30 protein-coding genes and 9 pseudogenes are annotated in these 46,846 nt (G+C 59.0%); 24 read left to right on the plus strand and 15 right to left on the minus strand.

The window, feature by feature from the left end:
- Positions 1–254 precede the first annotated feature (254 nt).
- From RFM40_RS28340 to RFM40_RS28350, 3 genes and pseudogenes are all read right to left on the minus strand, one after another.
- Complete coding sequence (locus RFM40_RS28340; RefSeq protein WP_320278646.1) at positions 255–908, minus strand: IS630 family transposase; 654 nt, start codon at positions 906–908, stop codon at positions 255–257.
- Positions 814–1,206, minus strand: coding sequence for a transposase (locus RFM40_RS28345; RefSeq protein ID WP_320278647.1), 393 nt, complete (start codon positions 1,204–1,206; stop codon positions 814–816). The genes RFM40_RS28340 and RFM40_RS28345 overlap by 95 nt, the downstream gene beginning before the upstream one ends.
- A gap of 405 nt (positions 1,207–1,611) precedes the next feature.
- Positions 1,612–2,607, minus strand: a pseudogene (locus RFM40_RS28350) (IS91 family transposase); the annotation flags it as partial.
- 402 nt (positions 2,608–3,009) lie between these two features.
- Between RFM40_RS28350 and RFM40_RS28355 the strand changes: the two are divergent.
- The 4 genes from RFM40_RS28355 to RFM40_RS28370 are packed head-to-tail and all read left to right on the plus strand — an operon-like array spanning position 3,010 to position 5,891.
- Positions 3,010–4,008 carry a tyrosine-type recombinase/integrase gene (locus tag RFM40_RS28355; protein WP_320278648.1) on the plus strand — a complete coding sequence of 333 codons (999 nt, stop codon included), beginning with the start codon at positions 3,010–3,012 and terminating at the stop codon, positions 4,006–4,008.
- A complete protein-coding gene (locus RFM40_RS28360; protein ID WP_320278649.1) occupies positions 4,008–4,904 on the plus strand; it encodes a tyrosine-type recombinase/integrase in 897 nt (298 codons plus the stop codon). The genes RFM40_RS28355 and RFM40_RS28360 overlap by 1 nt, the downstream gene beginning before the upstream one ends.
- Complete coding sequence (locus RFM40_RS28365) at positions 4,901–5,566, plus strand: tyrosine-type recombinase/integrase (RefSeq protein WP_320278650.1); 666 nt, start codon at positions 4,901–4,903, stop codon at positions 5,564–5,566. The genes RFM40_RS28360 and RFM40_RS28365 overlap by 4 nt, the downstream gene beginning before the upstream one ends.
- On the plus strand, positions 5,502–5,891 hold the full coding sequence (locus RFM40_RS28370; RefSeq protein ID WP_320278651.1) for a tyrosine-type recombinase/integrase: 390 nt from the start codon (positions 5,502–5,504) through the stop codon (positions 5,889–5,891). Before RFM40_RS28365 ends, RFM40_RS28370 begins: the two co-directional genes overlap by 65 nt.
- Positions 5,892–5,972: 81 nt before the next feature.
- Here RFM40_RS28370 and RFM40_RS28375 read toward each other — a convergent pair.
- Positions 5,973–6,167, minus strand: a pseudogene (locus tag RFM40_RS28375) (transposase zinc-binding domain-containing protein); the annotation flags it as partial.
- Between the two features lie 12 nt (positions 6,168–6,179).
- Complete coding sequence (locus RFM40_RS28380) at positions 6,180–7,040, minus strand: site-specific integrase (protein ID WP_071072560.1); 861 nt, start codon at positions 7,038–7,040, stop codon at positions 6,180–6,182.
- A 724-nt stretch (positions 7,041–7,764) separates the two neighbouring features.
- On the opposite strand from RFM40_RS28380, the gene ltrA reads away from it, so the two are divergent.
- Complete coding sequence (gene ltrA, locus RFM40_RS28385) at positions 7,765–9,003, plus strand: group II intron reverse transcriptase/maturase (protein ID WP_320278673.1); 1,239 nt, start codon at positions 7,765–7,767, stop codon at positions 9,001–9,003.
- Positions 9,004–9,118: 115 nt separating this feature from the next.
- On the opposite strand, the pseudogene RFM40_RS28390 reads toward ltrA, so the two are convergent.
- Positions 9,119–9,262, minus strand: a pseudogene (locus tag RFM40_RS28390) (IS110 family transposase); the annotation flags it as partial.
- A 403-nt stretch (positions 9,263–9,665) separates the two neighbouring features.
- Here RFM40_RS28390 and RFM40_RS28395 point away from each other — a divergent pair.
- The 8 genes from RFM40_RS28395 to RFM40_RS28430 all read left to right on the plus strand — a co-directional run bounded on the left by RFM40_RS28395 (position 9,666) and on the right by RFM40_RS28430 (position 22,743).
- Positions 9,666–10,538, plus strand: a complete 873-nt coding sequence (locus tag RFM40_RS28395; protein ID WP_320278652.1) for an alpha/beta fold hydrolase — start codon at positions 9,666–9,668, stop codon at positions 10,536–10,538.
- Positions 10,539–10,741: 203 nt separating this feature from the next.
- Complete coding sequence (locus RFM40_RS28400; RefSeq protein WP_320278653.1) at positions 10,742–12,139, plus strand: MmgE/PrpD family protein; 1,398 nt, start codon at positions 10,742–10,744, stop codon at positions 12,137–12,139.
- Between the two features lie 585 nt (positions 12,140–12,724).
- Positions 12,725–14,314, plus strand: coding sequence for an ABC transporter substrate-binding protein (locus tag RFM40_RS28405; RefSeq protein ID WP_320278654.1), 1,590 nt, complete (start codon positions 12,725–12,727; stop codon positions 14,312–14,314).
- A gap of 696 nt (positions 14,315–15,010) precedes the next feature.
- Positions 15,011–16,594, plus strand: a complete 1,584-nt coding sequence (locus tag RFM40_RS28410) for an ABC transporter substrate-binding protein (RefSeq protein WP_320278655.1) — start codon at positions 15,011–15,013, stop codon at positions 16,592–16,594.
- A 390-nt stretch (positions 16,595–16,984) separates the two neighbouring features.
- On the plus strand, positions 16,985–17,956 hold the full coding sequence (locus tag RFM40_RS28415; RefSeq protein WP_320278656.1) for an ABC transporter permease: 972 nt from the start codon (positions 16,985–16,987) through the stop codon (positions 17,954–17,956).
- Positions 17,953–18,807, plus strand: coding sequence for an ABC transporter permease (locus tag RFM40_RS28420; RefSeq protein ID WP_320278657.1), 855 nt, complete (start codon positions 17,953–17,955; stop codon positions 18,805–18,807). Before RFM40_RS28415 ends, RFM40_RS28420 begins: the two co-directional genes overlap by 4 nt.
- On the plus strand, positions 18,800–20,464 hold the full coding sequence (locus RFM40_RS28425) for an ABC transporter ATP-binding protein (protein WP_320278658.1): 1,665 nt from the start codon (positions 18,800–18,802) through the stop codon (positions 20,462–20,464). Before RFM40_RS28420 ends, RFM40_RS28425 begins: the two co-directional genes overlap by 8 nt.
- 584 nt (positions 20,465–21,048) lie before the next feature.
- Positions 21,049–22,743, plus strand: coding sequence for a CocE/NonD family hydrolase (locus tag RFM40_RS28430; RefSeq protein ID WP_320278659.1), 1,695 nt, complete (start codon positions 21,049–21,051; stop codon positions 22,741–22,743).
- 385 nt (positions 22,744–23,128) lie between these two features.
- Here the strand turns inward: RFM40_RS28430 and RFM40_RS28435 are convergent, their stop codons facing one another.
- The 3 genes from RFM40_RS28435 to RFM40_RS28445 form a co-directional block, all read right to left on the minus strand.
- Entirely contained in the window at positions 23,129–23,920 is a 792-nt protein-coding gene (locus RFM40_RS28435) for an SDR family oxidoreductase (RefSeq protein ID WP_320278660.1), read from the minus strand.
- A gap of 102 nt (positions 23,921–24,022) precedes the next feature.
- Positions 24,023–25,168 carry a M20 family metallopeptidase gene (locus tag RFM40_RS28440; RefSeq protein WP_320278661.1) on the minus strand — a complete coding sequence of 382 codons (1,146 nt, stop codon included), beginning with the start codon at positions 25,166–25,168 and terminating at the stop codon, positions 24,023–24,025.
- Between the two features lie 30 nt (positions 25,169–25,198).
- Positions 25,199–26,407, minus strand: coding sequence for an aminotransferase class V-fold PLP-dependent enzyme (locus tag RFM40_RS28445; RefSeq protein WP_320278662.1), 1,209 nt, complete (start codon positions 26,405–26,407; stop codon positions 25,199–25,201).
- A 642-nt stretch (positions 26,408–27,049) separates the two neighbouring features.
- On the opposite strand from RFM40_RS28445, the gene RFM40_RS28450 reads away from it, so the two are divergent.
- Complete coding sequence (locus tag RFM40_RS28450; protein WP_320278663.1) at positions 27,050–28,228, plus strand: Xaa-Pro peptidase family protein; 1,179 nt, start codon at positions 27,050–27,052, stop codon at positions 28,226–28,228.
- Between the two features lie 325 nt (positions 28,229–28,553).
- Positions 28,554–29,873: a serine hydrolase domain-containing protein gene (locus RFM40_RS28455; protein WP_320278664.1), complete on the plus strand. Its 1,320-nt coding sequence runs from the start codon at positions 28,554–28,556 to the stop codon at positions 29,871–29,873.
- 527 nt (positions 29,874–30,400) lie between these two features.
- Here RFM40_RS28455 and RFM40_RS28460 read toward each other — a convergent pair.
- The 4 genes from RFM40_RS28460 to RFM40_RS28475 form a co-directional block, all read right to left on the minus strand.
- Positions 30,401–31,804: an aminotransferase gene (locus RFM40_RS28460; RefSeq protein ID WP_320278665.1), complete on the minus strand. Its 1,404-nt coding sequence runs from the start codon at positions 31,802–31,804 to the stop codon at positions 30,401–30,403.
- Between the two features lie 20 nt (positions 31,805–31,824).
- Positions 31,825–33,303, minus strand: coding sequence for an NAD-dependent succinate-semialdehyde dehydrogenase (locus RFM40_RS28465; protein ID WP_320278666.1), 1,479 nt, complete (start codon positions 33,301–33,303; stop codon positions 31,825–31,827).
- A gap of 617 nt (positions 33,304–33,920) precedes the next feature.
- On the minus strand, positions 33,921–34,787 hold the full coding sequence (purU, locus tag RFM40_RS28470; RefSeq protein ID WP_320278667.1) for a formyltetrahydrofolate deformylase: 867 nt from the start codon (positions 34,785–34,787) through the stop codon (positions 33,921–33,923).
- A 29-nt stretch (positions 34,788–34,816) separates the two neighbouring features.
- Positions 34,817–37,324 (minus strand): GcvT family protein, encoded by a 2,508-nt coding sequence (locus RFM40_RS28475; RefSeq protein WP_320278668.1) that lies wholly within the window; start codon positions 37,322–37,324, stop codon positions 34,817–34,819.
- Between the two features lie 371 nt (positions 37,325–37,695).
- Between RFM40_RS28475 and RFM40_RS33795 the strand changes: the two genes are divergently transcribed.
- Positions 37,696–37,854 carry a transposase gene (locus RFM40_RS33795; RefSeq protein WP_430691739.1) on the plus strand — a complete coding sequence of 53 codons (159 nt, stop codon included), beginning with the start codon at positions 37,696–37,698 and terminating at the stop codon, positions 37,852–37,854.
- A gap of 560 nt (positions 37,855–38,414) precedes the next feature.
- Here the strand turns inward: RFM40_RS33795 and RFM40_RS28485 are convergent.
- The gene (locus RFM40_RS28485) at positions 38,415–39,155 is read right to left on the minus strand and encodes a class I SAM-dependent methyltransferase (protein ID WP_320278669.1); all 741 of its coding nucleotides are present in this window, start codon (positions 39,153–39,155) and stop codon (positions 38,415–38,417) included.
- A gap of 483 nt (positions 39,156–39,638) precedes the next feature.
- Between RFM40_RS28485 and RFM40_RS28490 the strand changes: the two are divergent.
- Positions 39,639–40,060: pseudogene (locus tag RFM40_RS28490) on the plus strand (IS110 family transposase); the annotation flags it as partial.
- 236 nt (positions 40,061–40,296) lie between these two features.
- Positions 40,297–41,021 (plus strand): annotated as a pseudogene (locus tag RFM40_RS28495) (DDE-type integrase/transposase/recombinase); the annotation flags it as partial.
- Positions 41,022–41,116: 95 nt separating this feature from the next.
- On the opposite strand, the pseudogene RFM40_RS28500 reads toward RFM40_RS28495, so the two are convergent.
- Positions 41,117–42,348 (minus strand): annotated as a pseudogene (locus RFM40_RS28500) (IS110 family RNA-guided transposase).
- Between the two features lie 259 nt (positions 42,349–42,607).
- Here RFM40_RS28500 and RFM40_RS28505 point away from each other — a divergent pair.
- From RFM40_RS28505 to RFM40_RS28530, 6 genes and pseudogenes are all read left to right on the plus strand, one after another.
- A pseudogene (locus tag RFM40_RS28505) lies at positions 42,608–42,850 on the plus strand (IS3 family transposase); the annotation flags it as partial.
- 596 nt (positions 42,851–43,446) lie between these two features.
- Positions 43,447–44,286: a GNAT family N-acetyltransferase gene (locus RFM40_RS28510; RefSeq protein ID WP_320278670.1), complete on the plus strand. Its 840-nt coding sequence runs from the start codon at positions 43,447–43,449 to the stop codon at positions 44,284–44,286.
- A 554-nt stretch (positions 44,287–44,840) separates the two neighbouring features.
- Positions 44,841–45,187: pseudogene (locus tag RFM40_RS28515) on the plus strand (ISNCY family transposase); the annotation flags it as partial.
- Positions 45,111–45,440: pseudogene (locus RFM40_RS28520) on the plus strand (CoA transferase); the annotation flags it as partial. The pseudogenes RFM40_RS28515 and RFM40_RS28520, both read left to right, overlap by 77 nt.
- Before the next feature lie 113 nt (positions 45,441–45,553).
- A complete protein-coding gene (locus tag RFM40_RS28525) occupies positions 45,554–46,321 on the plus strand; it encodes an HpcH/HpaI aldolase/citrate lyase family protein (protein ID WP_320278672.1) in 768 nt (255 codons plus the stop codon).
- 230 nt (positions 46,322–46,551) lie between these two features.
- The coding region (locus tag RFM40_RS28530) for a LysR family transcriptional regulator (RefSeq protein ID WP_320278674.1) at positions 46,552–46,846 on the plus strand (295 nt) is incomplete at its 3' end.

Here is a 46,846-nt window from a genome sequence, read left to right on the forward strand (position 1 = left end):
TTGCCGTCCGGCCATGCCCCAGTTTCCTCTCCTGCGGGGAAACTGTCCGCGATTTTCCTTGTCTCAGCCTGGGGGTGCACTCCAGGCGTTTCACTAAGTCCCGGACACGGCGCGCATGGCGACCTCACGGGAGCATCAGGCCGAGCCACTCGTCACGGCTGAGCTCCGCACGTCATGGCCGAAACAGCTCAACTCGCGAGCCCAATGATGGGCAATCGAGCATGCCTCCATCCCGATTAAAAAGCGTGTCGCGATTAATTGGCCTCATATCCGGCCGCTTTGAAGAAATTTCTGCATTCGGCTGGCTCGAACAGGTGGCAGATATCACCGAGAGCCTGGCAGAGTGCGTCGAAGGTTCTTGCTACCTTTTTTCGAAGCCGCGCCTTGAGTTTTGAGTAGGCCATCTCGATCGGGTTGAGATCGGGCGAGTATGGCGGCAGGAACAGCAGCCAGGCGCCCCTTTGGCGCACCAGTTGTGCGATGCGATCGCTCTTGTGGAAGCCGACATTGTCGAGAATGACGACATCGCCGGGCGACAGTTCGGGAGCGAGCTGAGTTTCGACGTAGTGTTCGAAGATGGCGGCATTCATCGGTGCGTTGACGATCCACGGCGCTACAAGACCGTGGCATCGCAGCCCGGCGATGAAGGTCTGCGTCTGCCATTTGCCGAATGGCGCATGCGTCCTGAAGCGCTCGCCCTTCGGCGCCCAGCCGGTACGTTTGGTCAGTTTGGTGTTGGTCGACGTTTCATCGATGAAGATCAGCCGCGCCAAGGCCTTGTTGAAGAAGCGGTTTCGCCGCCCCATCCACAGTTCACGCGCCTGGCGCACGTCGGCCCGCTGCTGCTCGCTGGCCTGTAGAGTTTTTTTTATGACTGAGCCCCAGGCGATTGAGCAGGCGACCGACATTGGAGCGGTGCACGCTCACCCCACGCCCCTCCAGTTCGACGCAAAGCTCATCCAGCGTCAGTTCGCCGGTCTCCGCCAACCGCAAGCGGACAAACTCGGCATGCGGCTCAAGCTTCCCGCCGCCCATATGGCCTTGCCGGCGCGCTTCAAGCGAACCGGTCTGCCGGCGCAGTTTGATCAGATTGTTCACAAAGCGAGGCGAAACGCGGAAATGGCGCGCAGCCTTGCGGTGACCATGGCCTTCATCGACATACGCAGCAACACGCCTACGCAACTCAAGCGGTAGCGGCTTGCCCATCGCGGTCTCCTTTCAACCGCAATGAATCACAAACTCAATTCAACCGGAATCTGGAGGCTTCTGTGAGGTCCGCGGGCACGACGGAGCGGCCGGGTTGGCTGTCGGACCTCAATGCAAGCCGGATTGAACGGAGCCGCGGGCAGGACTGGCGCTATGGGGATTGTAGCCCGGAGCTGTGGCCGGGATAGTCTTCGCCAGAATGATCAAGGGCCGTCGGGATGCAATGACGGCAAAGGACGCTGCGACAGGGGGCGGCATCTTGATGGCGGGTGCCGTTGGACAGGCTGTGGTGCCTTCTATCGCCGGGCTGGCTGCTTGCGCCCTTGTGCGATGGGCCAAGCGTTGGCGTTCCGGCGCCCATGGTGACGGATGCTGAGCATGGCGATGAGGAGGCGCCGGCCGCGATCATGAGGTGTCGCACCAGAACGGGCCGGGCGGTGCCTGTCCGCATCGCCAGACGGCGAGCGTGATCATCCGTCCTCCACAGCATGGGCAGCGATGCGTTGCCGCAAGAGGAGCGGCAGCGGCGCTTTCGGCATCCGGTTCGCGATCATCCAGTTGTGGTTTGGTCAGCAGCCTGCGGCACTGGTCGAGCCTGGCGGCGCGATGGCCGTTGGCGAGGAAGCCGTAGTGGCGGATGCGATGGAAGCCGTCCGGCAGCGTATGAAGCAGGAAGCGGCGGATGAACTCGTGCGCGTCGAGCGTCATCACCTTTGTCCTTCCGCCATGACGATAATCCTTCCAGCGGAATCCGACACGATCGTTCTCCATGCTGATCAGCCGGGAATTGGCGATGGCGACGCGATGGGTGTAGCGACCGAGGTAGGCCAGCACCTGCCCTGGACCGCCGAACGGCGGTTTGGCGTAGACTACCCAGTCGAGGCGGCGCGCCCTGGCCAACAGGCGGGTGAAGGCGGCTGGCTCGGTCAGGCCGGCAATGTCGCCGAAGAACTTGAGGCTGTGCGCGTCGAAGGCGGCTCGTAGGTCCTCCAGGAAGCGGCGGCGAAACAGGCGCGACAGGACGCGCACCGGAAGGAAGAACCCTGGCCGACAGGAGACCCAGCGCGAGCCGTCGGGCGAGACGCCACCGCCCGGCACGATGCAATGGATGTGCGGATGGTAGTGCAGGTTCTGCCCCCAGCTGTGCAGCACCGCGATGAGGCCGATCTCGGCGCCGAGATGTTTGGAATCGGCGGCGATCGTGCGCAGCGTCTCGGCCGCAGTCCTGAACAGGATGGCGTAAACCGCCGCCTTGTTCTGGAAGGCGATCGCGGCGACCTCGGCCGGCAACGTGAACACGACGTGGAAGTAGGGAACCGGCAGGAGTTCGGCCTCGCGTGCGGCGAGCCAGTCGCGGCAGGCCTGTCCCTGGCATTTTGGGCAATGCCGGTTGCGGCAGGTAATGGGCGTCACCCATTACTTGCCTTATGGGCAAAGCCGGTAATGGGGAGCTGCCAATCGCGATCACCATATTTTCCTGTGTATTGCCGCTCTCGAGCTCTCCATTACAAGTCGCCCGTGCGGCCCCGTTGGGTTGGCCACTGATGGCCGGTCACATACGGAGACGGACATGTTGGAGACGTACTTCTCGGCAGCGAAGATACTGGGGCATCTGCGCAGTGGGCCGAGCGGGCCCTACCTTGACGGGTTTGCAACAGCGCTGGAGCGGCAGGGCTATGGCCCCGAGACAGCGGTACGCTATTTACGAGCGGCGGCTCACATCGGCCATGTTATGGCCGAGCAGGGCGCGGGCCTGACGGACGTTGATCTCGCCGCGTTCGGCGAGCACCTGCGGACTTGCCGGTGTCCACGCGCCAAAGGCGGCCGGCGCAACCACCACACATCTACGGTGCCAGGCTCTTTCGTCGGCACCTCGTCGAGCTCGGCCTTTGCCGGTCCACGGCCGTGGGGGCAGCACCCGCTGAGCCGCAGCTGGTCGCCGACTTCAAGACGTGGCTGCGCAAGCATCGCGGCGCATCCGATGGCACCGTCAGGCTCTACGCCCGCGACGCCGCGGCCCTAATGATGGAGCTTCGAAGTGACCCGGCCGGCTGGAGACCGAACGATGTCCGCAGTTACTTCCTGGAACGGGCGAGCAATAGCGGGAGTGGCACGATCGAGAAGATGACGACGAGCCTTCGGGCCTTCCTGCGGTACCTCGCGGTCGCAGGCCGTTGTCAGGCAGGTCTCGACGGCACCGTTCCAGCCTACGCTCATTGGCGGCTTGCCGACATGCCCCGGTATCTGTCGACCGAGCAGGTCGACCGGCTGATCGCTGCCTGTGATGGCGACGTCGGTGGACGTCGGCGTGATCGTGCGATCGTACTTTTGTTGGTGCGCCTCGGCCTGCGGGCCGGTGACGTAGCGCAACTGCGTCTCGCGGATATCGAGTGGCAAACGGGATCGCTGCGGGTCTGCGGCAAGTCGCGCTGCGAGGTCCGGCTGCCGCTACCGCAAGACGTCGGGGATGCGATCGCCGCCTACCTCGAATGCCGGCCGTCTACCCACCGGAACGATGTCTTGTTCCTGCGCACGATCGCACCGTACCGGCCATTCCGACGAGGCGACGGCATCTCGTCGGTGGTCAAGCGTATCATGAAGCGGGCCGACATCGTGGCACCGATCAAAGGAGCCCACGCTCTGCGGCACACCGCGGCGACCGAGATGCTGCGCCATGACGTGCCGCTCGACAAGATCGGCCTCGTCCTTCGGCATCGCGGCATCGACACGACGGCCTATTACGCAAAGGCCGACGTCGCGCTGCTGAAGCAGGTTGCTCAACCGTGGCCGGAGGCGCTCTGATGCTGGACGCCATCGAGACCTATCTCGCGCTCCGCCGCACCACGGGCTTCGCGATGTCGACCGCGGAGTACCTGCTGAAGAGCTTTGCCGCCTTCGCGGCCGAGCGCGGACAAACGTACGTCGAGACAAAAACAGCGATCGACTGGGCCGCACTCATCCGTCGCGCAACGCGATGCACGGCTCAGAGCCGTCTGTCGCTTCGTACGCCATGTTCAGGTGGAGGACGTCAGGCACGAGCTGCCGCCGGCAAATCACTTCGGCGCCCGGAAGAAGCGTCGCACGCCGCACATCTACACGACAGACGAGATCAGTCGGCTGGTCGAAGCTGCGCTGCGGCTTCGGCCAACGCACGGCTTGCGCTCGCACACGCAAGCGACCTTGATCGCGCTGCATCCACCGGGCTTAGGATCTCCGAAGCCCTGAAGCTGACGATCGCGGATGTGACCCGCGACGGTCTGCTGATCCGAGAGACCAAGTTCCGCAAGACGCGACTGGTGCCGCTGCACGACACGGCGGTCGCCGGCCTGCAGCGATACCTGGCACGTCGCGGGCCCGGCCCAGACGATGATCCGGTCTTCATCGACAAGCACGGTTGGCCGCTACGCTACATTGCCGTGAAGGAAACCTTCGACAGGCTGGTCGACAAGGCTGGCATCGGATCGACGTCGGCTCGCCGTCCTCGCCTGCACGATCTACGGCACACGTTTGCGGTGCGCGCGCTGCAAGGCAGCCCTACCGGCCGAGGCCGGTGCGGAGCGCACATGGCAGCACTCGCGACCTACATGGGTCACGTCAACATCTATGCGACCTACTGGTATCTCGAGGCCACGCCCGACCTATTGCGCGATGTCGCCATGGCTGGCGAAGCGTTCATGTCCGAAGGGAGGTCAGCATGACGCCGATCGCTCCCCTCATCGAGACGTTCCTGCGCGACACACTCGCTTGCCAGCGGGGCGCCAGCCGGCACACGAGCGATTCCTACGCCTCGAGCTTCCAACTGCTGTTCGTGTTCGCCGCCGACCGGCTCAAGGTCAAACCTTCGGCGCTGACGCTCGAACAGATCGATGCCGGGCTCGTCAGCGCCTTCCTTGAGCATCTTGAAGATGAGCGCAAAAACGCGGCCGTGACGCGCAACGTTCGCCTGGCGGCGATCAAGTCGTTCTTCCGCTTCCTCGAGTACCGGCAGCCGGCGGCGCTCGAGCAGATCCGCCGTGTACTGGCGATCCCGTTCAAGAAAACTGACACGCGCCTGGTGCCCTACCTTCTGCGCGAAGAGCTCCAAGCCGTGCTGGACGCTCCCGATCCGGCGACACGCGATGGCATCCGCGATCGCGCAATGCTGCACGTGGCCGTCTGCGCAGGGCTGCGTGTCTCCGAGCTGACGGGCCTCAAGGTCGATGACATCGACCTGCCTTCGACGAGCATCCGCGTGCTCGGCAAGGGACGCCGGGAGAGGACGCTGCCGTTGTGGAAGCCGGCGGCCGCTGCACTGCGTGCCTGGCTGGCCATCCGCGGGCAGGTTGCGACACCCGAGGTGTTTCATCAACACCCGTGGTGAGCCGCTGAGCCGATGGGGCTTTGCCTATCTGCTCAGGCAGCACGCCGCGACTGCGGCTCGCAAGCAGCCCGGTCTCGCCAAGAAACGCGTCTCGCCCCACGTGCTCAGGCACACCTGCGCGATGGTCGTTCTGCAAGCGACCGGGGACATCCGGAAGGTGTCGCTGTGGCTGGGCCACGCTACGCTGACGACCACCGAGGTCTATACGCGCGGCGATCCAACCGAGAAGCTCGATGCGATGGAGGCGATCCTGCCGCCTCACCTGCGGCGCGGCGTCTTCCAGCCCACCGACCGGCTGATCGAGCTGCTCAGGCGTACCTCGTAATGGAGAGCGGGGTTGGCGGTGATTGGTGCAGGTGCGCGATCAAATTGCTGCCAGCTCCCCATTACCGGCTTTGCCCATAAGACAGGAATTGTAGGCCACGCGGATCGCCCCGCAGGATCGGCAGCCCTCGACATGGCCGCCGAGCTCGGCCGTCCGGCAGAGCTCGATCGCGCTCATCACACGCCGCTCGACACGTCCGAGATGGCCGTCATGAACCTGCCGATACGCCTCGCCGTGGCGGCCGAAAATATCCGCCACCTCCAGTCTCGCCGACATGGGCGGAACCGGTCAGCCCGGCGGCACCACTTCAATGTTCAGCCTGTCGAGCGGGCTCGTCGTGCGCCGGATGAGGCCGTTCGAGACCTTGGTGTAGCGTGCCGTCGAGGAAAGATTGTTGTGGCCAAGCAGCACCTGGATGATGCGGATATCGGTGCCGTTCTCGAGCAGATGCGTGGCGAAGGAGTGCCTCAGCGTGTGCACCGTCACCCGCTTGTCGATGCCGGCGGCAGCGCGCGCCGAGCGGCAGGCCGAATACAGCACCTGCACGTCGATGGGGCGATTGGGGTCGCGGCCGGGAAACAGCCAGCCCTGCGGCTTGGCCAGTCGCCAGTAGACCCGCAGGATCCGAAGAAGCTGCGCCGACAGCATCACGGTGCGGTCCTTGCCGCCCTTGCCGTGACGAACGAGTATGACGCCGCGGCCGCTGTCGATATCGCCGACCTTCAGCCCGACGGTCTCCGAGGCGCGAAGACCCGCTGCGTAGGCCGTCGTCAGCGCCGTGCGCGTCTTCAGGCTCGGCACTGCCTCCAGGAAGTGGACGACCTCGTCGGCGCTGAGAACCACCGGCAGCGTGCGTGGCGAGCGGGCATAGACGATCCGTTCCGGAATCTCGGCGTGGCCGAGCGTCACGCCGTAGAAGAACCGCAACGCGCACACCGTCTGGTTCAGCGCCGGCCACGAGATCCCGGTCGAGACCAGATGCACCTGAAAGGCGCGGACATCTTCAAGGCCAAGGCGGTCAGGGGATCGGCCGAAATGGCGGGAAAACTTCGCCACCGCGTGCACGTAGGATCGTTGCGTGGCCGGCGACAGATTGCGGATCGTCATGTCTTCGATCATGCGCCGGCGAAGAGGGCTCAACTCGGCCATCTCAGTGCTCCTGTTCCAAGATTGCGCTTCAACAGCCGCAATCCTTCAAAACAGAAGCCTCAACCGCAAACCGACACGCCAAATGCCGCGTCAGCGGCTTCGTTGTGTGCCCAGCATGTTCAACCGCTTGGGGGTGAAAGTCCCCTAGCCAACCTGATGGAGGTGAAGGCTTAGCAAAGCGCAAGGGCATTACCGCGAGGTGGTGTCTGAAGGAAGCGTGGAGCAAAACCGCGACCTGACGAACAGAAACCGGATGTGAGGCATCCCTGGCCGGACGAGCGGGCAACGTGTCGCGAAGTCCATATCCATCAAGGGGCAGGGCTGTAGATCCGGCAGGTGCGCGGGGAAGGCGATCGAACTTACCTGGGGAGGCCTGCGTCATGTTCCGACTTCGGAACTGAGGGAACCGCAAGGTGACTTGACCGTGATGCAGGAGTCAGCAGAGGGCGTAGTAGGTGATGCTGTCGGCAAGGCTAGTGAGGCACTCCAAGGCCGAAAGGCGGAGCAAACGGATAGGCCGAGCCGGAAACGATGACCGAAGGCCCGAACGATTGGAAATGGCAAGTAGGACTGGCAACTCATGAGTGGAAAGCGGCAGAAGACCCAGTATTCATTGGCCTTGGAACCGAGGGACCGGGGTGAAGCCCCTGTCAGCGGGTACCAAGGGGCCGAACCACTCGTGGCGAAGTCGGCACCCGAAAACCCGGCTTGGACAGAACAGCTAATGGAGACGGTATGTAGCCGAGAGAATCTGGAAACAGCGTGGAAACGCGTTCGAAGCAACAAGGGCGGTCCAGGCGTGGATGGGATGACCATCGACGACGCCAAGGGCTACCTGCGTGAGCACTGGCCAAGCATTCGGTCTCGATTGCTTGAGGGAACCTATCAACCGCAGCCGGTCAAGCGGGTTGAAATCCCCAAGCCGGACGGCGGGGTCAGAAAACTCGGCGTACCTTGCGTCGTCGACAGACTGATCCAGCAAGCCCTGCTGCAGGTCCTCCAAGAGCAGTGGGACCCGACATTCTCGGAGCACAGCTACGGCTTCCGCCCGGGACGCTCTGCCCATCAGGCAGTAGCCCAAGCGCAATGCTACATTGCCGAGGGTTACAGCTACGTGGTTGACCTCGACCTCGAAAGATTTTTCGATCGGGTTAATCACGATAGCCTGATGGCGCGCGTCGCCGCCAGGGTGTCCGATAAGCGTGCGCTCAAACTCATCCGAGCATTCCTCAATGCAGGGGTGATGGAGGACGGCTTGGTCCGTCCGGTGGACGAAGGGACCCCGCAAGGCGGTCCGCTCTCGCCCCTCCTAAGCAACCTCCTGCTCGACGACCTCGACAAGGAACTGGCCCGACGTGGTCACCGCTTCTGCCGCTACGCGGACGACTGCAACATCTATGTTCGCAGCCGCCGCGCCGGCGAACGGATCATGGCCTCGGTCAGCCGGTTCCTGACCAAGAAGCTGCGGCTGAAGGTCAACGAGGAAAAGAGCGCTGTGGCGCGGCCGGAGGAGCGGAAGTTCCTTGGATTCAGCATCTCAAATGACGGGAGCGAGCGGCGCATCGCGCCGAAAGCCCTCGACAAATTCAAGACGTTGATCCGGGACATGACACGCCGGACACGGGGGATCAGTCTGCCGCAGTTGATCAAAGAGCTGAAGCCATACCTCATCGGATGGCGCGGCTACTTCGGCTTCTGCCAGACCCCACGGGTGCTTACCAACTTGGAAGCGTGGACCCGCCGAAGACTACGCTCGTATCTTTGGCGGCAATGGGGGAATGGGCACAACCGCTTCAAGGAACTGCGCCATCGTGGCGTCCCAAAGTTCAGTGCTGCGGCTGCCGCCGGTTCGCCGACGGGATTCTGGCGCATGTCAGGACACCCGGCGGTCCAACAGGCCTTGCGCAACCATTACTTCGAGTCTCTTGGTCTCCCTCGACTCCATGTCACTGCCCAAGCTTAATCCGATCGAACCGCCGTGGTACGGACCCGTATGCCCGGTGGTGTGGGAGGGGCGGCGCCGCGAGGCGTCCCCCTATCCCGATCAATCCTGAATCCTTTAAAACGCGACCGGCTTTTAGACACGGCGAAAGCCTGGCAAAGAAGACGAGCAACTCGCGGCGACCAAGCCGCCGTCGGAGAACTGCGTGCCCAGAAGCATCCACCCCGTGGACTTGAAAGACGGACTTGGCGAGATCGATACCGACGCTGACGACAGACATCACGGGCTCCTCTGTTGCATGGTAGACTGCCCCTCCATTTTCCGCAGATCGGAGGGGCGGTCCATCCCATCAAATGCGCCGTGCAGCGGGCCCGCTACATGACACTGGAAGCCATCAGCCAGATGAGCGATGATCCGCTCATCAGCCTGCCAGCCGTGGCGCGCTGATCAGCCCGGCTTCCTGCCGGAGAGCGCGGCGACCAACGCCGTCAGCCACATCACTTCCCGAGACATGATCGGGCTGTGCACGCAAGGCGCCAAAAACGCCGGTTTCCAGCGCGATAAAGGAAAACTTTGCGCAGCACGGTGAGATGGGGCTTGCTAGAGTTCGGTGCTCGCTGCCACGGGGTAGTCTCCCCACAGCACTGCAGGGGCTTGCGACTGGTCTCACCCCAAGGAAAAAGATGATCTCTGAACGCAGCATTTCAGTGAGTGGTATCGGGACTTCATACTACGAGAGCGGAACAGGCAAGCCTATCGTATTCCTGCACGGTGCCGGCTTCGGTGCAGACGGAAAGAGTTCCTTTGTGCGGCAGCTCGATGAGCTATCTGATCAGTTCAGGGTTATCGCGGTAGATCAACTGCAGTACGGCGGGACCGATTATCCCGCCGATCAAAAATTCGTAAACCGCCTTGGTCGTGTAGACCACGTGATTGGCTTCATCGAAGCGCTGGGGTTGAAGCAGATCACCCTCGTCGGTCATTCAGAAGGGTCATTCGTCGCCGCGCGGGTCGCGATCCTGCGTCCCGATCTTGTCTCGAGGCTTGTGTTGCTGACAGCCAGTTCCGTTTCTCCTGCTTATGAGGACGACCGCGACGAAATTTGGTGGCAGGCATATACGGAAGCTTACGACAATTCCAGCCCGATGCCGAGCGAAGAGGAATACGTCGCCGCCTGGCGAAAGAGCACGCGCGCCTATGGGCAGGATGTGGAAGAAGCTAAAAGAGAGGCCTATCGGCGGGCCGCGGCGCGCGGGCAATACGAGATTCTCCAAAACCTGCCCGAAGAAGAGAACAATCTCCGTCTGTACGTTGTGCTGCAGCAAACCTATGTGTTCCCGTACCTTGATCGGCTTCGGGCCGAGACATTGATCATCTGGTCCAAGAACGACCCCACAGTGCCGCCTGACCGCGGTGTAAAGTTGGCAAAGCTGATCAAGAATTCGGATTTCCACCTGCTGAACAATGCGGGACATGACGTCCAGGTCGACCAGAGCGAAGCTGTGAACAGACTCATCCGATACTGGACTGGTAGATCACCAACCAGCGAAAAATAGCAACCGTTCGATCTCCAGGTGGCTACGACGCAAATACTGCAACGCAGCCCCAACTTTTTTCTGAGGAAGAGACATGCAGAACAACTCCTGCAATCAATCAAAGCTGATTGGGCAAGGCATGCCATGGCAATTTAGCAGGCGGAGGGGCGAGGCTGTCCTCATATTTTGCCAGAAGCTTATTAATTGAGGCGCGAGATTTGGCGATGGATTTGACGGCGCAACTCATTAGGCACATTGTTGATTCGCGCGCAGAGACAATACCTAAGGAGTCGATTGAACGCGCGAAACTCTCCATTCTCGACACGCTTGCCAGCGCGATCGGGGGATCGGATGACCCGATCGCGCACTTCGCTCGTAAGCTGGGCAGCTTGTCCGGTGGCAAGGCAGAATGCACCGTCTGGGTTTCTGGAGAAAAGCTTCCGGCCTGCTTGGCAGCTCTTGTCAACGCCAGCACGGCTAGAGCCATCGACTTTGATGACACCTACGAGCTTTGTATCAACGGCTGCCACGCCAGCGCTTACGATGTGCCGCCGGCGCTGGCACTCGCGGAACGCGATCCTACTATTACCGGAAGCGAATTGCTGGTCGCATTAGCTACGGCTATGGATTTGCACATGCGTCTTGCGCGGAGCGTGACGACCCACTCATTGAAAACCGGCCGCGACAATATTGTTGCGGTGTGGGGCACCACTGCGGTTAGTGCAAAATTGCTGCGGCTCGATGAAGAGAAAACCCGAAATGCATTCGGCATTGCTTACGCCCACGCCGCCGGGGAAGTACAGATGTATGAGGAAGGCTCACACACTGTGTCGCTGCAACAAGGATTGCGGGCGCGTTCGGGGGTGGAATCGGCCCTGTCAGCTATGGTGGGTTTCAACGGTCCTCGGGAGCCGTTCTTTGGCAAGTATGGCTTCTACAGAGCCTTCGAACCTAGCTACGACGTTGACTTGCTTATGGAGAAACTTGGTCAGGACTATGTGAACACTGAGATCAGCTTCAAAGCTTGGCCGGCTTGCAGGGCTATGCATCCGGGCATTGATGGCCTGAAGCAATTGCGCGATAAGTACGGCTTCAAGGGAGAGGATATTATCTCACTTGAGCTCGGGGTGAACCGTCTCGTCGCTGAAAGTTATGTCGTACAGCCGCGCGACCAAAAGTGGCACCCAAAGGACCCGGTCGTCGCGCGCTTTAGCCTGCCCTACGTTATCTCTGTCGCGGCGCAGCACGGCAGAGTAGGAATTAGCGATTTCCGTCCGGAAGCATTTGAGGATGAGGCTGTGCGCCGGATCATGGCTGTAACGAAGATTGAAGTTGATCCAGAGATCGATCGTACTCACGGTCTGCATCAAAATTCGCCGACAGCAGTTACCGTGAAGCTGAGGGGCGGCGCAGAACATTCCATTCGGATTGACAAACCATTCGGCCATCCGGACAATCCGGCTTCGCTCGCCGATGGCATGCGTAAACTCAAAGCTTGCGCCGAAACGTCCATGCTGTCGTTCTCCCATACACAGCTCGAGTCGATTGGGGAATTCGTCAAGGACCTTGACAAGCGGCCCACGTTGGCACCGCTATTCGAGCTGCTTGTTGGCGGGAAGTAGCGAAAACAACGCAGGGTCTCGACCGCGGCAGCAGCGCGCTTCCGATAATCGAGTTGCTCGCCGACGAAGCCAGCCGCAACCGCTGGCAGCTACAGCACGGCGTGGTCTCACTAGAAAAGCGTCTCGCATCCAGAAGCCGCTTACCGAAGGTTGATCGGACGGAATTGTAAGGGGCTGAAAGAGATTCAAATCGACGTATATGGAGCGAGAGTCGCGTGTTGAAGTCTGGCCCCACAGTAGCCTGCTCCTCGAGGTGCCACCAAGAATTCGCGTGTCCAAAGCGACGGCTCGGGGAGCATGCCGCCGGTCGGCCTGCAAAGTTGGTTGACGCCTTCCTGCTGCCCGATCACGTAGGCTCATGTGGACAGGCGCTTACGTTCAAGATAATTCCGCTGCAATGCCCGGGTGTTCCAGACCTCAAAACGGTCATCTTGGCGATCCTGCGCGTATGACGGCTAAAACGCCGATTTCCTGCGCCGTCAGAAGGACAATTCGTTCAACGCGGCACATTGGTGCTGGTACTGATACTCAAAATCGAGGCCGATTGTCTGGCCCCATGGGAACATTCTGAACGAGGAGCATCCAATGTCGCAGGAGCTTGCCTATATCAGCCGCCGCGTCGCTGCCGGCCGACTGAGCCGGCGTGAATTTCTCGGTCGTGCGACGGCACTCGGCGTGAGCGCCACCTTCGCCAACTCACTTCTTGCCGGCGCTGTGAAGGCGCAGGTCCCGCAAAAGGGCGGCATTCTGAAGGCCGGCCTTCAGGGCGGTCAGGCGACTGACACTCTCGATCCGGCGTTCTTCCCCGGCGCGGTCCCGATCGCCTTCAGCAAATGCTGGGGCGAGCTGCTGATGGAACTGACCCCGGACGGCGGGGTTGAAAACCGCCTCGCCGAGGAAATCGGCTCGTCCAAGGACGCCAAGACTTGGACGATGAAGATCCGCAAGGGGGTCGAGTTCCACAACGGCAAGACCGTGACCGCGGACGATGTGGTGGCGACACTCGAGCGGCACTCGGATTCCAAGTCAAAATCGGGCGCTCTGGGAGTGCTGGGCAGCATTGACACGCTCAAAGCAAATGGCGACGAGGTCGTCGTCACCCTGAAGGGCGGCAATGCTGACTTCCCTTATCTGATGACCGATTATCATCTTGTCATCCAGCCGAACGGGGGCAAGGACAATCCGGCTGCCGGCATCGGCGCTGGACCCTACAAGATTACGGTTAACGAGCCGGGTGTACGGCACGGGGGCGAACGATTCGAGAATTTCTGGCAGGGCGAAAAGCGGGGCCATGCCGATCAGATTGAGATTATCGTCATCAACGACGCCACGGCGCGTATTTCGGCTCTGCGAAGCAACCAGGTCCACATGATCGACCGCGTAGAGCCGAAGGTCGTTGACCTGGTCAAGCATATCCCCGGCGTGACTGTCCAGAACGTTTCGGGGCGCGGCTATTATTGCTTCAACATGTTCTGTGACACGCCTCCCTTCGACAACAACGATCTACGGATGGCGCTCAAGCTCGCCATCGACCGCGAGCAGATGCTTACCCACATCCTGCGCGGCTATGGCTCGGTGGCCAACGATTTCCCAATCAACGCTTCGTACCCGCTGTTTTCTGACGACATCGAGCAGCGCACCTTTGATCCGGACAAAGCCAAGTTTCACTATCGGAAGTCAGGCCATAGCGGAGCGCTCCTGCTGCGCACCTCGGACGTCGCCTTCCCCGGTGCCGTCGATGCCGCCCAACTCTATCAGCAGAGTTGCGCCAAGGCCGGAATTGCCATCGAGGTCAAGCGCGAGCCGAGCGACGGCTATTGGTCGGAAGTCTGGTTAAAGCAGCCATTCGCCGCCACTTTCTGGACTGGTCGCGCGACGCAGGACCAGGCGTACTCCGTCGCGTATTTGTCGACGGCCGCATGGAATGACACGCGCTTCATCAACGAGAAGTTCGACAAGCTTCTCGTTGAGGCGAGGGCCGAACTCGATCAGGGCAAGCGCAAAAACCTTTATCGCGAGATGGCAATCATCGTTCGCGACGAGGGCGGTTTAATCGCGCCGTTCTTTAACCAGTTCATCGATGCGACGGGGCCGGGCGTGAAAGGGTTCGTGAAGCATCCAGCGCGGGATATGAGCAACGCCTCCGCCTTAACTGTATGCTGGCTCGAATCCTGACGGCGAGACTTACGGCTCGATCCTGGTTGCCTAACGTTACGCGATGGGCAACCGGTATCAGGATGTTCGACATCACGAGCGCATAAAACGTGTGGACGCTCTCGTCGTCATTGGCCACGTCGGCTTCGTGGGACGCGCGATTGAGGACGTAGGCCTCAACCATTGGCTGCGGACGGCTTCGAGTCCGCATGAGCTCAGCAGTCCGTGCTTTACCCGACCAGCCGCTCCGCCACGCAGTGGCGCGGCTCATGTGGCCGGTACCACGACGCGCGAAGATGCGTTCCCTGCGAGCCTACCGGGTTTGGCTCTCATTCATAGCAAAGGGAAGGCACGTGACTAGTGACTGCCTCCGCCGGCAACAACCACCGCCCTCCTGGTCCCACTGGCTGGCAGGAGAGCAGAGAAAAACAGCTGCATACACATGACGATGGACTTAACTGGATGGGGTGTTTGATTGCAACCGAGACCGCCATCTAGTTTGATCGTGATCACCTGGTGCCCAGCTGAACACCCCCTGTTCTGAGCGGCAAGGCCACCGGAGGGATCCTGCGCGAATGGGGGCCAAAACGCCGATTTCGTGCTCGGCTGTACGGGCGATACATGCAAAGCGTCCCATTGGTGCTGGTACCAATGGTGCTCAAAATAGAGGCCTCATCATCGGGCCCAGGGAACGCATCTTAACAGAGGAGCATCCAAGTGTCGCAGGAACTCGAATATCTCAGCCTTCGCTTCGCTGCGGGCCGGCTGAGCCGGCGTGAATTTCTTGGCCGCGCAGCGGCGCTCGGCGTCTCGGCGACGTTTGCGAATTCGGTCCTTGCTAGCGTTGCGCGAGCGGAGGAGCCAGTACGCGGCGGTATCCTTAAGGGCGGCCTTTCTGGAGGTAGCGCAACCGATAGTCTTGATCCGGCGACGTTCTCTACTTTGTCGTCAATTTTCGGCGCCTGCTGGGGCGAGTATCTGGTAGCGATGGTGCAAGACGGCGGACTGGAAAACCGCATCGCTGAGCGCATTGAGGCCAGCAAGGACGCAAAAACCTGGACGATGAAGATTCGCAAGGGGCTCGAGTTCCACAACGGCAAGGCGGTGACGGCAAAAGATGTGGCGGCGACTCTCGAGCGTCACTCTGATCCGAAATCGAAGTCCGGCGCGCTAGGTGTGCTGAAGAGCATCGACACCATAAAAGCGAATGGTGACGAAGTGGTCGTAACCTTGAAGGAGGCAAATGCTGATTTCCCTTACCTTATGACAGACTATCACCTCATCATTCAGCCGAATGGGGGGGGGGACAATCCAGCCGAAGGCATCAGCGCTGGGCCGTACAAGGCCAGCGTCAACGAGCCCGGCGTTCGGTATGGAGGCGAGCGTTTCGCCAATTTCTGGCAGCCAGATAAAATGGGTTTTGCCGACCAGATTGAGCTCCTCGCTATCAATGACGCGACGGCACGTATCTCCGCGCTGCAGGCCGGCCAGGTGCATATAATCGACAAGGTCGAGCCCAAGGTCGTCGATCTAATCAAGCGGGCGCCCAACTTGAAGGTGAAGGCCGTCTCGGGTCCTGGCTACTATTGCTTCAACATGTTTTGTGACACCCCGCCCTTCGACAACAACGATCTCAGGATGGCACTCAAGCTTGCCATCGACCGACAGGAGATGCTCGATAAGATCCTACGCGGCTACGGCACGCTCGGCAATGACTTCCCGATCAACAACGCATATCGCCTGTTTCCCGAAGACATTCCCCAGCGCGAGTTCGATGCCGACCAAGCCAAACATTATTACAGAAAATCCAGTCACAGCGGCCCGATCCTCCTTCGGATCGCAAACGCCGGCTTCCCTGGAGCGGTTGACGCTGCGCAGCTCTACCAGCAGAGCTGTGCCAAGGTCGGCATTGCCCTTGAGATCCAGCGCGTGCCAGACGACGGCTTCTGGTCGGAGGTCTGGAACAAGCAACCCTTCTGCAATACTTACTGGTCAGGCCGAGCGACACAGGACCAGATGTACTCGACCACGTATCTCTCAACGGCGGTATGGAACGACACCCATTTCTCTAACGAGAAGTTCGATAAACTTCTCATAGAGGCGCGCGCTGAACTCGATCAGGACAAGCGGAAAAATCTCTATCGCGAGATGGCCATCATTGTTCGCGATGAGGGAGGCGTGATCGTGCCAATGTTCAACCAGGCAGTCGATGCTATTTCCGACAAGGTTGGCGGCTATGTCGCTTGGCACGACGCTCTGATGAACAGCTTGGCTTTTGCCAAATGCTGGCTAAAGGCCTAGTTCGTCGGCGCCGTTAACCTTCAGCTCGAACTACCCGGCCACTCTTTGGTTGTTATGCAAAGTTCGCATGAGCCGACAGGGACAGCTCATCAGATCTGTAGCGGCGCGATGTAGGTGACCCGTTGTTGCGTCCGAGATAAGCGCGCCATTACCTCACGCTCGAGGGCCGCTGGCCTCCGCGTCCTGGGTTCGAATGCAGCGTGACGGGCGCCTACCAGCCTGGCCTGGCCTGGGTTCTTATTTGGTCGGCCGCCTTGTCGGCCTCAGTGAACAGTAGTGGGAGCGTCTCATGTCACTCAAACTCGACTATCTCAACCGCCGCAACTTTGGCGGCGAGTACACCAATCCGATGAATGACAGCGCGCTGGCCAATTGCTGGCTGGCGGCGTAATGCGGTTTTCGGCGATGTCCCCTATTGTAAGACTAGTCACCCAGCGCATCGCGCTTGGAATCCTGCTCCTTTTCCTTGTCTCGATCCTAATCTTTGCCGGCACGCAAATCCTGCCAGGCGACGTCTCGCAAGCCATTCTCGGACAGTCTGCGACCCCGGAAGCACTCGCCAATCTGCGCGCCGAGCTTGGCCTTAACGACCCGGCGTATATCCGCTATTTTCGCTGGTTGGGCGGTGTGCTGACTGGCGATCTCGGCACCGCGCTCACTTCGGGACAAGAGATTACCGCGACGTTGCTGCCCCGGCTGTGGAATACACTTTTCCTGGCCTTCTGCGCGGCGACTGTGGCTGTCCCGCTCGCCATAATCCTCGGGCTGCTGGCGGTGCGATATCGCAACGGCGCAATCGACAAACTGATTTCTGGATTGGCGCTTACCTCGACCTCGCTTCCCGAATTCTTCATCGGTTACCTTCTGGTCTACTTCTTTGCCGTGAAGCTGCAGTGGCTTCCAGGTATCTCCACTGTCTACGTTGGCATGCCGTTTATGGCGCGCATGAAGGCCATCACCCTCCCGGCGACGGTACTAACGCTCGTCGTGCTCGCCCATATGATGCGTATGACGCGCGCTGCGATCCTGAACGTGATGCAGTCGGCCTATATAGAGACGGCCGAGCTCAAGGGGCTGCGGCAGATCGAGATTATTCGCCGCCATGCATTCCCGAACGCCATCGCGCCGGTAATCAATGTGGTGATGCTCAACCTAGCCTTCCTGATCGTGGGCGTTGTCGTCGTCGAGGTGATCTTCGTTTACCCCGGCATGGGGCAGTATCTTGTCGACCATGTCTCAAAGCGCGACGTGCCGGTCGTGCAGGCCGTCGGCCTGATCTTCGCGGCCGTTTATATCGGGCTGAACATCATCGCTGACGTCGCCGCAGTCATCGCCAATCCGCGGCTCAGGCATCCCAAATGAGCGTTTCGCCAGCTCCACTCGCCAAGACCCGGCGTCGCATACCGATCGGTGCCGGGATCGGCCTGTTCTTCACTGGATTGTTCCTCTTTGGAGCGATTTTCGCGCCCCTGATCGCACCGCATTCGCTGGGCGAGATCGTCGGCGACGTTTGGATGCCCATGTCGGGCGAGCACTGGTTCGGCACCGACAATCTCGGGCGGGATCTGCTCTCGCGTATGATTTATGGCGCCCGCACTACCATCTTGATAGCTGCCGCCGCTACCGCGCTTTCCTTTACGCTGGGGTCGATACTCGGCTTCACCGCAGCCGTCGTCGGGGGGTGGTTCGACATGACAATGTCGCGGTTCGTGGATCTATTGATGTCGATCCCGACGTTGATCTTCGGTCTTGTCGTGCTGTCGGTGCTCCCATCCAACGTGGTGACGCTGATATTAGTCATGGGTACATTGGACTCTACCCGCGTTTACCGGCTGTCACGCGCCGTGGCCGCCGACATCAATGCGATGGACTTCGTCGAGGCGGCCAAATTGCGGGGCGAAGGCCGCGCCTGGATCATCTTCCGTGAGATTCTTCCCAATGCGCTGTCGCCGCTAGTCTCCGAACTCGGCCTGCGCTTCATCTTCGCCGTGCTCTTCCTGTCTGCCTTGTCCTTCCTTGGCCTCGGTGTCCAGCCGCCACAAGCCGACTGGGGCGGAATGGTGAAAGAGAACAAAGATGGCATTGTTTTCGGTATTTCCGCTGCCCTTATCCCAGCCGGAGCAATCGCAGCGCTCGCCATCTCAGTCAATCTGGTCGCGGATTGGATCCTTAATCGCACAACCTCACTCAGAGGAGGGCGCGGCAATGCCTAAGTCGGTAATAAAACGACCTGACGAAAGCGGTCCGTTGCTCGAAATCAGGAGGCTGCGGATCGAAGCAACCTCCTATTCCCCGGGGGGCGATCCGCAGAATACCGTAATCGTCGACGATGTTTCCCTAAAGCTGGAGAAAGGCCGTGTCTTGGGCCTGATCGGCGAGTCCGGCGCCGGCAAATCGACGATCGGTCTCGCCTCGATGGGATATGGGCGAGGCGGCGTGCGCATCACCGGGGGCGAAATCCTCCTCAACGGGCACAACATTCTAGCAGGCGGCGCCCAGGGATTGCGCAAAGTGCGCGGCAACAAGGTATGTTATGTCGCGCAGTCGGCAGCCGCAGCGTTCAACCCGGCGCTTCGTCTGATGGAGCAAGTCATAGAGTCCGCGTTGCTGCACCGTATCGCGACCCGAGCCGAGGCGGAGAGACGCGCCATAGCACTGTTCAAAAAGCTCGGCCTACCCAACCCGGAAACCATCGGCCGTCGTTACCCGCACCAGGTTTCTGGCGGGCAATTGCAGCGCGTCATGACAGCCATGGCGCTATGCTCCGAGCCTGACCTTATCGTCTTTGACGAGCCCACCACGGCACTCGACGTCACGACACAGATCGATGTGCTCGCTGCAATAAAGGATGCGATCCGCGATACTGGCGTCGCCGCCCTTTATATTACGCATGACCTTTCGGTCGTTGCCCAAGTCTCGGACGAGATCATGGTGCTTCGCCACGGCAAAATGGTCGAGCATGGCGACACGCGGCAAATCATCGAGGCACCGCGGACGGAGTACGCCAAGGCGCTGGTGTCGGTACGTTCGATCGAGCATCAGGAAAAAAGGCCGGCAGCCTGTCCGGTGCTCGAGGTGAGGAATATCACCGCGGCTTACGGCGGTCATGTAAAGGTGCTGCAGGACGTTTCAATCGAGGTCCATCCCGGTCAGACGCTGGCTGTGGTGGGCGAGTCCGGCTCGGGTAAGTCCACGCTCGCACGCGCTATCACCGGTCTGCTGCCGCCCAGATCCGGCATGATCTCCTTTGCCGGCCGCACGCTCACGCCGAGACTTGCGGAGCGCTCGACGGACGATCTGCGCGAATTGCAAATGATTTACCAAATGGCTGACGTGGCGATGAATCCGCGCCAGACAGTTGGCACCATCATCGGCCGTCCGCTCGAATTCTATTTCGGGATGCGGGGTCGTGAGCGCGATGATCGCGTGGCGGAACTGCTCGACGAGATCGAGATGGGCAAGGGTTTCGTCGATCGCTATCCTGCCGAACTCTCGGGCGGCCAGAAACAGCGCGTCTGTATCGCTCGCGCACTCGCCGCCAGGCCGAAACTTATCATCTGCGACGAGGTGACCAGCGCTCTCGACCCCCTCGTGGCTGATGGCATCCTCAACCTGCTGCTGCGTCTGCAGAAGATCGAGGACGTGGCGTATCTGTTCATCACCCACGATCTCGCGACGGTAAAGGCGATCGCCGATTCCATCGCAGTGATGTACCAAGGAAAGGTTGTGCGCTGTGGCTCCAAGATTGAAGTGCTCACCCCGCCCTTCGACGCCTATACTGACCTTCTGCTCTCCTCAGTTCCCGAGATGGAGCTTGGCTGGCTGGAAAACGCTATAAAGGGACGCCGCATGGCAAGCGGGGGGAACTGAACTACGCACTCCGGCGCGTTGAGGAGAGGTCAGGTAGGCGGCGGGAATTCTGCACTTGGCAGCGAAGTACAGGCAGTTCACCCGACTGGGGGCAGGCAAGAGCGCCTGCCGGCGCACGCCCAATGACGAGCGGGGAGGGCAGCTGAAATAGAGCGGAAATTGCTTAAACCGGATCCAACTGATCGGGTTGAATCCCAGCTCGCTACCAAGCTCCTAAATCGACCCAAGACGAAACGCGACGCTTTTTTCTCTTCCCAAATGTGGCCCACTGAGATGGATGATTTAACTTCCCAACAATGGTGACGCCCGAATGCGAGAACGTCGTTCCGTGTGTCCGTCGTGGTGACGCGTCCTGCCGTAGGGAAACGCCGGTTTACTGCATCAACAACGTATCGTCGAAGTACTCACGCATCTATCCACAATTATAGTAGCAGCAGTCGAGGCGGCCACTGCGCTGCATAGATGCGAGCTGGCGCGAGCAGCTTCTTGTGCAGGGCCAAATAATGAGTTGTTGCGAGCACCATATGTCGAAACCTTTAGAACCCCGTTATGAAGTGGTTCTACAAACTGGGTTGCGAGTTCCTATGCGCGACGGCGTGGAACTTGCCACGGATGTCTACCGCCCTCTCGGATACACGGGCAAACTCGCTTCGATTTTGATCCGAACGAAATACGGCAAGGCCGCATATCGTCTGCCCGAACCCACACGCCCTGTAGCCATGATGTTCGCGGCTCAGGGTTACGCCGTGGTTGTGCAGGAACTGCGTGGGCTCTTTGATTCTGGCGGTCATTTCGCCCTCCTCGAGCACGACGCGAAGGACGGCTACGATACTCTCTCCTGGATCGCCTCCCAGCCATGGTCGATGGGGCGGGTCGGCACGTACGGATGCTCCGCGCTCGGAATCACCCAAGTGCTTACCGCTCAGCTATGCCATCCGGCTCATCGCTGTGCGATCATAGAGGGGGCGGGCGGCACGCTATCTGGCGATCGACAGCGCCTGGGGGACTTGCGCCTTTGCGGGTCGCGCCTTGGCGGCGCGCTAGAGTTGAGCATGTGGGTACCCCACTTCCATCAGAGCCATGGCAAGGACCGATCCCGGCCGCAAGCGAAGGCCGACGATGAGTACCAGCGCGCGTTCGCAACGCTGCCGATCATCGACATCCTCAAGACCATCGGGTCACCGCCCACGGATTGGGAGGACTGGGTTTCACGGGACCCTGGGGATCCCTGGTTCGACAGGTTTGGTTTCCTTCGCGAGGACTCGGCAATTGACCTCCCAGCCCTATTCGTGAACTCGTGGTATGATGTCGGTGCCGCCGACGCACTCCATACGTGGCGCCTCTTCAGCGCTCGGGGGACGAGCGCTGCGGCTCGTGATCACCAGCACATCATTCTCTCGCCAGCCACCCACTGCAAGACCGCGACACTCGAGGCCCCGACGGTCATCGGTGAGCGCGAGTTGGGCGATGCCCGTCTGGATTGCTGGCAAATTTATCTGGACTGGTTCGATGGTTGGTTGAAGGAAATGCCCGACCGCATCGAGGCGATGCCCCGCGTCCGATACTACGTCATGGGTCGCAACGAGTGGCGTGCGGCTTCAGAATGGCCGCCTGCCGGTGTGGAACTACAGCGTTGGTTCCTGCGAAGCGGTGGAAATGCCAACACTCGCCTCGGCGATGGCGCACTTGGACTCAACCCACCTGCGGAGGACGAGCCAGCCGATAGTTTTTTGTTTGACCCTGGCAATCCGGTGCCGTTTTTGGGGGTCCATGGCGGAAACTCAAGGGGGACCACGATAGGCCCTCGTGACTATCAGGAAGTAGAACTCCGGCAGGACGTTCTGTGTTTTACATCTGACCTCCTTGAAGAGGGGGTTGAAGTCAGTGGTTTCGTCAAAGCCGTCCTTTTCGTCTCATCTTCCGCCCCAGACACCGACTTTGTGGCCAGACTACTTGACGTGCATCCGGACGGGCGTGCCATTGACGTCGTCGACGGGATACTGCGCGTTCGGTATCGCGCAGGCTTCGACCGGCCAGTTCTGATGGAGCCGGGCAACGTCTACCAAATTGAGGTTGATCTGGATGCCACGAGCAACTGGTTCCCGCCCGGCCATCGAATTCGACTCGAGATATCCAGCTCCTCATTTCCTCGCTTCGATCGAAATCTGAACACGGGCGGCAACAATTGGGGCGAAACGAAGTGGGAAGTCGCCCACAACAGCGTGCATCACTGCGCAGAGTTTTCCTCCTATGTGCAGCTACCTATCGCGACCAGATGACCGTCGCGCTGTAGGCATCGAACTCCGCTGAGCGTCTTTCTAAGATGAGCGATCGGCTTGGCTCTTGGCTCTCACGCAACGGCGATTCGAAAAGCCGTGCTCCTAGAACGAGGGTTTGCAGTGGTAAACTGACATTCTGCTTCGCTCGCGCCGGGTAGCCGGGACGCGCCGCTCGGCGTCGTGACGGTGCAATTTGATGCGCAATCAACAGCAGAGGTCTATTCGGCCGAAAGCGCATTCGCCGGGAAATCATTGCTTCACGTTAATCACGCCTAGCGCAGATCATTGGCGGCGCTTGCGGCATTGGGGCAGAAAAATAATTCACACTCTTTCGGCAGGCCTGCGCTGAGGTCGGATGCGAGAGATGCACAACGTCCATCTGCAGCTATGTCACAAGGCGGCTGCCCCCTCCATCAATCACTATTGTCGTGCCATTCAGGTATCTTGCTCGGTCACCGACGATGAATCCAACTAGCTCCGCGAGTTCGTCGGCAGCTCCAATACGCCCCAAAGGATTGGTACTGGCCACACGTTCGATAGCGGCATCTCGATTGAGAGCTTCGTCGACCATCAACGTCTCAATTCTCTTGTGAACTCTGCCCGTATCAAAATAACCAGGCGCGACAATGTTCACTCGAACGCCACTTCCCGAAAGTGTGTCTGCCAGGTGCTTAGCCAATACCGCTATGCCGGCACGCATGACATTCGACAGCAGTAGGTGGCCTGTCACCTCGTGCACGCCTCCCGAGGTAATATAGACGATATCACCCCCACGACCGGACGCTTTCATCGCAGCGGCTGCAGCTCGAGACACCCTTACTGCACTCATAAGAAGCGTCTCGTAGGAATGATCCCAATCATCGTCGCTTAGGTCTTCGATGGTTCCGTACGGCATGTGGCCAGAATTAACGACGAGGCAATCAATGCTCCCGAGGAGCTCCAAAGTGCGTTGCCACAACATGTCGACATCTGATCGCCGGGCTAAGTCTGCAATAATACCATGAGCACCAGCGCACCCCTCAATTTTATGGAGATCACCAAGAGCTTCGTCCAATGTAGCCTTATTTCGGCCGCAGATAACAACTTCCGAATGGTTTTTAGCTAATCGTTTGGCGATGGCCAAGCCGAGACCCTTGCTACTGGCCATCACCAGAACTTTTCGACCGTGATCATTCATAGCGATGATCCCTTCCCGATTGAGAGTGGCCGAGCCGGACCATGGCTCTCTCCCATGACGTGCCGCCAAGCATCCGTGTTATTTCGACATCCGATTGCGAAGCTAATAACTGAGCATTATTTGTCGATATATTTCAACGGAACGTTCAAGTTGATCCAATTCGATGAACTCGCGGTTCGTGTGAGCGCGATCAATGCTTCCTGGCCCGAGCACAATGCAGGGAATGCCGGCCAAAGATAGCTGACTAGCATCCGTGCCGTACGGCACTCCAATGTACTTGCCCGTCCCGGCAACTTCGGCACACGCCTGTGCTGCCACGGAAGCTATCTTGCTCGACTCCGCACTGTCCGGAGCAGGATCTTCAAGCGCAGGGAGTAATGATCGGACCTTGATGTCTGCGCGATCCCGCAAACCTTGGAGTATGTTCTCCACTTCTGCCAACGCCTGCTCCGGTCGCTCCCCTGGAACGAGGCGCCGATCCACCCAGATGCGGCACGATGGAGGAACCGTCGTCAATTCCAGGCCACCCTCAATCAGACTTACCGTCAAAGTAGGAGGACTGACCAAAGGTTGGGTGCGCGAAGCGAGATTCTCGCCGTGCTCGTTGAGCGCCAATATCACCTTTGCCATGCCTGAGATTGCATTGACTCCGAGGTGCGGCTTCGAAGTGTGAGCAGGGACACCCTGAACCTCGATTTGCCAGCGGACCGAGCCTTTGTGGGCGACTACAAGCTCAAGCTCGGTTGGTTCGCCAACAACCGCGGCATCATACGACTTGCCGGAGAGAGCGATGGCGCGCGCGCCGATCTTGCGGTACTCTTCATCAATGCTAGCGGCAACGACAATTGTGGCATTCGGCTGACGGTCACCTAAGGTACTCAGGGCGATCATCATTGCAGAGAGGGAACCTTTTGTGTCGCAACTCCCCCTGCCGTAGAGTCGATTATCCTTCAATTCGGGAGAAAATGGATCGGAAGCCCAATTATCAGTGGGCACCGTGTCCATATGGGCCACGAAAAGAAGGCGCCGACCAGGGTCTTTGCCTGAGATCCAGGTCAAGAAATTCGAGCGCCCGTCGACGACGTGCTGGAGTTCATAAGGCAGGTTTCGGTCCCGGCAAAACCCTTCAAGATATTCGGCGACCCGCTGTTCTCCACTGCCCCTGGGTGAAAGCGAAGGGTTGACGCTTTCAATTTTGACAAGGTCTTGAAGAAGCGCCACCACCCTATCCGCGCTTTGCGACGACATAGATTCTCCTATCCAGTTAAGCTGGCGCAGCTAATTCGACCATTTCTTGACTATATCGATAACTTGGTCGACTTCCTCTTCGCTGTTGTAAAGATGAAGCGAGAACCGAAGGAGCCCACGTCGCGTTGATGCAACGACCTTGTTTTCCGCAAGATAGCTGTGCAGCGAGGGTATGTAGGCGGCGACTTCTTGCGTTCCGCCGAGTGCAGCCATGTCGCCAATTGCCACAATACTCCCAGTGTGGTCGCCAGGTGGCCCGCCACAGACAGGCAGTCCGACTTCTAGCAGCCCGGAAGCCAGTCGAGTTGCCAAAGATGTCACGTGCTTATCGATTGCTTCTGATCCGATCTCCAGCAGTTGCCCCAAGGATGCGTGGGCGGCGATCATGCCTGGGAAATTGTAATGCCCGATGTCAAAACGAGGCGCTCCAGCCCGCAGCTTGGCGGCGTTGAGAATGGGAGCCGATTCCGGTGCGTTCCCGAGATCGACGCTAAAGCGAGCGAGGTAAGCTGGCTTCAGCTGATCTGCCCACCCCCGGCGGCAGTAGAGAAACCCCGATCCGTAGAGGCCCATCAATCCCTTAACAGTCGAGACCGCCAAACCATCTACTCCCAATCGGTTGACATCTGTATGGAGGATTCCAACCGACTGAGTCCCGTCCGCCAAAAGGAAGGCGCCATGACGCCTGCACGCCTCCGCGACGGGTTGCGTGACTGTCCGAAAACCAGGAACCATTGTTGCGGTCGAAAGCGCCACAACGCGTGTCCTGGAATCAAGCGCATTGATAATCGCATTTACGGGAATGGCACCATTATCCGGCTCCACTAATTTGAGATCAACATTATGTAGAGCTTTCACTTGGAGCCATGGCAGGATGTTGTTAGCATGCTCAAGTTGAGGGCATAAGACAACGCTGTCGCCGGTTCGCCAGTCAATCGCGTTGGCGATTATGTTGATGCCTTCTGACGCGTTCTTTGTGATAGCAATTTCGTCGCTATCTGCACCAACAAATCGAGCAAATCTAGCGCGGGTCTTCTCGATGTCCGCTAATTGGCTAAGCTCATCGTTTATCCCATGCAATCTGTTATTGATATGATCCTCGAACGACATTCTTGTAGTGCGAGATATCAATCCTTGGTTGGCAACATCCATGTAAATAAAGTCTTGCGTCGCTGGGAAGTCGTTCCGGATACTGTTTAATGGAAGGATACTGCCGTTCATAATCATGGAACTGGTCAATTGCGGTTTACCTTGGTCCAAACGCCGGGGACAGACTCCAAGCGCGAATGCGGCTGGCGGCAGCCGGGAACTAGCTTCGTCTGTGCAGGATTGATCATATCCGCCAGACCATGGGAAATTCCCCCTATTTCTCGCCGATGTTGAGGATTTTCTGCATAGATGCGAATTGCGTGCAGACTTTCGAGCCGGGAGGGGACAGCCAATCGTGCGCGCAGGCACTTTGCATCGGGAGGCCGCCCCGTCAGCGCCCCGAGACAGTGGACGCCACATCAGAGGTGACGGCAGCCGCATTCTAACCCGATCATAAGCTTGCCATTTCAACTGCAGAACACATCGACGGCCCGCGCGCGCCGAGGCTGCCGGAAGTGAAGGGATTTAAGCCGGCGAGGGTCAGGCTCACGACGAGGGCATAACGTCCGCAGATTTCGCCCCCCAGCCGCCGTTGTCTAGACATTTGGATTGCTGCGGGCTGTCCGCCGATGCACAGCATGTCGACGAGAACGGAGGCTTTTGAGCAATAAAGGCCAAATCAACGCAGGTTTCCTGCGCAAACCCGGAAACGACGGCAACGTTGTGCGCAGGTCAGATGCTACGATATGCCGTCCAGCGCCTGGCGCGCCTCTTTATTTCGAAGGGCCTCCTATGAAAGTTTCCGGCATAGACACCATAAAGGTGGAAAAAGACCTGGCGTTTACTATCCAGGAATATCAAAGAAGGCTCAAGGCGGTCCGCGAAGGCATTGCGGCCCGGGATCTGGACATCCTCGTGGTGACCATCCCCGAGAACATGCTTTACCTAAGCGGTTACAACACTCTCGGGTATGCGTCCTCCCAGTATCTGCTTATCCCCCTGCAAGGGGTGCCCCTCCATATCACCCGTGGCATTGAAGAAGTGAATGTCCGGGCCTATTCGTGGATAGATAACAGCACCAGCTACATGGACCACGAGGCCCCGCTCGAGCTGCTTGCAGAAACGCTGCGTAGCCTAGGTTTTGCCAAGGCGAAGGTAGGGTTCGAGAAAAAGTCCTGGTTCTTCTCGATCGCCGATTACGAAGCGCTCAAGGCCCTTCTCCCTGACGTCCGTTTCGAAGATGGCTCAATGATTGTGGAGGCGGTCCGCGTCGTCAAATCCGATGCCGAAATAGACTATATTCGGCAGGCAGCGCGGATTGCCGAGGCCGGGATCGAAGCAGGCATCAACCAGATAAGCGCCGGCGTGAACGAGAATGAAATTGCTGCCGAAATCCAGCGCGTTGTCACGCTCAAAGGAAGTGAATATCCCGGCTACCCGCCGTTTGTGACTTCAGGCGTGCGCACGAGCTATGCGCATGGCACGTGGTCGGGCCGGCAGATTCAGGCGGGTGATCCTGTATTTCTCGAACTGTCCGGTACCGTTCGACGCTATAGCGCCGCGATCATGCGGGCTTCCGTGGTCAGTCCATCCAACCGTGAAATCGAGAAAATGGAGGACGTGTCACGAAGGGCGCTGGAAAACATGCTCGACGGCATACGTCCTGATCGCCCTCTCGGTGAAGTGTGGAGTATCTGGTCGCAGACCGTCAACGATGGAGGCTACGAGGGTCGTTTCAAGCGCACAGGGTATTCTATCGGCATCAGCTATCCGCCGGATTGGGGCGAAGGACACATCCTGTCGTTTAAGCGAGGGGAAACACGGACCCTCAAGCCAAATATGGTCTTCCATATCCCCTCGATGGTCAAGGCTTTCGGCTTTGCGGATGTCGGCACCAGTGAGACTGTTCGCGTGACCGAAACTGGCTGCGAGGTTTTGACGAACTACAAGCGTCAGCTTTACGTCCGCTAAAACCAGAGGCAGACTTCTGACCTTCAGAATACCGGGCTGGGCTAATAGAGAACAACATTGGTGTGTTCCGATTGCGGCCGGTTCGCTGCCAGTCCAGTAGACACGCAATGTTAACACGCCTCCAAACGTCCCTCGTCCAACACGGCAGCTGGCGAACATGCGCGTGATCCCTTGTGTCGGTGCGTTCTCCATCGCCCAAGTGAAACCTTTTTCACGGCCGGTGTCGGGTTAATCAAAATATAGGCCTGATGAAGGCTGAATTTCAGAAGATAGCGATCTGCCGCCAGGTCGTGATGGCATTGCCCGAAGTCAAAGGAGCATCTTGATGTCTCAGGGAGCCGAAGATCTCAATCGCCGCGTTGCCGGCAAGTTATCGCAATCCAATAATCCCGAGTCATGGCAGCCCGATGTGACGCTGGGGGCGCCAATCATCCCAGCCGACGAGTGGTCTTTTTGGCCCTATAGCAAATGGACATACTCGCACGTAAGCGAATGTACACGAACCGCCCGGGTTTGGCGCGGGCCAGGACCGATCCTGGCGCTTCCGAGCCGGATCAGGGAAGATATCGGTGATATCGAAGTTCCGTCCAGCGACGGCCAGCACGCCACGATCCGCGAATACCTCGAGAGGGATTACACTGACGGTTTTCTGGTTCTTCACCAGGGCGAGATCGTGTTCGAAACATACATGAATGGCCTGGAACCGCATTCTCAACACATCGCCAGATCGGGTTCCAAGTCCGTCACGGGGACTGTGTTCGGGATTCTTGTGCACCGCGGGCTTATCGACCCTGACAGTCTGGTGACACGGTATCTGCCGGAGCTGGAGGCGACCGCCTATCGCGGCGCCACGGTGCAGCACTTGCTGGACATGACTGCGGGCGCCACTCTCAAGGGATTGTGGTACGAGCCCGACAACGATTACTTTAATTACGTTGTAGCCACAGGATACTTCGGCCCCCCGGAGGGACATCCTGACGCTCCCCCCGATATATGGCGGGCCATTCTGCGGATAACCGAGCAGGAGGCGCCGCACGGCGCGCGATTCAAGTACTTTGACCCCAACATCGACGTGCTGGGGCTTATCATGCAGCGCGTATCCGGCAAGTTTCTCCCGGAACTGTACAGCAGCGAATTATGGAGTCCGATGGGGGCGGAGGAAGACGCCTGCCAAATCGTAGACAAGTCTCGTTTTTCGATGTCGTCCGGTGGTTTTCAAGCCACACTCCGTGATTTCGCGCGCTTCGCGCTGCTGCATCTGCGCGGCGGCAGGCTCAACGGCAGGCAGATCATTCCATCTGAATGGATCGAGGCGATAAGACGCCCTAAGTCTCATCTATTCGATTTGTTCGCACCGAACGGTTCTTATGCCGATGCCAGTTCAGACCTGCCCAATGGCGCTTATCACAATACGTTCTGGATTGAAGACCAAGAGAGAGGCGCCTACATCGCGTGGGGGTATGGTGGCCAGGTGATCTATATTGATCCTCGAGCGGACTTCGCGGCGGTGAAGCTCTCACACCAGCCTGGCCAATCACCGCTGAAGCGGGCACAGTGGCCTGACCAAGTTTACCAGGCCCCCAAAGCCCTTCCCTTTGATGCGTTCGGGGCGATTCGCGCCATCCGAGATGAACTGGAAAGTTAAGATTTGTGTGACCGGTTCAAGATCGTAGCGGTTCGGCGATACAACACCGCCGGAGGGGTGGGGTCAGGTTACGCGCGGTAAGCGGATTTTGCGATCGAGAACTCTCCGATCTCGGCCTTCGCCTCATCTTCGCCTTGCTCTTCCTTCTGACCCGTCCTTTCGAACCCTCACGGTGAGGTACAGTGACGGCTGGCTTGCTGAGTTGGCTGAAGGCAGCGCAAAGCACTCGGAGTAGCCCTGTGAGGAAGCATCAGGTTGAGCGGCGACCTTCGAGGCTGGAGCCTGTGTTTCGGAGATCGCGCGATCGGCGAGCCTTCATGTAAGCCAGCTTTCCCGTCGCAAGGAGCTCTGCCATATCTCCGTGCCGCAGCTCGTTAGAAGTCGTCGATGCAGAGCCACCGCCGATTTTTCCGACCGGGCAAAGAAGAGCAGCATGGAAAAATGGAGGTTGGCGGCGTCCTTCAGCTTCGGATCGAGAGTATCGACACCTATGCGCTCGGCCGGATCCTTGGACCTCGAAGCGTGTTTCAGAGGATGTGGCCATCCCGGACGAGTTCATCCATCACCGAGCGCGCTGCGCTTTCGGCGATTGCAGCGATCTCTTCGACTTCTGCCTTGGTTGCTATCAATGGCGGAGCAAAGCCCAAAATGTCCCCATGCGGCATGGCACGAGCGATAAGACCACGGTCACGGGCTGCCTTCGAAATTCGCGCCCCAACTCTGAGCGTCGGATCAAAACGTTTGCGATTGTGCCGATTGGCGACAAACTCGATTGCACTCATAAGGCCGACGCCGCGCACTTCGCCGACGATCGGTAACTGCGCGAATCTTTCCTTCAATTGCGCCTGGAAGAATGCACCGACGTTGCGAGCATTGCCGGATAGGTCTTCCTTCTCGACGATGTCGAGAACCGCGTTCGCCGCCGCAGCTCCGATCGGATGACCTGAGTAGGTATAGCCGTGGGAGAACGCACCGACTCTGTCGGCTCCGTCTTCCAGAACCTTGTAGATCTTTTCACCGACGATTGCCGCGGAGAGCGGGAAGTAGGCCGACGTCAAACCTTTCGCGATCGTGATCAGATCTGGCTCGATGCCATAGTGCTGGGAGCCGAACATCGAGCCGGTGCGGCCGAAACCGGTGATGACTTCATCAGCAATGAGCAGCACATCATGTTTTTTGAGGACCGTCTGTATCGCTTCCCAGTAACCTTCCGGCGGAGGCGTGATGCCACCGGTGCCGAGCACCGGCTCGCCGATGAAGGCGCCAACATTGTCTGGACCTAGACGTTCGATCAACTGATCCAGCTCGGCGGCTCGGCGGGTAGAGAATTCGCGCTCGGTCTCGCCCGAGGTCGCACCCCAGTAATGGTGTGGAACACCAGTGTGAACAATCTGCGGGAGCGGCAGGTCCATATGGTCATGGTAAAAACTCATGCCGGTCATGGACCCCGACACGACACTGCAGCCGTGATAACCGCGCTCGCGCGAGATGATCTTTTTCTTGTTCGGCTTGCTGCGAAGATTATTATAATACCAGACGATCTTGGCTTGGGTCTCGTTGGCATCCGAGCCGGACATGCCATAGAACACCTTGCTCATTTTGCCCGGCGCCATCTTCACGAGGCGATCGGACAGGATCGCAAGCTCGTCGGTCGTGTGCGCCGCGTAGGAGTGGTAATACGCTAGGCGATAGGCCTGACGCGAGATCGCATCGGCGACCTCCTTGCGGCCATACCCGACATTGACGCAGTAAAGGCCGGCAAAGCCGTCGATGAACTGGGTTCCCTGCGCATCTTGGATACGGATTCCTTTGCCCGTTTCGATGATCGTTGGATCACCAAGCTTGCCGCTTGCGAAATCCTTTAGCTGGGTGAAAGGATGCAGGACAGAATGCCTGTCCTTCTTGCTTATTTCTTTGATGTCGATAGTCATCAAATGCATCCTTTCATCTTTTATGCTGCAAGATTTCCGAAGCAGGTGTATTTTGGTTCCAGATACTCGGTAATGCCGTGTTTGGAGCCTTCCCGGCCGAGTCCGGACTGTTTCCATCCGCCGAAGGGGATGGGCGCTCCCGTAAATTTCGGGGTATTGACCGCCACCATGCCGTATTCAAGCCGGTCGGTGAGCCTCATCGCGCGGTTAAGATCTCGGGTGTAAACATATGCCGCAAGACCCATCTCCGAGTTGTTCGCGCGGGCGAGCACCTCCGCTTCATTGTCGAAGGGCAGAATTGCAGCCACAGGCCCGAACGTTTCTTCTTTTGCAACTCGCATGCCGTCGGTCACATCGGCGAGCACTGTCGGCGTCACGAAGTTCCCGCCAAGAGCGGTATCCTGTGCGCCGACTATTATTCGAGCCCCTGCTGAAAGAGCCTCGGAGATCTGCCGCCTGCATTTTTCGGCACCAGATGCCTTGGTCATTGGACCGATGTCGACGTCGAGCTCCAATCCGTGTCCGACTTTCAGTTTGCTGGTGGCCTTGCCGAATGCTTCTACGAACCGGTCATAGACGCCCCGCTGAACGTAAATCCTGTTTGCGGCCAAACAGTCCTGGCCGGATGTAGCGAACTTTGCTGCCATGCAGCCTGTCACCGCAGCTTCCATCGGCACGTCGTCGAAAAGAATGAATGGAGCATTGCCGCCCAATTCTAGCGAAGCTTTCTTTACAGTCCCGGCGGACTGCTCAAGCAGGATCCGGCCGACCTCGGTCGAGCCCGTAAATGAGAACGCGCGCACATCGGTATGTTCCAACAGCCGCTTTGCAATTGGGGGAGCCTCGCCGGTTATCACCTGAAACACGCCGGCGGGGATTCCTGCGTCTTCGGCAAGACGGGCAAGCGCGAGTGCCGACAGGGGTGTTTCCGGAGCGGGCTTTACAATCATGGTGCAGCCAGCGGCCAACGCCGCTCCGGCCTTTCTTGTGATCATTGCCGATGGAAAGTTCCATGGTGTGATAGCAACGGTCACTCCGATCGGCTGCATCTGCACGGCCAGCCGGCTTCCAATTATATGGCTGGGAATTGTTTCGCCGTATGCTCGCTCGCCCTCCGCTGCAAACCAGTCCAGAAAGCTTGCGGCGTATGAGATTTCGCCGCGAGCCTCCGCGACAGGCTTGCCTTGCTCGGCGGTCATGATCACGGCCAGGTCTTCCGCATTTTCGCGCAATCCTGTCGCCCACTTCCGGAGGTATGCGCCCCGTTCTGAAGGAAGCAAGTCGCGCCACCGTAGGAATGCGCTTCGGGCGAAATGAACTGCATTATCTACATCAGATATTTCGCAGGCTGCCACCTGAGCCAGTTCTTCGCTGCTAGCGGGATCTAACACAGCGAGGGTTTCGGGCTTCAAGAGCCAAGCGCCGTTCACATACGCGCCTCGTTGCAGCAGGTCTGGGCGTTTGAGGCCCTCCAATGCAGCGGTTGCAGAACCTTTCATCTAAAACTCCGGATGGGGCGTTCAATCTCATCAAAATTTAGCCCTTTAAAATCTTCGGTTGGCAGCGCAGATGCGGGCTATTAAGCCCTTTTTCTGCGAATACTGCGGTGCCGACGAACATATCCCGCCTTGCGCGACTGCTGTGGCGCTCTTGCTAGAAGAATGGCAGCACAGGTGGTGCGAAAGCGGGCTGAATGGTACTCGCAGGTGTCACCTAATGGCACTTGAAAGCTCCGAACTGAAGGAAGGCGCCCTCCGATCCCTTGCTCAGTCTGCGCGCCATTGATTGCGGTGCTCGAATATGCATAGGCCGCCAGAAGCCCGGCTTCGCGAAAGGCGCAAGCGTCCGCCCTGGGACCCAGCCGGCGTGCGATGAACTGCTGAACGACACGATGTTCACCTTGGCCGCATACACCGCTCTCAAGGTCCTATATTGAGCGGCAGACCAGGACAGAGCGCGGCCTCGCTCGCAGAGCGGATGGCAGCGCCGAACAAGTTCGGACAAACTTTCAATGCGGTGCAGTCGCGCGCTGCTCAATGCGAACCGCTTCGCGCCAGCGGGCATCGGCTTCCCCGCCCTGGGGGCTTCGCGACTACGACTAAGAGCCTCCGCCTTCTCAGCCTGAGAAAACGACAGTTTTGTTCCCATTCAGGATGACGCGGTCCTCAAGGTGAAGCCGAACAGCGCGGGCCAAGACCTGTCGTTCAATGTCGCGTCCCTTGCGGATGAGGTCGCCCGGCGTGTCTTGGTGGGATATACGCTCTACGTCCTGTTCAATAATTGGACCTTCATCGAGATCCGAGGTCACGTAGTGGGCTGTCGCGCCAATGAGTTTTACTCCTCGCAGATGCGCTTGATGATAGGGCTTGGCGCCCTTAAAGCCGGGTAGGAATGAGTGGTGGATATTGATGCATCGTCCAGCCAACCTGGCCGCGAAACCGTTTGACAGGATTTGCATGTAACGGGCGAGAACAATGAGATCGGGGTCGGTGTGCTCGATCAGCTGAACAAGTTGCGCTTCCTGCTGCACCTTGTTGTCACGACTGACGGGAAGGTGAAAGAAGGGTAAATCCTTCAGATCAGTGGAGGCAAGGTGTTCTTGGCCGTGGTTGGAGACCACTGCAACCGGTTCCATGGACAACTCACCAATGCGCCAACGATTGAGAAGGTCTGCAAGGCAATGATCGAACTTTGAGACCAGCAACATCACTCGCTTGGGTAGCGACAATGGCCGCAGGGTGTAGGTCATCCCTAGACGATCGGCGAGTTCCGCAATCCTACTGGCCGGTTCGTTGGTGAAGGTTGCATCGCCGAGACGTGCGAAGACTACTCGCATAAAAAACAGCCCCGTTTCCGGGTCGCTGTATTGCTGCGCCTCCAGAATGTTGCATCCTGCCACGTGAAGCAGGCCAGCAACTGCGGACACGATGCCCGGTTGGTCTCCGCATGATAGCGAAAGAACCATCGACGGATCTGATGACATTTGCGAATCCAAGTGATCTATTGCGACGGCTAGAGGTGTGCTCCGGCATTGAAGAGCTCGGGCGCGATCAACTTCTGCGCGTCGTGCCACTCGCCCTTCACGCGGCTGCGTCCGGCATCAAAAAATGGGCGTAGGGAGGCGACGGCAGAATGGCGTTGTCCAGCGATCTCGATCTCGAATATCCCTGCTGACAGCCAGTCCACAGTCACTCCAGTGTCCGAGTTGAGGTACCCCATCCCGATGCCGCAGCCGACGGTGTGGCCAAAACCGGCGGAGCGCAGGTAGCCAACGAGTATTCCATTGCGCCAAACAGGCTCGGTACCGAACATGAGAGACCTCGCGCCGGGTGCAGCTAGTTGTACGAGCCGACGGCGTAAGGGCTTCCCGCGCCTTGCCCCCAGGGCCGCGCGACCAATGAAGTTTTCGGGCTTGTCCCAGGCAACGGTAAATGCCAGTCCCGATTCCAAGGGAGTGTCTTCATCGCCGACATCCGCGCCCCAGTCCCGGTAGCCCGCTTCAAGACGCAGCGTGTTGAGGGCGACATAGCCGGCGTGACCAACGCCGAGATCGGCGCCCGCATCCACTAAAGCGTCGTAAACACCCAATGTCTGTTCCGTTGGGATATGAAGTTCCCAACCCAACTCACCGACAAAGGTCATCCGGAATGCGAGCGCGAGGCTGTATCCGACCTCGATCTCGCGAGCCGTTGCAAAGGGAAATGCCTCGTTGGAGAAATCTGCCGGACTGACGCGCTCAAGCAATTCGCGCGATCGAGGCCCCATGACGGAGAGCGTGGTGTATCCGGATGAGACGTCGGCGACCGAGACATGGCCGGCTCCCTTGGCGTGCAAGCGCAACCACGCAAGATCGCGGGTGCGTTGGACGGCCGCCGTGACGACAAGAAATTCCTCATCACCTGTGCGCGCGATAGTGACGTCGGACTCCATACCGCCACGCTCGTTGAGCCACGGCGTATATACAATCCGGCCGACCGCCACGTCCACGTCGTTGGTGGACAGGCGTTGTAGCAGAGCAAGCGCGTCCGAGCCCTGGACGAGTATGTGCGCGAATGAGCTCTGGTCAAACAATGTGACGCCCGAGCGGGTGGCAGTGTGTTCGGCGCCGCTGCGCTCGAACCAGCCGTCACGTCCGAACGTCGCATGGTTTTCATTCGGTGATCCGGGGGCACCGAACCATTGGACGCGTTCCCAACCGGCACTCTCCCCGAAATTGGCGCCGGCGGCCGCCAGGCGGTCGTGGAGCGGGGACACGCGGACGTTGCGCGCCGAGTTTGGTGACTTGTGCGGCAAGTGAAGCGTCCAGAGGTTGCCCACGGCCTCCACCGTCCGGTCGTATAGATACCGTTTGTTTCGCTGGAAAGGCATGGACCGCCGCACGTCCATTTCCCAGCAATCGCCCGCTGCCAATCCCGTAGACATCCATTCGGCCATGACCTTGCCCGCGCCGCCCGAGGACTCGATGCCGCAGGAATTGAACCCTGAAGCGACGTAAAGCCCCCGAATTTCAGGCGATGGCCCAAGGTGGAACCGATTGTCCGGCGTGAAGCTCTCGGGGCCATTGAACTTAAGTTGCAGACCGACATTTGCTAGGACCGGCATGCGCTCGATGGCCGCGGAAAGATAAGGTTCGATGTGGTCGAAATCCTCAGGCAGCGAATCGAAACTGAAATTGTGCGGTATGCCATCCATGCCCCAGGGCTTGCCGTTAGGCTCGAAGAAACCCACGAGCAATTTCCCGGCGTCGGCCTTTGCATAGACGCGTGCGTCCATATCGCGGATCGTGGGCATATCGTGGGGAAGGTCAGGAATGGCCTCGGTAACAACATAGAAATGCTCGGCAGCTTGCAACGGCACCGACCAGTTGAGATCAGCTGCCACGTCCCGCGTCCACAGGCCAGTGCTGATAACTGCCTTCTCAGCACGCACCGTCCCTTGACTAGTTTCCACGCCGACGAAACGGCCTTTTTCGACGAGGATGCGTGTCACGGGAGTCCGCTCGAGGATCGTTGCTCCACCTTGGCGAGCCCCGGCCGCGAAGGCGCGGGCCGTATCGATAGGGTTTGTCATCCCGTCGGAAGCGATCCATGCCGCCCCGAGAACACCAGTGACGTCGAGCAACGGAACGCGGCGCTGGGCTTCAGCCGCGCTAATCAATTCGACGTCCAAACCAAACGATCGGCCCATCGAGGAGCCGCGCTTCAGCTCTTCAAGCCGGTCTTGAGTCGCGGCCACTGTGATGGAGCCTGTTTGCCGAAAACCGGTGGCTTGACCGGTCAGATTTTCAAGATCCCTGAACAACTCCGCGGAATATTGAGCGAGCCTCGCCATGGTTTCATTGGCTCGGAGTTGGGTCACTAGGCCCGCCGCATGCCAGGTTGTGCCGCATGTCAACTGATCGCGTTCCAGGAGCAGAACGTCGCGCTGCCCCAGGCGCGTAAGATGGTAAGCTATGGAGAGGCCGATAATCCCACCTCCGATGATGACGTACTCGGCATGTGAAGGCAATTTGCTGGCCATGGTAAATCCTGTTGTAGCCTTGTCGCGAAGGCGCGTCGGTTATGATATTAAGCTACGGTTAGACGTGCTCCGCTTTTCGCTAATCTGAGCGTTGGGGCTGCAGTATTTCTGCGCCATCCTGCCCTCGGGCGAAGTGTTACTTCAAGCCAGAAGACTGCGACGGTCACACTGCTGATGTCGCAGTGCGCTGCATTGCCGACAAGACAGCCTCAATTAGGCTTCGTGGACAAAGATTGACGTGAGACTCGCGAATTGATTCAAGGCTTCTTTTTGGAGGAAGCCTTGGGCGAACGCATTGGTCTGATGGACGAGGAATGGACGCTGATTGGGCCACTATTGCCGCCTGAGTGCGGGCGCGGGTGTCGACGGGCATGACGCGGAGGGGTGCGCAATGGCGGCACTTGCCCGACGAATACGGTAAGTGGAACAGTGTGTTCCGCCGATACCGACGATGGGTCGAAACGGGCGTGTTCGATGCCATGCTCGAAGCCTGGCCGAGTTGGTCGAGCGAGACGCCACCGCCGACGTGATCGACTCATTCCCGATGAGACACGGCGAAAGCCTGGCAAAGAAGACGAGCAACTCGCGGCGGCCGAGCCGCCGTCGGAGAACTGCGTGCCCAGAGGCATCCACACTGTGGACTTGAAAGACGGACTTGGCGAGATCGATACCGACGCTGACGACAGACATCACGGGCTCCTTTGTTGCGTGGTAGACTGCCCTCCATTTTCCGCAGATCCGAGGGGGGCGGTCCATCCAATCAAATGGGCCGTGCAGCGGGCCCGCTACATGACACTGGAAACCATCAGCCAGATCGGCGATGGTCCGCTCATCAGCCTGCCAGCCGTGGCGCGCTGATCAGCCCGGCTTCCTGCCGGAGAGCACGGCGACCAATGCCGTCAGCTACACCACTTCCTAAGACACGATCGTCGGCATGCTCGGACGCCCCGCTTGACCAGCACCAAACAGGCAAATCAATCATCCATGAACGCAACAAGGCACCCGGGACCAACACCACCCAACTGTTCCGGCATTAGCGAAACTGCTGTCCGGGAGTAACGGAACCCTCTTTGCGAAACCGGCACCCGGATTACGGGTTGCTTCGGCGGTAGACCGAGATATGACGTTCGGATCGTTCGGTGAACGCACCTCTCGCCCAATCTCCCCAGCGCTCAGCTAGCTCCAGCCCCACGCTTTCGGCCATGGTATCGAGCTCCTGGTGATAAACGTAACGAACGCGTTGCGGTAAACGTCTGACCGATGTACCAGAAAACCAAAGGAGGGTTGAAACTAAGTTCTGGTTTAGTGGATCGTGGACAGACACATTGAGGATCGTATTCTCATCATCCACTAGCCGCGCCGTTGTAGTTTGCTGGCCGCCGACGCGAGGATCCAAGCCTGGTACACCCAGTTCCATTACTAAAACCCCCTCATTATCTAGCGCCTCCGCGGCGGACCGGAGGCAAGCTATTTGCGCTTCGCGTGTGAAGAGCAGCGTGAACGTGCTATAAACGCAATATACCATACCGTAGCGTTGCTCTGATTTGAACTGGGAAATATCTCCCTGCCAAGCCTTGATTAGGTCGGTGCGCTTTGCAAGAAGTTCCAACATACTGCGGGAATTATCGATCCCTTCGATTTTGACGCCGCGCTCACTCAACGGCACTGCCACGCGCCCGTCGCCTATACCCAATTCGAGAGCACTGCCCCCACTGCAATATCGCTCAAGAAAGGCGACAGTCTCCTCTACCTCGGCGACTTTACCTTGTAGGGCGGTGTACTTTTCATAGATCGGAGCGTAAATTTCACCATACGTTAACTCATCAGACATGTTCGCTTCTCCGCTGATTGGGGTTAGCAATTTGCTCGGCTTACCTGCGTCCGTTCCGTCGCGACCAACCGTCGAGGGATAGCTCTCAAAACGAAAATGTCGTTACGGACATGGAACGGCTTCGTTCCTGCGTGAAGTCGCAGTTCAAAGCGCAAGAGGTGGGCCAACTCAAAACCGGTGTCAGTCCAATGCATTGGCTTTTGGCGTTCGAATCTGCCTGTTTGCTTTGTCACAACTTTGTCGGGTTTCTAGCAGATTTCTTTGATTGGTCGTTTAGCAGGCTGTTGAAAAAGTGCGCCGAATTGCTTGACGACGGCTCGATCGAGATCACATTCGCCTACCACAACGGTGACGAAGCCATCCTCAGAGGCATACAACACGCTTCATTGGGGTCTCGCCCGAGCCAGATTGAGGGCGGCTGCTCCTGTCGAGATGTGAGAACGTGATCGATGTAGATCGCCACAAACATCAGGAGGAGCAGCCATGAAGTATTTTGCCGGACTTGACGTGTCTTTGGAAGAGACCGCGATCTGTGTCGTCGACGAGAGCGGCCGGATCGTGAAGGAAAGGCGGGCGGCGAGTGAGCCGAGAGCGCTTTATGAAGCCTTGCGGAAAGTCGATCTGCCGTTGGAACGCATCGGGCTCGATGCCTGCTCGCTGACAGCTAGCTTTATGATGGTCTTCGCGCCGACGGATTGCCGGCGATTTGCATCGAGACGCGCCAGGCGAACGCGGCTATGAAGACGATGCCGAAGAAGACGGATCGGAATGATGCCCGCACCTTGGCGCAGGTCATGCGCACGGGCTGGTATCGGCAGGTGCATGTGAAGAGCCAGCAGTGTCGACTTTGGCGGTCTCTTCTGGTCGCGCGGCGGACGGTCCTCAATGAAATGCGGACGAACGAGACGTGGCAGGTCGATTCTGCAGGAGGCCAACAGATTGAGACGCCTCGCTCTACTGACCCCGTCATGCCGAGACCTAACGTCGACCGCGAAGAGAAGCGAGTGACCCGCGGGGCGACGTGATCCGGAAAAATATCAGGAGGAGCTTGACCTCAACGACCCCAATCAGAGAAGCCTGCTAGGTGTTTGGTCTCAGCCTTTGATGGTGCATCATTTTCTTCCGAATCAAAGGATGCACTATGGGCCAGGTTCTACACGGCAGCGCCACCACGACAGAGGCGATCCGTCGAGCAATACAGAATAGTCAAGAGAGCCTGAGGGCGCTGGCGAAGCGCTATGGAATCGATCAGAAGACGGTTCGAAAAGTGGAAGAACCGAACCTCGGTGGCGGATCTACCGACGGGGCCGAAGAGCCCATCCTCGACGGTGCTCACGATCGAGGAGGAGGCTGTGATCGTCGCCTTCCGGCGGCACACCTTGTTGCCGCTCGACGATTGCCTCTATGCGCTGCGGCCGACAATCCCGAACCTGACCCGCTCTTCATTGCATCGGTGCCTGCAACGCCATGGCATTTCTCGCCTGCCGGATGTCGAAGGCGACAAGCCGGCCAAGACGAAGTTCGAGAGCTACCCGATCGGCTACTTCCACATCGACATCGCTGAGGTGCAGACCGCGCAAGGCAAGCTCTATCTCTTCGTGGCCATCGATCGGACCAGCAAGTTCGCCTACGTCGAGCTGCACGAGCGGGCCACAAAAATGATCGCGGCCGAGTTCCTGTGCCACCTCATCCAGGCGCTTCCCTACCAAATCCACACGATCCTCACCGACAACGGCATCCAGTTCAAAAACCGCGAACAGACCGCACCGCCATGGAGCACATCTTCGGGCGCACCTGCCGGGAGAACGGCATCGAGCATCGCGCGACCAGCTGAAGCATCCATGGACCACTGATGTGATCGACAAGAGCCTTTTTGATAGATCTGCGCTATTCTCCTGTCGCGCACGGACGACCGCGTGGCGAAGAGCAGGGTCCGAGGTGAGAGCCCTGCCGCGCAGCTTCTATCGTCGCACCTCGTTTGCGGCGTCCGTGCGCGCCTTTCTCGGGCCTCGCGGGTTCCAACCGGCGACGAAGCGTGCATAGGCGCCCTCGACCTGCTCCACCCAGCGGCGCTCTTCTTCCCGGTGGCTCTTGATGTTGTAGGCGTGCGCGGCCCCCTTTTGGCCGCGCACAGCCTTGCTCCCGGCCTTGAGTTCCACATCGCGCAGCTTCTTGGCATGCAGGGAGGGGAGCGAGCCCACGCGTAACTCTCGCCCTTCGTCAGCAGATGCCAGATCACGACAGCGAGTTTGCGTGCGGTGGCGACGGCCGCGACATGCTGGCCGCGCCGGGCTCGCACGCGCAGGAAGAAGGCTCGCAACGGTCCGGGGGCACGAGCGGCCGCCCAGGCCGCCTCGACGAGCATGCCGCGCGCATGACCACGGCCCTGCTTGGTGATCCGCCCATGGTAGGCCGGACCTGGCCCGGACTGTCGGACGCTTGGGTTCAACCCGAGATAGCTCACGAGCTTCTGCGGATCGTCGAAGCGCGACACGTCGCCGATCGCCGCCTCCATCGCCAGCGCGACGGTCATGTCGACGCCTGGAATGGTCATCAGCCGCTTCACGCCTTCTTCCGCGAGAGCCGAGCGGGCAAGATCGCGTTCGATGACCTGGAGGTCTTCGCCCAATCGGTTGAACTCGCGCAGATGTCGATCGATCGCGAGGCGCTCGTCCTGCGGTACGACCTGCTCGCTCAACCATGACCGGCCCTTAGTGCCGCACAGGTCGGCATGCGGGCAGGACGGGATCAGGTGGCTATGAAGGATCGACTGGATGACGTTCTTCAATCGAGATCTCTGTCGGACAATCTGATTGCGCCGTGTCACCTGTCGACGCAGAGCCTGCGTCGACTCATCCGGAATCCAGACTTCCGGCAGGAAGCCGCTGGCATAGAGCTGCGCCAGAACGCTGGCATCGATCGTGTCCGTCTTGATCTTGGCATAGGCGATGATGCGCACCTGCTTGGGGTTTGCGATCACCACTTTCTTCACATGCGGCGCGACAACCGCGGCGGCCGAGGACGCGTTGCCCGTCGCCTCGATCACCACGACATCATCCAACGACAGCTTTGCGGCGAAGGCATCCAGCAGATCGCGCCGCATGTCGACACGACCCAGCCGCCTGAGCCTGCCGTCCTCCCAAGCTACCGCCTCGGCGAAGGCGCGATGGATATCCAGCCCGATGATGCGCATGCCCGTTCCTCCTTTTTGGCTTCGGTCAAAGACGGGAGCTGGCGGGCAACACGACATCTACTGATCCGCGCTCGCAGCGCATCCGGGAAAATCGCGAGGGGCGGCCATGTAACGAGCTCGGGCTCTCAGCCCACGGTCTATTGACGGCCTGCCTGCACCTTCGTGCTCCCGGTGCCCCACGTCCCGGATGGGCTCACCATAAGGCCGTTCCAAAACAAGAACAGCAGGACGAAAAGGCACCACAGATCACATACCGGATAACGGACAGGTCGAAAGGATGAACCGCACCATCAAGGAAGCCACCGTCAGACGCTTCCACTACGACAGTCACGATCAGCTCCGAGGCCACCTCAACGACTTTATCACAGCCTACAACTTCGGCCGTCGTCTCAAGACCCTTAAAGGCCTCTCACCCGTCGAGTTCATCTGCAAACAATGGACAATCGAGCCACAGAGGTTCAGGCTCAATCCTCTCCATCAAATGCCGGGACTAAACACCTAGCTCGGCAGAAAAAAAGTTTACAAAATCTTTGCGACCGCAAATCGCCGCCGATGGTATGTTCACCGCTTGTCTGAGGTCGAAGCATGGCTGAAAAAGCTGATGCAGACTTACGCTTGGACCCCCACAGCAAGCAAAGCCGAGCTTAATAGCCAATGGCAAGAGGAGCGCTCATCATCGCTGCAATTACGTGGCTCAATGCCGCAACCCCGAACATCAACGTCGCGATTGGCGCCAATCTTTCGGACGTCGTGACGCAGTCAGCTGTGGCCAAGGAGCATATCGCGTGCAGCGAAGAGGCAAGGCAAGACCTGTCGGCGTGCCGATAACGGGTATTGCCAATCAGGAAGGTTTTGTCACCACCAACGGGCTGGGTTTGCGGCGCAATGTGGTGGCAACAGCAACAACGGATTCGAGATTTTTGAGCAAAGCCGACGCTGTCATTCTGGGCCGCACCAACTGCTCAGCCGATCCCGTGATTTGTTCACCCAGAGCCTCATCAATGGCGCCGCCGAGTATCCGAAGGACGGCTCGTTTGCCGGCCGGAGCGTGTCAATTATTGAAATGCGACAAATCATGCCAACGGAAGGGGATAGATTATGCCGAAAACCGAAATCAAAATTGCCGAATTCGGAACCGAGTACCTCGATGACGTGCTGAGGCTCACGGTTCAGGTCGGATGGACTCATCCCAGGGACGACTGGGCAATGCTTCTGGGCTTGGGGTTCGGCTATGTTGCCATTATGAACGGTCATGTCATCGGGGCGATCTGCATGAAGCTCTTCGATGGAGTCGCGACTATCGCCCTGCTGGTCGTCGATGAAAAGATGCGCGGCCAGGGGCTCGGTGCTCGCCTCATGAAGCTCGCTCTCGAAAAAGCGGGGGCACGCGAATGCCGACTGATCGCCAGCCCCGTTGGCCTGCCGCTCTACAGCAAGCTTGGATTTCATGAGATCGAAACGATATACACCCACCGGGGGGTAGTAGCGCCCGTGCAGGCGCCGGACGACGTCGAATGGGCAACCGATGATGATTTCGATCAGATCTCCGAAGTTGACCGCAGCGCCACGGGGTTTGATCGCCGGGCACTCATCTCGGCGCTTTGGAGCAAGGCGCGCTTCGCCGTCATGCGCCATTCCGGAAAAGTCCTTGGCTATGCGGCACTATTCCAATACGGGTGCAAACAAGTCGCAGGACCGGTCGTCGCGCGCAGCAGCGCCGAAGCAAGGTGCTTGTTGTCCTTTCTCTTTTCGTATTATGCCGGCGCATCTATCTCCATCGACCTCCGTCCGCAGTCGGGGCTCGCAGATTGGCTGAACTCCATAGGGGTCGCAGAGACGTTCAGTTGCGCCGCGATGCGCCGTGGTGAGCACCGAGTAGATGCTGAATGGCCCTTCCACACCTATGCGCTGGCGACCCTCATGTTTGGTTTTCCGTGATCGAACTCAATCGCCCGCATGTCATTCAGTTCGCGGCCCCCTCCTCTGGCCAGAAGCGTGTAGGCGTATGGGTCTTGCGGCGGCGATCAGGATGAGCTTCGTCTCTCCCAGATCGCACGCTATACCAGCCGTCTGTCTTCCGCAGACGATGTTGCCCCGCGCATCGACTCCATGAACTGCAAAGAGGTATTTCGCCAGATCCAGACCTACCCGAACGACCTCACTTGAGCTGATCGGGCAACCGCACACAATCGGCGCCAGTCGCGCCGTGGCCGGGTATCTGGACGTCGCCACCGATCGGCTGGATGCCCCGGGTCAAACTTGCTGGAAATTGAGGTCGCGGTGCATCATCTGCTGAGGAACGTCCTCCTGAGCCCGTGCCCGCCGCAAGCGGGATGTTGGTGCCGCTATTCGAGCAGCGACCGTATACAAGTTGGATCTGACTCGGATAAACGGGCCGCGTCTTGCAATCGCGCTCAGACCATGGATTCCGTAACACATCGAGAAGGTGAAATGTCGCCCTGACACATCCCGTTCCGTCTTGACCTTCCCCATACAAGCTCAATCTGACCACCGGCAGAAGCGGCCTGATCCTGGGTCTCAATGCTGGAGCGCCACATCACTTTTTATGGCCAAGCGCCGCGGCAGGCGGCCGCCGATCGCTGCTTTGCCAGCCTCGCCAATCTGAGCCAGGCCAAGGCCTGGGGCGTCCGCGACATGGCCTTCCACAAAAAAGGCGGGGCTCAAAATAGAGGACGTGGTCAAGAGTCGCTGGGTCTACCGCAAGTTCAGGAACTTCCGCGCCTGCGCGAAGCTTACACGCGGACCGGGTGCAACTTGGCGAGATTATCGCACTGCGCTTTTCCGGACTGTCCTGTCACGAAGCAATGCAGGAGCTTGAGGCGGCTGGTCTGGCATATGGCCGACTGAACGAGGTGGCGGATGTTTCAAGACATCCTCACGTTCGCAGGGCTACCGTTAGCACACCCGAAGGAACTGTAGAGACCATAGCGCCGGCAGCGATTTTCAACGCGGAGTACCCCTCGCTGCGCCCGGTTCCGGCTCTTGGCGCTCATACGGAGACTGTTCGGAAAGAGGTTCTGGGGCGTTGCGCGAATGAGCCGCGTCCGCGTGAGCGCGCATGTTGGCGGTAGCTGGGCGCTCGCGATTTACAGAAAGCGTGACTGCTCCTTGCCCTCCCAGTGTATCGGCCGTTCAGCAAACGCACTGACATCGGGCCCGTTAAAATCGACCACAGAGGCACTCCGTGATCAAGGACACCGTTCCGGCCGTTGAAAGCGCGATGTCTGTACCCCGCTGGAGATCCGTGCTCTTCGTTCCCGCTCACGTTCCGCGCTTTGTGGAGACGGCCCCGGAGCGCGGGGCAGATGGCGTCATACTCGACCTCGAGGACTCCGTTCCACAGGATCAAAAGGCTGAGTCGCGGCGGAAGCTTCGTGAATCGGTGGCAAAGGTGCGCCGCAAGGGCGCATCTGTTTTGGTCCGGGTGAATCGCAGTTTGCGCGCGCCTTGGCGGTCGATCTGGATGCAGCCGTGGTGGCAGGTGTTGATGCACTTGTTCTTCCTAATCCGGATTCGGCGGAGTGGGTATCAGAGATCGCGAATGCCGTATTGGAACTTGAACGAGAGAAATCTTGTCCAGGGACGCATCCGATTCCTTGTCCAGATCGAGACGCCCCGCAGCTTTGCAAAGACTCACCGCCATTGCCTCGGCTCATCCCAGGATGCTTGCAATGGCGCTTGGTTCTCAAGACTTCAGTGCCGCTGTTGGCGGTGCGCCGGAATTCGACCTCCTGTTGACGCCGAGTCTTTCGGTTCTGTTTGCCGCCCGCGCGGCCGACTGCTCCCGCTGGGCTTCATCGGAAGCCTCGGCGACTTCTCGGACATTTATAAGCTTCGTGAAGCCGCGGCGCCTGCGCGGCGGCTTGGCTTCGCGGGAGCTTTGGCGATCCATCCGACACAGGTGGCCATATTCAATGAGGCGTTCTCGCCAAGCGCCCAGGAACTCGAGTAGGCCCGCGATGTCGTCGCGGCGGGAAAATGATGCCGCCACGCGTGGGCTTTCTGCATTCTCGTTAAATGGTAAAATGGTTGATCCGCCAGTGGTGCGGCGCCCAGGAGATCTTGGTTCTCGCCAGCAATACCTGACCTGCTTCTAACCACCGGCCGGTCACATCTTGCCTGCCATCTCGTTTCGAGATAGACATGAAGCACTGGGATCATTCCCGGTTGGATTTGTTCACCGTGGACGTCAGACAGTTAAGATACTTCGTGGGCGTCGTCGAAGCCGGCAGTTTCACGAAGGCAGCTGCGACCCTCAACGTTGCTCAAAGCGCTCTAAGCATGCATGTGCGTCAATTGGAGCAAGGATTCGGCATCCAGCTGCTGGTACGCGACAGGACCGGTGTCAGTGTCACGGCGTCCGGTGCAAAATTGCTTGAGCGTGGTCGGAGCATTCTTAAAGAAATTCAACTCACCGAAGCTGAACTGACCAACTCGGTGGCCGCTCCCTGCGGAGAGGTGACCATCGGCATTCCGT

Origin of the sequence: Mesorhizobium captivum, from assembly GCF_033977165.1 — a bacterium.
In the GTDB taxonomy this organism is placed as follows: Bacteria; Pseudomonadota; Alphaproteobacteria; order Rhizobiales; family Rhizobiaceae; genus Mesorhizobium; species Mesorhizobium captivum.

Excerpts from the sequence above, each read along its gene's own strand:
- RFM40_RS28340 (WP_320278646.1), bottom strand. The coding sequence starts at position 908 with ATGTCGGTCGCCTGCTCAATCGCCTGGGGCTCAGTCATAAAAAAAACT.
- RFM40_RS28345 (WP_320278647.1), bottom strand. The coding sequence starts at position 1,206 with ATGGGCAAGCCGCTACCGCTTGAGTTGCGTAGGCGTGTTGCTGCGTAT.
- RFM40_RS28360 (WP_320278649.1), top strand. The coding sequence starts at position 4,008 with ATGCTGGACGCCATCGAGACCTATCTCGCGCTCCGCCGCACCACGGGC.
- RFM40_RS28365 (WP_320278650.1), top strand. The coding sequence starts at position 4,901 with ATGACGCCGATCGCTCCCCTCATCGAGACGTTCCTGCGCGACACACTC.
- RFM40_RS28380 (WP_071072560.1), bottom strand. The coding sequence starts at position 7,040 with ATGGCCGAGTTGAGCCCTCTTCGCCGGCGCATGATCGAAGACATGACG.
- ltrA (WP_320278673.1), top strand. The coding sequence starts at position 7,765 with ATGGAGACGGTATGTAGCCGAGAGAATCTGGAAACAGCGTGGAAACGC.
- RFM40_RS28395 (WP_320278652.1), top strand. The coding sequence starts at position 9,666 with ATGATCTCTGAACGCAGCATTTCAGTGAGTGGTATCGGGACTTCATAC.
- RFM40_RS28400 (WP_320278653.1), top strand. The coding sequence starts at position 10,742 with ATGGATTTGACGGCGCAACTCATTAGGCACATTGTTGATTCGCGCGCA.
- RFM40_RS28405 (WP_320278654.1), top strand. The coding sequence starts at position 12,725 with ATGTCGCAGGAGCTTGCCTATATCAGCCGCCGCGTCGCTGCCGGCCGA.
- RFM40_RS28415 (WP_320278656.1), top strand. The coding sequence starts at position 16,985 with ATGCGGTTTTCGGCGATGTCCCCTATTGTAAGACTAGTCACCCAGCGC.
- RFM40_RS28420 (WP_320278657.1), top strand. The coding sequence starts at position 17,953 with ATGAGCGTTTCGCCAGCTCCACTCGCCAAGACCCGGCGTCGCATACCG.
- RFM40_RS28425 (WP_320278658.1), top strand. The coding sequence starts at position 18,800 with ATGCCTAAGTCGGTAATAAAACGACCTGACGAAAGCGGTCCGTTGCTC.
- RFM40_RS28430 (WP_320278659.1), top strand. The coding sequence starts at position 21,049 with ATGCGCGACGGCGTGGAACTTGCCACGGATGTCTACCGCCCTCTCGGA.
- RFM40_RS28435 (WP_320278660.1), bottom strand. The coding sequence starts at position 23,920 with ATGAATGATCACGGTCGAAAAGTTCTGGTGATGGCCAGTAGCAAGGGT.
- RFM40_RS28440 (WP_320278661.1), bottom strand. The coding sequence starts at position 25,168 with ATGTCGTCGCAAAGCGCGGATAGGGTGGTGGCGCTTCTTCAAGACCTT.
- RFM40_RS28450 (WP_320278663.1), top strand. The coding sequence starts at position 27,050 with ATGAAAGTTTCCGGCATAGACACCATAAAGGTGGAAAAAGACCTGGCG.
- RFM40_RS28455 (WP_320278664.1), top strand. The coding sequence starts at position 28,554 with ATGTCTCAGGGAGCCGAAGATCTCAATCGCCGCGTTGCCGGCAAGTTA.
- RFM40_RS28460 (WP_320278665.1), bottom strand. The coding sequence starts at position 31,804 with ATGACTATCGACATCAAAGAAATAAGCAAGAAGGACAGGCATTCTGTC.
- RFM40_RS28465 (WP_320278666.1), bottom strand. The coding sequence starts at position 33,303 with ATGAAAGGTTCTGCAACCGCTGCATTGGAGGGCCTCAAACGCCCAGAC.
- purU (WP_320278667.1), bottom strand. The coding sequence starts at position 34,787 with ATGTCATCAGATCCGTCGATGGTTCTTTCGCTATCATGCGGAGACCAA.
- RFM40_RS28475 (WP_320278668.1), bottom strand. The coding sequence starts at position 37,324 with ATGGCCAGCAAATTGCCTTCACATGCCGAGTACGTCATCATCGGAGGT.
- RFM40_RS33795 (WP_430691739.1), top strand. The coding sequence starts at position 37,696 with ATGACGCGGAGGGGTGCGCAATGGCGGCACTTGCCCGACGAATACGGT.
- RFM40_RS28485 (WP_320278669.1), bottom strand. The coding sequence starts at position 39,155 with ATGTCTGATGAGTTAACGTATGGTGAAATTTACGCTCCGATCTATGAA.
- RFM40_RS28510 (WP_320278670.1), top strand. The coding sequence starts at position 43,447 with ATGCCGAAAACCGAAATCAAAATTGCCGAATTCGGAACCGAGTACCTC.